The organism is Sphingobium sp. FG11 (genome assembly GCF_057809915.1).
The window spans coordinates 54,584-109,434 of record NZ_JBMDKW010000011.1; the positions used below are offsets into that span (position 1 = coordinate 54,584).

Here is a 54,851-nt window from a genome sequence, read left to right on the forward strand (position 1 = left end):
CCTCCTGCTTGCGGCCGCGCACGACCAGCGAGAACAGGATGGGGTTGAGGAAGATCGAAATGATCGCACCGGCCAGGATCAGGTCGCGCGCCTCAGCGGGCAACACGCCAAGCCCGGTGCCGAGCGACGCGAGGATGAAGGAGAATTCACCGATCTGCGCCAGGCTGACCGCGATGGTGAGCGAGGTGTCGCCCGGATGGCGGAACAGCTTGACGATGGCGAAGGCCGCGATCGATTTGCCCACGATGATGATCGCGACGGTGGCGAGCAGGGGCAACGGCTGATCCACCAATATGCGCGGGTTGAACAACATGCCGACCGACACGAAGAACAGCACCGCGAAAGCGTCGCGCAGCGGCAGCGTTTCTTCCGTCGCCCGCCGGCTGAGCGGCGTTTCGCCCAGGATCATGCCGGCGAAGAAAGCGCCGAGCGCGAACGAGACATCGAACGCCGCCGCCGCGCCGAAGGCCACGCCAAGCGCGATCGCCAGCACGGCGAGGCGGAACAGCTCGCGCGATCCGCTGTGGACGACCCAGTGCAAGGCCCAGGGGATGACGCGCCGCCCCACGATCAGCATCAGCGCGACGAAGCCCGCGACCTTGAGCAGGGTGCCGAGCAGCGGCCCGAGCAAGGCGGCCGCCCCGCCGCCGCCATCCGCATCGCCGATAACCTTCGCCAGCGCGGGCAGCAGGACGAGCGCCAGAACCATCACCAGATCCTCGACGATCAGCCAGCCCACCGCGATTCGCCCGCGCTTGGTTTCGACCAGATCGGCCCCCTGAAGCGCGCGCAGCAGGACGACGGTGCTGGCCACCGACAGGGCGAGGCCGAACACGATGCCGCCCATCAACGGCCAGCCCATGACATGCCCAAGCCCGACGCCGAGCAAGGTAGCCACCGCAATCTGCGCCAGGGCGCCCGGCACGGCGATATATTTGACCGACAGCAGGTCCTTGAGCGAAAAATGCAGACCCACACCGAACATCAGCAGGATGACGCCGATTTCCGCCAGTTCATTGGCAAGGCTCGTGTCCGCGACGAAGCCGGGGGTGAAGGGACCGACCATGATGCCCGCGACCAGATAGCCGACGAGCGGCGATAATTTGAGGCGATGGGCGATCGAACCCATGATGAAAGCAACGACGAGACCGGCGACGATGGTGCCGATCAGGGGCGTGTGATGGGGCATGAAAGCCTTTCGTTCAGGGGCGGCGGACGACATGCGGGCGCGATCGCGCGCCATCCGTCGGGTATAGCATGATTCGGTCGATAGCGGCCCGCTTCACGCGGGCGGTCAGACGCGAACCGGGGGTGCTCTGGCCAGCCTGTGACCGGATCGGACGGCGGACGGCGCTCGCGCAGTCGTCCATCCCGCCCATGCCTGCACGAGGCGCGCCCGTCCCTCCGCGACAATGGCGGAGGCGGCAGGAAGCGTCGGTACGTCCAACCCGATCGACCGGCGGGTATCATCGGGATCGGCGACCCTGACCATCGGCGCGATATCGGGCGAGCGCACCTTCAGCGCCACGGCGGTCGTCGCCGGGTTGAACGCAGACCCCGCCTCACGGCTCGATGGCGGCCCCAGCGGGGCAAGGGCGCAGGCCAGCGCCAGAATCAGCGTCATCCACAGGGTCGCGACGAAGGGCATATCGCCCTCGTTCATCAACATCCTGTCCGGCGATCGCGTCATTCGGCTCCCTTTGGCATCCGCTCTATTATAGGAAGCGGAGCCGTTAAAACCACCCTCATCCGCCGCTTCGCCCGGTTGACATCGCCCGCCCCTTCCACTAACGGGCCACATTCCCGCGCGGGTCAGCAGGACTTCAAGGTCTTCGGTGAGTTGCGTAAAGCAGTTTTGAACGAGAAGAGACAAGCCATGTTCGCTATCGTGCGCACGGGCGGCAAGCAATATCGCGTCGCCGCCGGAGACAAGATCGTCGTCGAGAAGCTGGCCGGAGAGGCCGGCGACAAGATCACGCTGGATGACATCCTGCTGGCCGGCGAAGGCGGCGACCTCAAGGACACCGGCGGCCTGACCGTCGCTGCCGAAATCATCGCGCAGGCGAAGGGCGAGAAGGTTATCGTCTTCAAAAAGCGCCGCCGCCACAATTATCGCCGCAAGAATGGCCATCGCCAGCGTCACACGATCCTCAAGATCGTGTCGATCGGCGCCTGAGCCTCATTCAGCAATCAAGGAGTTAGGTCATGGCACATAAGAAAGCTGGCGGTTCGTCGCGCAACGGTCGCGATTCGGAATCGAAGCGCCTTGGCGTGAAGAAATTCGGCGGTCAGGAAGTGATCGGCGGCAACATCATCATCCGTCAGCGCGGCACCCGCGTCTATCCCGGCCGCAATGTCGGCATGGGCAAGGATCACACGCTGTTCGCCCTTGGCGAAGGTCGCGTGACCTTCCATTCGGGCAAGCTCGGCCGCAAATATGTATCGGTCGACGCGCAGGCGGAAGCCGCGGAATAAATTCGGACGACATGACGGGTCGTCCTTGAAAAAGGGGCGATCCTCCCGATCGGCGACCGAAAAATCGCCATCGGTGTTCGAGGGAAAAAGGGGCGCTCCTTGTCAAAGGGAGCGCCCTTTTCCGTTTGTCGCGCTCTCGCTCCATTTCCCTCAAACCTCTGGAACCCGTCACCCCTTCGCGCGTCCTGCGGGCGGGGTAACAACCAGACCGGACTGTCTTTAGGCCGTCATGAAAGACGGCCAAAGGCGAACGCATAACAGGAGAGACGATCATGTTCGCCCGCACCCCCCGCCTGCTGCTGCGGCCAGGCTGGATGGAAGACGCCCCCGCCCTTGCCGAAGCGATCGGCAATGATGCCGTGCTGCGCAATCTGGCGGAGGCTCCCAGCCCCTATGAACTTGCCGATGCGCAAGCATTCCTGTCGATACCGCAGGACGCACGCGCGCCCCGCTTGCTCGCCTTCACCCGCACGCTGGGCGCGCCGCGCCTCGTCGGGGGCTGCGCCATCTCCACGGCGGCGGACGGCGCACCGGAACTCGGCTACTGGATCGCGCGGCCCTATTGGGGGCTGGGCTTTGCGACGGAAGCGACGCAGGCGATGCTGAGCATGGCGCGCGCCACCGGTCTGCAAGGGCTGCGCGCCTTTCACTTTGCCGACAATCCGGCGTCGGGCAATGTGCTGCGCAAAATCGGCTTTCGCTTCACCGGCCAGACCGAGCGGCGGTTCAGCGCGGCGCGGCGCGCCGAAGTCGATTGCCTGATCTTCGAAGAGGGCGAAGTCGTGCGCATGGCCAATGACCCGGCGCTCGAACTTTATGGCGACGGGGGTCCCGCGCTCGCCGCCTGACGGATGAACCCGCCGCACGCGGTCGCGCCATGCGATCCGTGCGGCGCGCGAGACGGTTTAATTCCCCACGATGAGCGTCTGTTTGGAAATGCCGCACCGGCCCTCATCTCCGCCGACCTCCCAGACATGGTATCCTGATGGGCGGTCGGGTGGGGGTGAGGGCCGGTGCGGATGCGCCAAAGGCGCATTTCCAAACAAGCTCTAAGCGGCTATGGGCCGCCCATGCATTTTCTCGATCAAGCAAAAATTTACATCAAGTCCGGCTGGGGCGGCCCCGGCGCGGTCAGTTTCCGGCGTGAAAAATATGTCGAATATGGCGGGCCGGACGGCGGCTATGGCGGCAAGGGCGGCGACATCATCTTCGAATGCGTCGCCGGTCTCAACACGCTGATCGACTTCCGCTACACCCAGCATTTCAAGGCGCAGCGCGGCAAGCCCGGCATGGGCAAGAACCGCTATGGCGCGGGCGGCGAGGACCTGATCGTGCAGGTGCCGGTCGGCACCCAGATTCTGACCGATCCGCAACCGATCGAAGGCACCGAGGATGAGGACGGCATCCCCGATTATGAGGATCAGGAAATCCTCGCCGACTTCACCGAGCCGGGGCAGCGCATCGTCTTTCTGCGCGGCGGTGACGGCGGGCGGGGCAATATGTCGTACAAGACCAGCACCAATCGCGCGCCGCGTCAGCATGGCACGGGCTGGCCGGGGCAGGAAATGTGGGTCTGGCTGCGGCTCAAGCTGCTCGCCGATGTCGGCCTCGTCGGCATGCCCAATGCGGGCAAATCGACGCTCATCAACAAGGTGACGAATACGAAGGCGAAGGTCGGCGCCTATGCCTTCACCACCACCAAGCCGCAACTGGGCGTCGTGCTGCACAAGCAGCGCGAATTCGTGCTGGCGGATATTCCCGGCCTGATCGCAGGCGCGGCAGAGGGCGCGGGGATCGGCGACCGCTTCCTGGGCCATATCGAGCGATGCCGCGTGCTGCTCCACCTGATCGACGCGACCGGCGACGATCCCATCGAGGCGTGGCGCATCGTGCAGGACGAACTGGCGGCCTATGGCGGCGGCCTGGAGGAAAAGCCACAGATCGTCGCGCTGAACAAGGGCGATCTGCTGGGACCTGAACTGATGGAAGATATCGCCGCGCAGCTGCGCCAGTCGGGCGTCGAGGATGTGTTCATCATCTCGGCGGGCAACGGCGACGGCGTCGAGGCGCTGCTGGACGCCATCCTGCCGATGGTTGGCGATGCCAAAGCGGCGGCGCTGAGCGATGCGGGCGGAAGCCGGGACGGCGACGAGGATGAAAAGCCATGGTCGCCGCTCTGAAATCCACGAAACTCTCTCGTCATTCCAGGCCGTCATGACCGCTCCCCTCCCCGGCTTCCCGCCGTCCTCCGCCCGTCGCCTTGTCATCAAGATCGGCTCCGCGCTGCTCGTGGACGCCGCCGGGCAGGTGCGCGAAGCCTGGCTGCGCACGCTGGTCGCCGATGTCGCCGCGCGCAAGGCCGCCGGGCAGCAGATCATCATCGTGTCGTCGGGCGCTATCGCGCTCGGCGCACGGCGGCTGAAGCTGCCCAAGGGCGGGCGCGGCAGTCTGGAGGATGCGCAGGCCGCCGCCGCGACCGGCCAGATCGCGCTGTCCCAATGCTGGGCCGCGCTGCTGGCGGAGCGGGATATCACGGCGGCGCAGATGCTGGTGACGCTCGACGATCTGGAACATCGCCGCCGCTATCTCAACGCGTCAGCGACGCTGGAACGGCTGATGCAGCTTGGCGTGGTGCCGGTCGTCAACGAAAATGACAGCGTCGCCACCGCCGAAATCCGCTTCGGCGACAATGACCGGCTGGCGGCACGGATCGGGCAAGCCGCTCGGGCTGACGCGGTGGTGCTGCTGTCTGACGTAGACGGGCTTTACAGCGCGAACCCGCACGCCGATGCGAACGCCATGTTCATCGACAGGATAGAGCGCATCGACGCGCGGATCATGGCCATGGCCGACGGCGGCTCCGCGTCCGGCATGGGATCGGGCGGCATGACGTCCAAGATCGAGGCGGCGAAGATCGCCACCGGCGCAGGCGCGCACCTCGCTATCATTTCGGGCAAGATCGACGCGCCGCTGTCCCACTGGGAACAGGGCGGGCGCGGCTCGATCTTCCTCGCGGCCCAGGGCAAGGGTGCGCGCAACGGTGCTCGGAGGGGCTGGCTGTCGGGCCGACTGACCGTGCGCGGGCGCATCATCGTCGATGAAGGCGCGGAACGGGCGCTGGAGCGCGGCAACAGCCTGCTGCCTGCGGGCGTCGCGCGGGTGGAGGGGCAGTTCGAGCGCGGCGATGTGGTCGATATCCTCAGCCATGACGGCCGGGTCATCGCGCGCGGCCTGTCCGAATATGACAGCGCCGCCGCCACGCGGATCGCGGGCAAGCGCAGCGAGGATATCGCCGCGCTGCTGGGCGAAATGCCGCGATCGGTGCTGGTGCACCGCGATCATATGGCGCTGGTCTGAACCCCATGTCGCTGCGCATCGCCATGACCGGCGCGACGGGATTCGTCGGCGCCGAAACCCTGAATCAGGCGCTGGCGGCGGGGCTGCATGTCAGTGCGCTCGCTCGCCGTGCGCAGCCGCCGCGCGCGCGCCTCAAATGGGTGCACGGGTCGCTCGACAACGCCGCCGCGCTCGATACGCTGGTGCGCGATGTCGATGCGGTGATCCATATCGCCGGGGTCGTGAATGCGCCGGACCGCGATGGCTTCGAGGCGGGCAATGCGCGTGGCACCATGACGCTGATCGACGCGATGCGCCGCCGGGGCGTGCGGAGGCTGGTGCATGTGTCGTCGCTCGCCGCGCGCGAGCCGCAACTGTCCGACTATGGCTGGTCCAAGGAACTGGCCGAGCGCCATGTAAGGGCGAGCGGCCTCGACTGGACGATCGTGCGGCCGCCCGCCATTTACGGGCCGGGCGACCGCGAGATGCTGGAGCTGTTTGCGATGGCGCAGCGCGGTGTCATGCTGCTGCCGCCGGGCGGGCGGCTTTCGGTGATCGAGGTCGGGGACCTTGCCCGCCTGCTGCTGGCGCTGGGGTCGCAGCGGCATCTGGGCCTCGCCCGCACGTTCGAGGTCGATGACGGGACGCCGGGCGGCTGGGATCACAAGGATTTCGGGCAGGCGGTCGGCCGCGCGGTCGGGCGGCCGGTACGCACCATGGCGGTGCCGCGCTGGGTCATGAACATCGGTGCGGGTCTCGATCGCGGCTTTCGCGGCGGCCGGGCGAAGCTTACGCCGGATCGGGTGCGCTATTTCTGTCATCCCGATTGGGTCGCGAACGGCACGATGCAGCCGCCGCCGACGATCTGGACCCCGGCCGTGCCGACCGAGGCGGGGCTGAAGGCCACGGTCGAGGCCTATCGCGCCAAGGGCTGGCTGTAAGGTTCAGGCGGGCTTTTTCGCGCGGCGCTCGGCGACGAATTCGCTGATCGCCTCGCCGCTCGCGTTGAGCAGCGGATAGGTGCGCGCGTCGGACAGCCAGTCGGGTCGCCGCGCGCCGCTGCCATAAACCGTATCGTAGACCAGACTGAAGGTGAGAAAGATCAGCGTCGCGCCGATCAGTCCCTTGATCGCGCCGAATCCGCCGCCGAGCACCCGGTCGACCGGCCCCAGGATCGACTGGCGCGTCCGCCGCCCGATCGCCCGCGCGAGCAGCTTGCCCGCGCCGAAGGTGATGCCGAACACCAGCGCGAACGCCAGGATCGCCGCGCCGCTGGTCGTGCCGACGAAGCCTGTGAGGAACGCCGCGGCCGGGGCGTGGAACAGGCGGATGGCGAAAATGCCGAGCACCCAGGCGATTAGCGACAGGGTTTCCTGCACGAAGCCGCGCAGCAGGCCGAAGACGGCGCAGCCACCGATCAGCAGCAGGACCAAAATATCGACGCCGTTCATGACGGCTGGCTATCCGCGCCCGAGCATCTGGTCAACCAGTTGCGCGAGGCTGCGGTAGCCGCTCACCGCTATGCCCTTGACCCCGTCCGCCGCCGCGCTGGGCACGAAAGCGCGTTCGAAGCCGAGTTTCGCGGCTTCCCGTAATCGAAGCGGTGAATGCGCGACCGGCCGGATTTCGCCCGACAGCGCGATTTCGCCGAACAACACCATGTCGGCCGGCACCGGCTTTTCCGCCAGCGCCGAAATCAGCGCCGCCGCCACCGCCAGATCGGCGGCAGGATCGGACAGGCGATAGCCGCCAGCGACGTTCAGATAGACTTCGCAGGTCGAGAAGCTGAGGCCGCAGCGCGCCTCCAGCACCGCCAGCACCATCGCCAGCCGTCCGCTGTCCCAGCCGACCACCGCGCGCCGGGGCGTGGCCCCGCTCGACAGCCGCACCACCAGCGCCTGAATTTCCACCAACACCGGCCGCGTCCCCTCCAGCGCGGGAAAGACCGTCGCGCCGGTCACACTCTCGTCGCGGTGGGTGAGGAACAGGGCGGAGGGATTGGCGACCTCCTCCAGCCCTTCCGCCACCATCGCGAACACGCCGATCTCGTCGGTGCCGCCGAAGCGATTCTTGATCGCGCGCAGGATGCGATATTGATGGCTGCGCTCGCCTTCGAAGCTCAACACCGTGTCGACCATATGTTCCAGCACGCGCGGCCCGGCGATGCTGCCATCCTTGGTGACATGCCCCACCAGCACCAGCGCGGTGCCGCGCTGTTTGGCGAAGCGGATCAGTTCCTGAGCCGAGGCGCGCACCTGGCTGACCGTGCCGGGCGCGCCTTCGATCAAATCGCTGTGCATGGTCTGGATCGAATCGATCACGAGCAGGGCGGGCGGCGGCCCTTCGCTCAGCGTCGTGAGAATATCGCGCACCGATGTCGCGCTCGCGAGTTGCACGGGCGCTTGCCCCAGCCCCAGCCGCTGCGCGCGCAACCGCACCTGATCGGCCGCTTCCTCGCCACTGATATAGGCGACCGCCAGCCCGCGCATCGCGATTCGCGCCGCCGCCTGCAACAGCAAGGTCGATTTGCCGATGCCCGGATCGCCGCCGATCAGCGTCGCCGATCCGGTGACCAGCCCCCCGCCCAGCGCGCGATCAAACTCGGCAATCCCGGTGGACGCACGATCGGGCAAGGCGATCGCGCTGTCGAGCGCAACCATCGTCAGCGCCCGCCCGCCGCCTTGCAGATCATGACGCGCCGAAAAGACCGTCTCCGCCGCTTCCTCGACGATGCTGTTCCATTCACCGCAATCCTCGCACTGCCCCTGCCACCGGCTCGCGACGGTGCCGCATTGCTGACAGACGAATTTGCGCTTTGTCTTGGCCATAGCGAATCTGTATCAGAACATATGCGGAACACAATCACATGTTGCACGGCGCGCTGGAAACCTGCGGCGTCCTTGGGCATTCAGTAGCGATGCAGTCCATCCGTTTCGCCAGCTACAATATCCGCAAAGCCATCGGCACCGACCGCCGCCGCAACCCCGAGCGCATATTGGAGGTGCTGGGCGAACTCGACGCCGACATCATCGCGTTGCAGGAGGCGGACCGCCGCTTTGGGGTCCGGTCGGCGGCGATCCCCGCCTGGCTGCTGGAAAGCCAGAGCGATTACAAGCCCGTGCCGCTCAATGTGCAGAGCGATTCGATGGGATGGCATGGCAACGTCCTGCTGGTGCGTAAAGCAGCCGAGATCGCCGCCCATGACGTGCTGCACCTGCCCTGCCTCGAGCCGCGCGGCGCGACCATGGCGGAGGTTGGACTGCATGGCCACAGGCTGCGTGTGTTCGGCATGCACCTCGACCTGTCGGGCCTGTGGCGACGGCGGCAGGCGGCGGCGGTGATCCATGCCGCCGCCCATGGCGAATCGCTGCCGACCGTCCTGATGGGCGACCTTAACGAATGGAGCGCCGACCGGGGCTGTCTTGCCGACTTTGCGCGCCATTATTCGTTCGCGCCGTGCGGGCGCAGCTTTCATGCGCGCCGCCCCGTGGCCCGGCTCGACCGGATCATGCATTGCGAACGGACGACGCTGACCGATTGCGGGGTGCATGAAAGCGCGGCCGCGCGGCGGGCGTCGGACCATCTGCCGATCTGGGCCGAGTTGCGATTTGCCTGACCGGCGCGCACCCATCGCCCCCTCGACAAGCGGGCCGGCGTTTGCGACGTTCGGCGCATGAGGGAGAAGGAACTGAGGCTGGCGCTGGTCTGCTATGGCGGAATCAGTCTGGCCGTCTATATGCACGGCATCACCAAGGAAATCTGGCGGCTGGCGCGCGCGAGCCGGGCCTTTCATGACGGCACAGCGCCAGAACCGGGCAGCGAGACGGTCTATGCGCGGCTGCTGGCGGATATGGAGGCGGCGAGCGGGGTGCGGCTGCGAATCATGCCCGACATCATCGCGGGCGCGAGCGCGGGCGGGATCAACGGTATCTTCCTGGCGCAAGCGATCGAGACCGGGCAGTCGCTGGAGCCGCTGACCGATATGTGGCTGGAAAATGCCGATGTCGACAAGCTGCTCGATCCCGATGCCCGACCCGCCCGCGCGATCAGCAAATTCTGGGCCGCGCCGCTGGTCTGGATGGCGGCGCGGCATCCGGGCGATACGGTCGAGCGCACCGTCGCGCCGGAAACGCGCGAGGAGGTGCGGCACAAATTGTCGCGCTTCATCCGCTCGCGCTGGTTCGAGCCACCTTTTGGCGGCGAGATTTTTTCCACCATGCTGCTCGATGCGTTCGACGCGATGGCGGCTTCGCCGGCGGGACCGCCGCTGTTGCCCGCCGGTCATCCGCTCGACCTGTTCGTCACCGTGACCGATTTCGAAGGCCATCCGCAAAGCCTCACGCTCAACAGCCCGCCTTTGGTGGTGGAGACCGAACATCGCCTGTCGATCGGCTTTCGCGCCGATGATCGGGACCAGCGTCAATTCGCCGACGCGGTGGAGCTGGTGTTCGCCGCCCGCGCCACCGCGAGCTTCCCCGGCGCCTTTCCGCCCTTTACCGTGCGCGAGCTGGACCGGGTTCTCACGCATCGTCATCGCGCCTGGCCGGGGCGCGATGCGTTCCTCGCCCGCGTGCTCCCGCGCCAGACCGCGCAGGGACAGGCGGAGGACGCGGTGCTGATCGACGGATCGGTGCTGGCCAACGCGCCCTTTGCGCCTGCCATCGGCGCGCTGCGCAACCGGCCGTCGCGGCGAGAGATCGACCGGCGCTTCGTCTATATCGATCCCAAGCCCGGCCATCGCTCGATCCGGCTCAACCGGCGCGGCGAGCAGGAGGATGAGGCTGGGCAGGAAGGCCCCCTGCCCGGCTTTTTCCGCACCATCTTTGGCGCGTTGAGCGACATTCCGCGTGAACAGCCGATCCGCGACAATCTGGAGCTGATCGACCGCCACAGCGCCCGCATCCGCCGCACGGTGCGCATCCTCCATGCGCTGCGGCCGGGGATCGAGGCGGAGGTGGAGAGCGCGATCGGCGGCATGCTGTTCCTCGACCGGCCGACCGCGCCCCGGCTGATGAACTGGCGCGCCAAGGCGCAGCAGCGCGCCGCGACCTCCGCCGGATTCGCCTTTCCCGCTTACGGGCATCTGAAACTGTCGGGTATCGTCGAGGATCTGGCCGCGCTGCTGTTCGACCTGAGCGGCGAAAGCAGCGCGATGATGCGCGAGACCTGTCGCCAGTCGCTCTGGACGCATATTCGCGCGATCGGCGCGGATCAGCTAACCGACAATGTCGGGCCGTCCTCCCCGCCCGTCAGCTTCTTTCGCGCGCATGACCTGTCGTTCCGCATCCGCCGGCTGCGCTTTCTGGCGCGGCGGCTGACCGAAACGCTGGAACCGGAAAGCCCCGCCGACGATCCCGCCGTGCAGAAGATGCGCGACGCTATCTACCGGGCGCTGGCCCATTATGCGCAGTGCGAGAGCCGCGAGATTTACGATGATGCCGCGCGCGCCAGCGCCGGGGATCTGCACAGCGATCCCGCCGCGGCGCTGGAGGCGATCGCGCGGGCGCGGAATCTGCGCGACAAGGACCGGCTGACCGACCTGCTGCTCGCCGATGGCTTTGCGGCGCTGCCCAAGGCAGGGCGGCGGACGATGCTGCTCGCCTATCTCGGCTTCCCCTTTTACGACATCGCCACCCTGCCGCTGTTGCAGGGCGATGCGGTGGACGAATATGATCCGATCAAGGTCGATCGCATCTCGCCCGAGGATTGCGACGCCATTCGCTCAGGGGGCGCGGACGCCACGCTCAAGGGCATCGAGTTCAACAATTTCGGCGCGTTTTTCAGCCGCGCCTATCGCGAGAATGATTATCTGTGGGGGCGGCTCCACGGCGTCGAGCGGCTGCTGGACATTGTGATCTCCACCATGCCCGGCCAGGCGCGCCTGCCGGACGGCGCGTTGGACACCTATCGCCGCAGCGCCTTCCTCGCGATCCTCGATGAAGAAGAAGCGCGGCTGCCCCATGTCGCCGACCTGATCGCCAGCCTGCGGCGCGAAATCGGGTGACGGGATCAGCGCATCAGCGCATCGATCGCCAAAGCGAGGGCGATATCCCGCCGCGACAGGCCGCCCGCGTCATGGGTGGTGAGCAAGATGTCCACCCGGCCATAGACGTTGGACCATTCGGGATGATGATCCGCCTTTTCCGCCAGCAGCGCCACACGCGTCATGAAACCGAAAGCGGCGTTGAAATCGGCGAAGGCGAAGCGGCGGCGGATGCCGTCGGGATCGGCGACCGCCGTCCATTCGGGCAGATCGGCGAGCGCGCGCGCCCGTTCCTCATCGTCCAGTTTACCAACCATTTGTCTATCCTCGCACAATCGTTTCGCTTATGTGGCACCCATGGCTGAAGCTGGTCAACACCCCCTCCACGCGCCGACCGCCGGCCAGATCGAGACGCTGGCGCTCGAAGCGCTCGGGCGTCTGCCCGCGCCTTTTCACGACCATCTGGCCAATATCGTCCTGTTCGTCGAGGAGTTCGCCGATCCGCAGACGCTCAAGGACCTGGAGATTGACGATCCGTTCGGCCTGACCGGCCTGTATCGCGGACGGCCGGTGGGCGACCCCGTGCAGACCGGCGATCCGCCACCCAGCGTCCATCTGTTCCGCAGGCCGCTGCTCGACGAATGGGTCGAAACCGGCATCCCGCTCGACCTGCTCATCACCCATGTCGTCGTGCATGAGATCGGCCATCATTTCGGCCTGTCCGACCTCGACATGCATGTGTTGGAGGATATGGTCGCGCCATGAGCGGCCCGCATGCGCGGCTGACAGGCGTCGCTTGCGCGCGCGGCGGGCGGATGCTGTTCCGCGATGTCACTCTGACGGCGGAACCGGGACAGGCGGTCCTGCTGCATGGTCCCAACGGGATCGGCAAATCCAGCCTGCTGCGAATCTGCGCCGGATTGCTGCCCGTCTTTGCGGGCAACGTCACCCGGCAGGGAAGGATCGCCCTGGCCGATGAGCGGCTGGCGCTCGATAGCGAGTTGCCGCTGCGCAAGGCGCTGGCCTTCTGGGCGCAGATCGACGGGGTCAGCCCGGACCGGCTGGATGCTGCGCTGGAGGCCATGGCGCTCGCGCCCCTGGCCAAGCTGCCGGTGCGGATGCTTTCGACAGGGCAGCGCAAGCGCGCCGCGCTGGCCCGCGTCATCGCATCGGGCGCGGATATCTGGCTGCTGGACGAGCCGGGCAACGGGCTGGACGACGCCTCGCTGGGCTTGCTCGGCGCGGCGGTGGCGGCGCATCGCGCGCACGGCGGCATCCTGCTTGCGGCATCGCACCAGCCGCTGCCGATGGCCATGACCGCAAGCATCGATCTCGCAACATACCGGGCGGACGAAGGATGAGGACGCTGCGCCTGCTCATCGCCCGCGACATCGGCCAGGCATGGCGGTCGGCGGGGCTGTGGCTCCCCGTCGCCTTCCTGCTGCTCGTCGCCAGCCTCTATCCCTTTGCCGTCGGGCCGGACGCCGCGCTGCTCGGCCGCACCGGCGGGGGCATGTTGTGGATCGCGGCACTGCTCGCGAGCCTGCTGCCGATCGACCGGCTGATCGCGCCCGATCGCGATGCGGGCGTGCTGGACCAGATCGCCCTGCGCGGCATCAGCGAGGAAATGATGCTGATCGCCCGGCTGATCGCGCACTGGCTGGGCTTTGGCCCGCCGCTGATGCTGGCCGTGCTTCCAGCGGCGGCGCTGCTGAAGCTTGGCGGCGGCACGATCGCTCTGCTGGAGGCCGGGTTGCTGATCGGGACGCCGGGGCTTGCCGCGCTCGCCCTGCTGGTCGCGGCGTTGACGGCGGGGCTGCGGTCGAGCGGCGCGCTGGCGGGCCTGCTCGCTTTGCCGCTGGCGGTGCCGCTGCTGATCTTCGGCGCGGGGACGCTGGGCGACGGCAGCGGCGCGGCGCTCAAATTTCTGGGCGCGACCTCGCTGCTGCTGGTGGCGATCACGCCGCTGGCGGGTGGGGCGGCGATCCGCGCCGGGCGGGAATAGCCCCCCTCGACAGCGGCCTGCGCGCCGGGCAAAGGCGGGCGATCATGCTCGCCCTTGCCGCTTCCATCCTGTTCGTCCTGATCTGGTCCACCGGCTTCATCGTGGCGCGCGCGGTGGTGCCCCATGCGACGCCCGATCTGGTGCTGGCCGTCCGGATGCTGCTGACGACGCTGCTGCTGGGCGCGCTGGCCGCCCATGCGCGGCAGGCCTTGCCAAAGGGCCGCCGCCTCGCCCTGCATCTGGCGGCGGGCATCCTGATGCACGGTCTTTATCTGTCGCTCGGCTGGTGGGCGGTCAGTCGCGGCATGCCCGCGGGGATCATGGCGCTGCTGGGATCGCTGCAACCGCTGATGGTCGCGGTGGCGAGCGTGCCGTTGCTGGGCGAGCGGCTTCCCGGCCGCGCATGGACCGGATTGTTCGTCGCGATCTTTGGCGTCGCCTGCGTGCTGGCCCCGGCGATCGGCCGCGCGGGCGTGGGCGCGATCACATTCGCACCCGTCGCCGCCGGTCTGACCGGCATCATCTGCATGGCGGGCGGCACCCTGATCCAGCGCGGCACGATCGCGACGGACGGCATATGGATATCGGGCGCGGTGCAGAATGCAGGCGGCGCGATGGTGATGGTCGCCGCCGTCCTGATCGGTGGCGACTGGCGATGGGACGGCGCGCCGATGCTGTGGGCCGGGCTGGCCTGGTCGGTGCTGGGCCTGTCGGCGGGAGGGTTGTCGCTGCTCGTCTGGCTGGTGCGGCATCAGGGGGCGACGCGCATGTCGATGCTGTTGCTGCTCGTTCCGCCACTGGCCGCGATCGAGGGCTGGCTGCTGTTCGGCGAGCGGCTCGCCGCCCTCCAGATCGCCGGGTTCGCGCTGGCGCTGGGTGGGGTACTGCTCGGCCGCAGTTCGGCCAGGCCGAGCGACGCGATCACCGAACCCGCCTGAGCTTCAGAGTCTGTTTGGAAATGCGCGAGAGCGCGCATTTCAGGTTGCCGCACCAAAGGCGCATTTCCAAACACACTCTCAGCCGTTGCGCAGGCCTTCATGATGGCGAATCACCTCGTCGATGATGAAGCGCAGGAATTTTTCGGTGAAATCGGGGTCCAGCTTCGCGTCGAGCGCGAGCTGGCGCAGCCGCCCCACCTGCCGCGCCTCCCGCCCCGGATCAGCGGGCGGCAACTGGTGCGTCGCCTTATGTTCGCCCACCGCCTTGGTGATCTTGAAGCGTTCGGCGAGCATGAACACCAGCGCCGCATCGATATTGTCGATGCTTTCGCGATAACGCTGCAAAGTTTCGTCCACGATCATCCTCCGCCCCTGCATCGCTAAATGGAGGCGGCATGTCGCCTCCGGCCGATGCGTCGATCCATAGGGCGGCGCTTTTTGCGCCATCCGGCCGTCCAAGCAAGCTATTCCCGCTTGCTTTACGCATTTTGGGTCGCCACATGGGCCGCGTCATGACAGCATCCGTATCCGGCAATGTCCATTCGATCGGCCGCGCCAGCGCGCCATCGCTCGCCCCGATCATGGCGCTGGTCGGCGAGGGCATGAATCAGGTCAACGCGGTCATCATCGACCGCATGGCCTCGCGCATCCCGCTGATCCCCGAACTGGCCGGCCATCTGATCGCGGGCGGCGGCAAAAGGTTGCGGCCGATGCTGACGCTCGCCTGCGCCGACCTGGTCGGTTATGCCGGGACGCGGCACTATAAACTGGCCGCCGCCGTGGAGTTCATCCACAACGCCACCCTGCTCCATGACGATGTGGTCGACGGATCGGGTCTGCGCCGGGGCCGCAAGACCGCCAATTTCATTTGGGGCAACAGCGCCAGCGTGCTGGTGGGCGACTTTCTTTTCTCCCGCTCGTTCGAACTGATGGTCGAAGCCGAATCGCTCAAGGTGCTCAAGATCCTGTCGAACGCATCGGCGGTGATTGCGGAGGGCGAGGTCAATCAGCTGACCGCACAGCGCCGGATCGAAACCAGCGAAGAACAATATCTCGACATTATCGGCGCGAAAACCGCCGCCCTGTTCGCCGCCGCCTGCCGCATATCGGCGGTGGTCGCCGACCGGGGCGAGGCGGAGGAGCGGGCGCTGGACGTCTATGGCCGCAATCTGGGCATCGCCTTCCAGCTGATCGACGACGCGATCGACTATGAATCGGACGGCGCAACCATGGGCAAGGATGCGGGCGACGATTTCCGCGACGGCAAGGTGACGCTGCCGGTGATCCTGGCGCATGCGCGCGGATCGCAGGAGGATCGCGCCTTCTGGAAGGACGCCATGGCGGGCAGCCGGATCAGCGACGAGGATCTGGCCCGTGCGACCGATCTGTTGCGCAGCACCGGCGCGATCGCCGACACGCTGGCCCGCGCCCGCCATTATGGCCAGCGCGCGATCGATGCGCTGGGCATGTTCGCCGGGGGCCGCGCCAAGGAGGCGCTGACCGAAGCCGTCGAGTTCGCCATCGCCCGCGCTTATTGAGGTTGAGGGAAATCGAGCCGCGGTCGTTCCTATGGTCGAGCCGTAACGCGACCCGCAGCCCCGAAAGTCCGCAATGATCTTCACCACCGAGACTCTGGCGCTGTTGATGGTCGCCGGGCTGATGGCCGGGTGCATCGACGCGATGGCCGGGGGCGGCGGCCTCATCACCCTGCCCGCGCTGATGGCGGCGGGCATTCCGCCCGTGTCGGCGGTCGCGACCAACAAATTGCAATCCTGCTTCGGGACGTTCGGCGCCTGCATCGCTTATGCGCGCAAGGGGCATTTGAACCTGCGCGCCTATCGCTGGCCGATCGGGGCGGCATTCGTCGGTTCGGTCGGCGGAGCATCGCTGGTGCAGCGGGTCAGCCCGTCGATCCTGGCCGGGCTGATGCCCGCGCTGCTGATCGCCATCGCCGCCTATTTCACCTTCTCCCCCAAAGCGAGCGAGATCGACCGGCATCAGCGGGTCGGCATCGCGCTGCTCAGCCTGCTGGTCGGCGCGATCGGCTTCTATGACGGCTTTTTCGGGCCGGGCGCGGGGGCGTTTTACACCACCATCTTTCTCGCGTTGGGTGGCCTCAGCCTGCTACGCGCCACCGCCCATACCAAGGCCGCCAATTTCGCCAGCAACCTCGCCGGCCTGCTGACGATGATCCATGGCGGCTATGTGCTGTGGGTTGTCGGACTGACGATGGCGGTCGGCAACATCATCGGCGCGCAGATCGGCTCCCATCTCGCGATGCGGTTCGGTTCCCGGCTCATCAAGCCGCTGCTGATCCTCATGTCGCTGGCGCTGACGGCCAAGATGCTGATCGATCCGCATAATCCGATCCACGTCTATCTGTTCGGTCCCGCCGTCGCGCGCTAAAGGCCGGGGATGACCGCCCCGCCCATCCCCCTGCCCATCCATGCCGTGCTGCCCGATCTGCTCGCCGCGTTGCGGGCGGGCAGCAATGCCGTGCTGGTCGCGCCGCCGGGCGCAGGCAAGACCACGGCGGTCGCGCCCGCTTTGCTGGACGAGCCATGGTGCACGGGTCAGGTGCTGCTGTTGTCGCCCAGACGCCTTGCCGCGCGCGCGGCGGCGGAGCGGATCGCGGAGATGATGGGCGAACAGCCGGGCGGCACGGTCGGCTATGCGACGCGCATGGACAGCCGCCAGTCGGCGCGCACCCGGCTGCTGGTGCTGACCGAGGGCATTTTCGTGCGCCGGATTCAGGACGACCCCGAACTCGCCGGGGTGTCGGCGGTGCTGTTCGACGAAGTGCATGAGCGCAGCCTCGACAGCGATTTCGGGCTGGCGCTGGCGCTGGATGCGCAAGGCGCGCTGCGGCCGGACCTGCGCATCGTGCCGATGTCGGCGACCCTCGACGGGGCGCGATTCGCCGCGCTGCTTGACATCGACGGACTCGGGGCGCCGGTGATCGAGAGCGAGGGGCGAATCCAGCCGCTCGACCTGCGCCCTGTCGGCCGCAACACCGAAAAGCGGATCGAGGACGAGATGGCCGCCGCCATCCGCCGCGCGCTGGCCGAGGAGCCGGACGGTGACCTGCTCGCCTTCCTGCCCGGCGTCGCGGAGATCGAGCGGACGGCGGAACGGATCGAAGGCGTCGACGCGCAGGTGCACCGGCTCCACGGATCGCTCGACCAGGCGGCCCAGCGCGCCGCGATCCGTCCCGCGCGCGACGGGCGGCGCAAGGTGATCCTCGCGACCTCGATCGCCGAAACCAGCCTGACCATCGACGGCGTGCGGATCGTGGTCGACAGCGGCCTTGCCCGCCGCCCCCGCTATGATCGGGCGGCGGGCGTCACCCGGCTCGTGACCGAGCGCGCCAGTCAGGCGGCCGCGACCCAGCGCGCCGGTCGCGCTGCGCGGCAGCGGCCCGGCGTCGCCTATCGCCTGTGGGAAGCGGCGGCGACGGCGGGCATGCCGCCGTTCGATCCGCCTGAAATATTGGAGAGCGATCTGTCGAGCCTGCTGCTCGATTGCGCGCTGTGGGGCGTGAGCGATCCGGCGAGCCTGCGCTGGCTCGATCCCCCGCCCCCCGCCGCCATCGCGGAGGCACGCGCGCGGCTGACGGCGCTGGAGGCGCTGGATAGCGACGGGCGCATCACCGCGCATGGCAAGGCGCTGGCGAAGCTGCCGCTCGCCCCCCGCATCGGGCATATGCTGGTGCGCGCAGGCGAGATGGGGATGGCGTCGCTAGCCGCTGAAATCGCGGTGTTGCTGGGCGAACGGGGGATCGGCGGGCAGGATGCCGATCTTGCGCAGCGGCTCCAGCGCTGGCGGCGCGAGGGCGGCCCGCGCGCCGATGCCGGGCGCGCGCTCGCACGGCGCTGGACCGCGCTCGTTGGCGGGGCGAAGGGGCAGTCGGGGCTGCATGATGTGGGGCGCTGTCTCGCGCTCGCCTTTCCCGACCGGGTGTCGAAGCGGCGTTCGGCGGATGGCGCGGACTGGGTGAGCGCGGGCGGGCGCGGCTTCCGGCTCGATCCGCTCAGCCCGCTGGCGCGCGAGACATGGCTGGCGGTCGGCGAAGTGCAGGGCACGGCTGCGGGCGCGCGCATCCTGTCCGCCGCTGCGCTGGACGAGGAGGATGTGCTGGCGCTGTTCCGCGACCGCATTGCCGAGCATCGCACGGTGCGCTTTCGCGCCGAAACCCGCGGGATCGAAGCTCTGCGCGAACGGCGGCTCGGCGCGGTGCGGCTGTCCTCCGGCTCGGATGACCGGCCCGATCCCGAGGCCGTCGCCTCTGCCCTGACCGATGGCGTGCGCCGGGGCGGCCTGTCGCTGCTGCCCTGGTCCGATGCCGCCCGGTCGCTGCGGGTGCGCGCGGACTATGCGGGGATCGCCGCCCTGTCGGACGAACAGTTGATGGCCACGCTGGACGAATGGCTCCCGCCCCTGCTGACGGGCAGGCGACGGCTCGCCGATATCGATCGGTCGGCGCTGTCGGGCGTGCTGGACGCCCTGCTGGGATGGGACGGCAAGCAGCAGCTCGACCGGCTCGCCCCGCCCGAGTTCCGGTCGCCAGCGGGCAGCACGCATGAAATCGACTATGGCGCGGAAGGTGGCCCGCGCGTCGAACTGCGGGTGCAGGCGCTGTTCGGTCTCGCCGATCATCCGACCGTCGGCAGCCAGCGCATTCCGCTCATCCTGTCGCTGACCTCGCCTGCGGGACGCCCGATTCAGACGACGCGCGATCTGCCCGGCTTCTGGGCGGGCAACTGGCGCGACGTCGCCAAGGAAATGCGCGGGCGTTATCCCCGCCACCCCTGGCCGGACGATCCGGCTGGCGCGGCGGCGACGCTGCGCACGAAAAGGGCCGATGCGCGCGGCAAATCTTGATTATCGCGCCGCACTGGTGCAACGCAGCGCAACCAGCCACGGAGTTTTTCGCGATGAGCGCGCGCATCTATCAGATCCAGAAAAACGCCATGCAGTCCGGCAAGGCCCGCACCGATCAATGGGTGCTGGAATATGCGGCCGTCGAAGCGAAAAAGCCCGACCCGCTCACCGGCTGGGCCGGATCAGGCGACACGCGCCAGCAGATCAAACTGACTTTCCCGTCGCAGGAGGCCGCCTGCGCCTATGCCGACCGGGAAGGCATCGCCTATGCCGTCATTCCCAGCGGTCCCAAGACCCTGAAAATTCAGGCATACGCCGACAATTTCCGCTGACCCCGCAAGGGACGGCACAATCGGGCGCTATGCTGCCCGATTGCCGCCTTATTCCCTTGCCAATGGTCGGCGCCGGGCGGCAAAGGCCGCTTTTGACGGAAGCCGAAAGACACAATGACCGATCGCCAGCAGATTTTCGAGCAGATTGCCGCCCAGATTGCCCCCTTCAACAAGAAGGAGGCAGCGCTGACCGAAGCCACCACCTTCGCGGGCGATCTCGAATGGGACAGCCTGACCGTGATGGATTTCGTCGCCGCGATCGAGGATGAATTCGACATCCTCATCACGATGAACATGCAGGCCGAAATCGAAACCATCGGCCAGCTGGCCGATGCCGTGGTCAAGCTGAAGGGCTGACCATGACCGACGCCGCACAGACCGCAAACGATGCCCGCACGCCCGCCGAAACCCCTGCGGCACGCGACCTGTTGTCGAAATTCGATCCGCTGATCGCGGAGCGCGAGGCGCTGCTGGCGACGGGCGTGCGCGATCCGTTCGCGATCGTGATGGACGAGGTGAAGTCGCCGACGCTGGCCGTCATCAAGGGCAAGGAGACGATCCTCCTTGGCACCTATAATTATATGGGCATGACCTTCGACCCCGATGTGGTCGCGGCGGGCAAGAAGGCGCTGGACGAGTTCGGCGCGGGCACCACCGGCAGCCGCGTGCTGAACGGCACCTACCAAGGCCACAGGGAAGTCGAGGACGCGCTCAAGGAATTTTACGGCACGTCGTCGGCGATGGTGTTTTCGACCGGCTATCAGGCGAATCTGGGCGTCATTTCGACGCTGGCCGGACGCGGCGACTATGTCGTGCTGGACGCCGATAGCCACGCCTCCATCTATGACGGCTGTTTCCTGGGTGATGCCGATATCGTCCGCTTCCGCCACAACAGCGTCGAGGATCTCGACAAGCGGCTTGGCCGGTTGCCCGCCGAAGCGCTGAAGCTGGTCGTGCTGGAGGGCGTCTATTCGATGCTGGGCGACATCGCCCCCCTGCCCGATATGGTCGCGGCGGTGCGCAAGCATCCCAACTGCATGATTCTGGTCGACGAAGCGCATGGCATGGGCTTTTTCGGTCCCAATGGCCGCGGCGTCTATGAGGAGCAGGGCGTCGAGAAGGATGTCGATTTCGTCGTCGGCACTTTTTCCAAGTCGGTCGGCACCGTCGGCGGTTTCTGCGTATCGAACCATCCCAAGTTCGAAGTGATGCGCCTCGTCTGCCGCCCCTATGTCTTTACCGCGTCCCTGCCCCCCAGCGTCGTCGCGACGGCGGCCACCAGCATCCGCAAGCTGATGCATGCGGGCGAAAAGCGCGCGCATCTGTGGAAGAACAGCCAGCGGTTGCACAAGGGCCTGACCGATCTCGGCTTCACGCTCGGCACCAAAACGCCGCAGTCGGCGATCATCGCGGTGATCCTGTCCGATCAGGCGCAGGCGGTGGCGATCTGGCAGGCGCTGCTGGAACTGGGCCTCTACGTCAACATGGCCCGCCCGCCCGCGACGCCTGCGGGCACGTTCCTGCTGCGCTGTTCGCTGTGCGCCGAACATTCCGACGATCAGGTCACGCAGATTATCGGCATGTTCGAGGTCGCCGGAAAGGCCACGGGCGCGATCGCCTGAGGCGATCGGTCGAGCCATCCCCGCGCCGGACTGAATTCTGGCGCTGGAACCGGGACAATCTGTGTGGTTTCTCCCGGCGCACTGTTGGGCTAGTGTAACGGTCGCATGATGATGGATCGCGACAGGTACGGGCGGGCGGAAGGTTGGCGCGATGCCGCGCGCCGGGTGCTGCCCGTCATTCTCGTCGGCCTGCTGGTCGGCGCGCTCGCCGCCCTGCTCTACACCGCCAGCAACGCGTCGCGCGATCAGGATCAGGCGCTGGCGGAGCAACGCCGCAGCTATGAGGTGATCGCGCTGACCCGCCGGTTCGACGCAACCATGGCGCAGGCGGAAGTCAGCCTCGCCCGCTATGTCATCAGCATGGACCCCAATACCGGGCGGCTGTTTCAGGACCAGTTGCGCAGCGCCGCCGGCCAGATCCGGACCCTGTCCTATGCGACGCGGGACTCGGGATGGCAGGGCGACAATGTGCGCCAGCTTCAGGCAATTTTCGATCAGCGCAGCAGAACGTTGAGCGAAATCGGCCTGCGCACGACCTACGATCAGAAAATGGGGGCGCTCGCGGAATTTCATAGCGCCGGCAAATCGAAAAATGTGCAGCGGATGATGACCCTGCTCAATCAGGTGATCGACGCTGAAAATGCGCGGCTGTCCGAACGCAGCCTGGCGGTGACATTGGCGGGCGACCGCAGTGAGTGGGTCGGCCGGACATCGCGATTGCTGGGGCTGGCGCTGTTGCTGTGCGTCCTGTTCGCGCTGTGGGTAGCCAACAATGCCTATGGCGAGCGCCGCACCGCGCGGCGCATCGCCGACGCCGAGACCGAACGGGCGGACCGGCTGGAGGAGGCTGTCCGGGCGCGCACGGCGGAACTCTCCGACGCCTATGAACGGCTGAAGGAAGAAACCAGCGAACGCGCCGCGGCCGAAGATAATCTGCGCCAGATGCACAAGATGGAGGCAGTCGGCCAGCTGACCGGCGGGATCGCGCATGATTTCAATAATATGCTCGCCGTGGTCGTGGGTGGACTGGAACTCGCCAAGCGCAAACTGCACCAGAATGCCGAAGATGCCGGGCGGCATCTCGACAATGCGGCGGACGGCGCCAATCGCGCGGCCGCGCTGACCCGTCGGCTGCTAGCCTTTGCGCGATCGGAACCGCTGCTGCCCGCCACCGTCAGTCCCGACGGGCTGGTCGCCGGGATGGCGGATTTGATCGACCGGACGATCGGCGACCAGATCACCGTCGCCATTGATCGGCAGGCGGGCGACTGGCGCATCTTCGTGGATCAGCATCAGATGGAAAATGCGATCCTCAACCTGTGCGTCAACGCGCGGGATGCGATGGAGGGGCGCGGTCGCCTGACGATCGAAACCGGGCAGGCCCGGCTGAGCGCAAACGAGGTCGGTGAATGCGTGGCGGGCGAATATGCCGTCGTCAGCGTGATCGACGATGGTTGCGGCATGACGCCAGAGGTCCTTGGCCGGGTATTCGAACCCTTCTTTACGACCAAGCCGGTCGGCAAGGGCACTGGCCTCGGCCTCAGCCAGATTTTCGGCTTCGTGCGCCAGAGCCAGGGCGAAATCCGCATCGATTCGCAGGTCGGCAAAGGCACGAGCGTCCAGATCTACCTGCCACGCCGCACGATATCGGACGAGGCAGGCGAGCTGGAGGCGGCGATCAGCGAACAGGCCGACACGCTGCATCCGCCCACGCGCATATTGGTGGTGGAGGATGATCCGCGCGTGCTGAACCAGACCATGTCGGCGCTCGCCGAACTCGGCCATCTACCGATCGCGTGCGACCATCCGGCCAAGGCCGAAAAGCTGCTGCGCAGTCATCGCGACATCGGTCTGATTCTCAGCGACGTGCTGATGCCCGACATGACCGGCCCCGAAATGGTGCGTCAGCTACCCGCCCTCTATCGCCATATTCCGGTGTTGTTCGTGACCGGCTATGCCGGCGACATCGCCGACAGCGCGGATTTCGGCGGGCATGAGGTGCTGCGCAAACCCTATACGCTTGCGGCGCTCTCGATGGCGCTGTCAGCCGCGCTTATCGAATCGCCCCTGCCCGGAACAGCCGCGGCAGCAGAGTGATCGCGCCCAATAGCGGCCAGCGCCGCTGCCACGGCCGGATGCTGATCGCGGTGCCGGCATGGCGGTTGATCTTCCAGGCGAGGTAATCGATCCCCCCGGCATAGGTGAAGCTGGCCTTGGCGAGCCGGACGACCGACAGATATTTGCCCCGCCGCTGCAACGCGCGCCAACGCCGCGCTGCCTGGTCGGTCGGCAACGAGGCGGGCAGGCCGTCGGCAAGGGCCGCGTCGCCAAAACGACGATAGCGATCGGGGTCGGCGTCCACGATCGACACCGACCGCCCCGTCTTTTCCGCCCGCAATTCGGCATTATAGGTCAGCGCAAAGCCGGTGCGCCAAAGCGCCAGGCTATCGTCAGCCCCACCCGCCATCGGCCGGGCGAGCGACAACAGGGTCGGCGCGGCCGTGGCCACCGCCGCGATTGCGCCTTGCCGCGCGCCCTCATCCGCTGCCCAAAGCAACCGCGATGGCTGGGCAAAGCGCGCCCATACCGAGACATTATCGGCATCCGGCCCGCACAGCCGCGCGAAATCCGCTTCGGACAGGACGGCATATTTGGCGATCAGCCCGCGATGCTCGAATGGAAAGACGTTGGGCGGAATCCGCCGGTTGGCCGCCGCGAGCCAGCTTTTCCCGTAAGCCGCGCGGTAATCCGACACGATCAAATAGAAGTCCAGCATCAGCCCGTCGAGATTGGCTTCCCGAAGGCAGGAGCCATAAAAGAGCACCGCTCGCGCCGCATCGGGATATTGCGCCGCCAGCGCCCCCGCCATCGCGGCCGCGCGCGGATCAGCAGCAGCGGCAAGTTCCGCGGTGACGAGAGGGAGCAACTGTGTCGGCATATGCTAAAGGCTGGTCCGCTAGATATCGGTCATGGGAGAACGGGCCTGCGCCCGGATTACTTCCCTGCCCAAGATAGGGAATTTCGTCAAATCTCGGGCTGGCGCGTCCACCGGCCGTGGCACGGAACGTCGCCCACCCGTCTCCTGTGCCTGCCGTTAAGCTTGCGGAACGGAAATTTGCCAGCTAGGGGCGACGCGTTCGGGACAATTTTTCGTCCCGCGCATGATCGCGCCGGTGCCTTGAAAAGGGCTTAAAAGGGAACGCGGTGCGGATGGCTGGCCCATCCCATTCCGCGGCTGTCCCTGCAACTGTAAGCGGTGAGTGCGACGCACATCGCTTTCTCCAAGCCGGAGGAAGCAGCCACTGGGCCGGACGCTAAGTCATGCGAGGCCTGGGAAGGCCGTGCATCGCGCGATGACCCGCGAGCCAGGAGACCTGCCAGCGTCTGGTCGCTCTTGCCCGGTCCAGGGGATGGTCACGGCACGGTATCTTTCCGTTTGAGCGACGAACGGGCGGTGGGGGCCGCATCGGTTCGCGTGGCGGTCGCCTCGGGCGTCCGGCTGTCCGCGCGCGCCGACCGTCGTTGGCGGCACGTCTCCACCCTAGTGTCGCTTGACGCCGGGAAGACATGCAATGGAATGGAAAACGATAGGATTCTGGCTGGCGACGGGGCTGGCCGCAACGACGACACAACAGGCGCTCGCGGATAGCGCCGCCAGTGATTCAACGGATATCATCGTGTCCGGCGTCCGGCCCGGCGCTTTGACGCAGGCCAGCGAGACCGGATCGCGGCTGGGGCTAACCCCGCTCGAAATGCCCGCCAGCGTCGCGCGGATCGACGGCGATACGATACGCGCGCGCGGCGATCTCGACATTCTCGCCGCCGTTACGCGCGCGCCGGGCGTCACCTCTTCGGCCAATCCGGGCAATGGCGGCACAGCGCTGACGATGCGCGGCTTTTCGGGGCAGGGTTCGGTGCTGCAACTGGTGGACGGCGTGCGCCTGTTCCCCGTCGCGGGCACCATCACCTTCCCGACCGACCCCTGGAATGTCGAGCGTATCGAACTGTTGAGCGGCCCTGCCTCGGTCCTCTACGGTCAGGGCGCGCTGGGCGGCGCGGTCAACGTCACCACGCGCGCACCTGACGTGGACCGGATGGTGATCGACGCCGAAGCCGGCTATGGATCGCAGAATAGCTGGCGCGCGGCAGCCGGCGTCGGCGGGCCGCTGAGCGAGCAATTTTCCTATCGGGTCGACGCCAGCTACCGCCGGTCGGACGGCTATGTTGATCGCGGCGATTCCAAAAGCCTCGCCTTGTCGGGCGCGCTGCGCTTTCGCCCGAATGAGCGCTTCTCGCTCACCCTGCGCAACGATTATGGCAATCAGCGGCCGATGGAATATTTCGGCACGCCGCTGACCGACGGCGAACTGGTCAAGGGCAACCGGCGACGCAATTATAACGTTGCCGACGCCAGCCTCCATTATCGCGACAACCGCACCACATTGACGGCGGAATGGACGGTGGCCGACGGCATCACCCTGTCCAACGCCGCTTACCGCCTTACATCCAAGCGGCTGTTCAAGAATCTGGAGAGCTATTTCTATAATGGTAAGACCGGGCAGGTCGACCGGATGGACAATCTCGGCATCGTCCATGACCAGACCCAATATGGCGATCAGGCGAGCGTCCGCATCAGCAAACCGATTGCGGGCCTCAAAAATGATCTGGTCGTGGGCTTCGACGCCAACCTCATCAAGCTGACCTACTCCAATGATTTCGGGTCTGACCCGCAGGAGGATTCGGTCGATCCCTTCAGCTTCGCACCGGGCCTGTTCTATGACACGCAGGGGATCGCGCCCCGCTATCGCACGCGGACCAACGAATATAGCGTCTTTGCCGAGGACCGGCTGGCGCTGACCGACCAGCTTTCGCTGGTCGCCGGCATCCGTCACGAGCGCGACAAGGTGCAGCGCCGCAACATCGTCTATAATCCGGACGGCAGCACAGGCGAAGTCAACGCTTTCCCCAATGGGGCGACGAGCCGGACATTCCGCAACACGACCTGGCGGATCGGCGGCGTGTATCAGCCAACATCGAATATCTCGCTGTACGGCCAATATGCGACCGGCGTCGATCCGCTGGGCACGCTGACGACCTTTACGACGAACAAGGCGCAGTTCGTCTTTACCAACGCCACCGGCGATCAGGTCGAAGGCGGGGTCAAGGCCATATTCCTGGGCGGACGGGGCAGCGCGACGCTGGCGGCCTATCGCATCGTGAAAAAGCGGCTCGCCTTTCAGCAGACGCCGACCACCGACATTCTGCAAATCGGCCAGCGTTCCGCCAAGGGGGTCGAGGCGTCGCTGACACTGCAACTGACCGACCGTTTCGGCATCGACGCCAACGGCACGGTGTTGAACGCCAGATATGATAATTTCGTCAGTGCAGGCGATGTTTTCACCGGCAACACCCCGCCCAATGTGCCCGAAGTCTCAGCCAATCTGGCGCTCTACTGGACGCCGGTCGATCGCTTTCGCGCCAATACCAGCCTGCGCTATGTCGGCCGGACCTTCTCCGACAACCGCAACGCGCATCGCGTGCCGGGCTATGCGGTCGTCGATGCGGGGCTGACCTATGAGTTGACGCCCAATCTGGGCGCAAACCTGCGGGCCTATAATTTGTTCGACAAACATTATGCGACCACCACCTATAATGACGATCAGTGGATTTTGGGGCGTCCCCGCTCCATCGACATATCGGTGACCGCGCATTTCTGATGCGCGCGCCCGATGGCGGCATCGCGGCAAGCGGTGGCTGTACCTGACCCATCGCTGGGTCGGTATCGTCACCGGCTTGTTGCTGGCGATGTGGTTCCTGTCGGGCATCGTCATGATGTATGTGCCATTCCCATCGCTGACCCAGAAGGAGCGGCTGGCGGGATTGGCGCGCATCGACTGGACCAAGATGCAGGGCGCGGCTCGCCCGGACGTCTGGCTGCAACAGGGACCGGAGGGGCCGATCTGGCTCGATGATGCGGCCATTTCGGCATCGACCGGGCGCGCCGTCGCTCCGGTCGATGGCCGGCAGGCAGCGCGTATCGCCGCCGCATTCGGCAGAGCGCCGGTTGCCGCCACCGAACGGGTTGAGCGCGACCAGTGGACGGTCGCGGGCGGGTTCGACCGCTATCGCCCGTTATGGAAGGTCTCCCTTGATCGACCCGACGGGCTGATCCTCTATGTAAGTTCGATCACCGGAACGGTCGTGCTCGACACCCATGCGAGCGAGCGCTTCTGGAACTGGCTTGGCTCGGTTCCCCACTGGATCTATCCGACGATCCTGCGTCAGGATCAGCCGCTCTGGCGACAGGTAATCCTGTGGACGTCCGGCGCGGGCATCGTCGGCGCGGTCAGCGGCATGTGGATCGGCGTGCTGCGTGCACGACTGCGCCGCCGCTACAAGGGCGGGCGCGTGTCGCCCTATCGCGGCTGGCAATGGTGGCATCATATCATGGGGCTGTTCGGCGGCACGATGCTGGTGGCGTGGATCATCAGCGGCTGGCTGTCGGTCGATCCCAACCGCTGGTTCGCCAGCAAGGGCCTGGGCGAGGCGGCCCACGCCGCCTATGCCGCGCCCGGCACGCCGCCCGCCATAGACTGGCGACGGCTGGGGAGCATGCCGCAGGCCAAAGAGGCCCGGCGCATGCAGATGCGCTGGATCGACGGCACGCCGCTGCTCACGCTATCGCAGCCGGATCACGCGGATCTGATCCTCGACGCCCGCTCGCTGCAACCGATCACCCTGGCCCCACGCCGCCTGATCCGTGCAGCCGGGCGGATGGTGCCTGGCGCGCCCATCGCGGCGGTCGAATGGCTCACCGCGCCGGACGCCTATTGGTATGAAGCCAAGGGCCGCGTCGAATTGCCGGTATTACGCATCCGCTTTGCCGATCCGGCGCGCGACTGGATCACGATCAGTCCGCGCTCGGGCGCGATCCTAAGCGAGATCGACGCGCGCCGCCGCCTGTACCGCTGGCTGTTCGATGGCTTGCATCGCTGGGATTTCAATGGGCTTATCACCCGGCGGCCGCTTTGGGATATTTGGATGGGCTTCTGGCTGGCGGTCGGCACGATCGTCTCTTCAACCGGGGTCGTGCTGGCGATCCGGCGACTGAGGAGACCTCTCCATCGACGAACCGCGCGGCGGTAGCAGCAGCGACGAGTCCCCGTAGCTATAGAAGCGGTAGCCTTGCCGGATCGCATACCCATACGCGGCCTGCATCGTTTCGACACCCATCAACGCGCTGACCAGCATGAACAGGGTCGATTTTGGCAGGTGAAAGTTTGTCATCAGGCCATCGACCGCGCGGAAGCGATAACCGGGCGTGATGAAGATGCGTGTCTCGTCGGAGAAGGGCGCGATCAGCCCATCGTTCTGTGCGGCGCTTTCCAGCAGGCGCAGGCTCGTCGTGCCCACCGCGATCAACCGGCCGCCCGCCGCCCGCGCGGCATTCAGCCGGTCCGCCGTTGCGGCGTCGATGCGGCCCCATTCGGCATGCATGCGGTGGTCGTCGGTATCGTCCGCCTTGACCGGCAGGAAGGTGCCCGCGCCGACATGCAGGGTCAGCGTCTGCGTGCCCACGCCCGCCTGCGCCAGCGCCGCCATCAGTTCGGGCGTGAAGTGCAGCGCGGCCGTGGGCGCGGCGACCGCGCCATCTTCCCGCGCGAACATCGTCTGATAATCGCTGCGGTCACGCTCGTCGGTCGGGCGTTTGCTGGCGATATAGGGCGGCAGCGGCATGCGCCCTGCCCGCTCCAGCAGCACTTCTACCGGCTCCTCGCCTTCGAACGACAGCGTGACGCCGCCATCGTCATCGCGCGGCCCGGCGATCGCCGTCACCCCCGCGCCGAAATCGATGCGGTCGCCATCGCGCACCCGCTTGGCGTTGCGCAGAAAGGCCTGCCATTGGCGCAGGCCCAGTCGCTTGTGCAGCGTCGCGCCGATCCGCGCCTGCCCGCGCATGCCCTCCAGCTGGGCCGGGATCACCCGCGTATCGTTGAACACCAGCACATCGCCGGCGCGCAGCAACGACGGCAGATCGCGCACGATCCGGTCCTGCGGCGCGGCGTCGCCCGCCACCAGCAGCATGCGGGCGCTATCGCGCGGGGAAGCCGGCCGCAGCGCGATCCGCTCGGGCGGCAGGTCGAAATCGAACAGGTCTACGCGCATGACAATCGCCCTTCCGGGCGGATTATTTCTTCTTGGACGCGGCGGGCTTCTTCGCGGCGGCTGGCTTGGGCTTGGCCGGTGCGATGATCGACGGTTCCGGCGCGGCGGGGACCGGCGCTGCGATCGGCGCCACCACCGGCGGCTTGCCGTCGCTGTCGATCGACGCCTGAAGGATGACGGTCGGGTTCGCCGGCGGCTCGCCCTGCGCGATCGCATCGACATATTGAATGCCGTCGATCACCCGGCCGAACACGGTATATTTCTTGTCGAGCTGCATGCGGGGCAGCAGGACGATGAAGAACTGGCTGTTGGCGCTGTCGTCGCTTTGCGCGCGCGCCATCGACACGGTGCCGCGCAGATGCGGCATCGGGTTGAATTCGGCCTTGAGGTCGGGCAGCGTCGAACCGCCCGTGCCGTCGCCCTTGGGATCGCCGCCCTGCGCCATGAAGCCGGGAATCACGCGATGGAATTTCAGGCCGTTGTAAAAGCCCTGCCGCGTCAGTTCCTTGATCCGCTCGACATGTGTGGGCGCGATATCGGGGCGAAGCTGGATGCGCACGCGACCGCCGCTCGACAGGTCGAGATCCCACACATTCTGCGGATCGACCGGCACGACGGCAGGCGGCAGCTTGACCGCTTCCAGCCCGAGCGCCTTGGCCGTTTCCTCGGCCCGCACGGCTGTCTGTTCCTTTTTCATCGCGTCGCCCTTGCCGCCTTGGGCTAGCGCGGCGCCGCTGGATGCGAGCAGGGCGAAGCCGATCGCCGCAGTCGTGAACGCCCGAGTGAATCGCATGGATGATGCTTTCCTGATCTTTAAGCCGGATGGCGAAGCTGCCCTGATAGCGCGCTCATCGCGATTGGCAACTGAACGCAGTCTGAGCGGGATCAGCCCTCGCCCTTGCGACCGATCGTCGCGACCCGCGCCTCGACCTCCGCGCACACCGCCGGGCTGACGAATTTGTGGATCGGCCCGCCATAAAGCGCGATTTCCTTGACCAGCCGCGACGCGATCGGCTGAAGGCAGACGTCCGCCATCAGGAACACGGTCTCGACCCGGTCGCTGATCTGCTGGTTCATGCCCGCCATCTGATATTCATATTCAAAGTCCGCCACCGCGCGCAGGCCGCGAATGATGACGCTCGCGCCCTGCGAATCGGCAAAATCCATCAGCAGCGAATTAAAACCGATGACGACGATCTCCGTGTCGATATCCGCGCATTCGCGGCGCACCATGGCCAGCCGTTCCTCGTCGGAAAACATCGGCGACTTGGCGATATTGGTGGTTACGCCGATCACCAGCTTGTCCACCAGCCGCGCGCCCCGCCGGATGATGTCCATATGGCCGCGCGTGACCGGATCGAACGTGCCGGGATAGACGCCAATTCGCTGCCTGCTCATCCTATCGGTCCCTCTCCACGATATAGTCGGCGATCGCGCGCAGCAGATCGGCTTCCGCGCCCGACCCGTGCAGATGCGCCTTGGCCTGTTCGACGAGCAGCCGCGACTGTTCCCGCGCCCGTTCCACCCCCAATAGCGAAACGAAGGTTTCCTTGCCCGCCTCCGCATCCTTGCCCAGCGCCTTGCCGGCCAGCGCCGCGTCGCCCTCGACATCCAGCAGGTCGTCGGCGATCTGGAAGGCGAGGCCGATGTCGCGGGCATAGCCGCGCAGGCCGATCCGCCCCTCCGGCGGCACCCGCCCCAATATCGCCCCCGCTTCGACGCAGAAGCCGATGAGCGCGCCGGTCTTGAGCTGTTGAAGCCGCGTCACGGTCGGCAGGTCGAAACCCGCCCGTTCCGCCTTCAGGTCCATCATCTGCCCGCCCGCCATGCCTGCCGGGCCGCTCGCCAGCGCCAGCGCGCGCACCAGGTCGATCCGCACGAACGGGTCGGGATGGGTCGCCTCGTCGCTCAATATCTCGAACGCCAGATCATGGAGGCAATCCCCCGCCAGGATCGCCGTCGCCTCATCAAACGCCTTGTGGACCGTCGGCCTGCCCCGCCGCAGATCGTCGTCGTCCATCGCCGGCAGGTCGTCATGGACCAGCGAATAGACATGGATGCATTCGACCGCGAGACCGACACGCAGCGCGGAGTCGCCCGACACGTTGAACAGGTCGCAGGTCGCCTCCACCAGCAGCGGGCGCAGGCGCTTGCCACCGCCGATCGCCGCATGCCGCATCGCTTCGTAAAGCGGGCGGCGGGGGTCGTCGGGCAAAGCCAGCAGATGGTCGAACGCGCCGTCGATAGCCGCCGCCATCGCGCCGGATCGTTGGGCGACCAGCGCGCCAGCGAAGCCCCCGTCCCCCATGACTGCCGCCGTCAATCCGCGCCGAACGGCTGGGCGCCGGTCACGGCCCCGCTCGCATCGACCGTCAGCTTCTGGATCCGCGCCTCGGCCGCCTGCAACCGCTCCGTGCACCGCTTCCGCAGCGCTTCACCCTGCGCATAAAGGGAAATGGATTCATCAAGCGGAACATCGCCGCTTTCCAGCCGGCGGACGATCGCCTCCAGCGCGCGCAGAGCGTCCTCGAACGACAATTGCGATGGGTCCGCGGGCGGATTGATGCTGTCCTCTGCCATCCGCCTGCATTGGCCCGCACCGTCTGCCCGGTCAAGCCTGCACCGGCGTGCGTTCCCCCCGTTCATCAAATTGTCATGTGCGTTCGCAAATAGCGCTGGCGGGATTCAGTCAATTTTGCGTTGACGCACCATGCTGCGCACGCACATAAAAGGATCACTATGAAATATTATCTCCCCCTTATCGCCGTTGCCGCACTCAGCTCGCTGTCCGCCTGCAACAATGACCAACCCCAGGTCGTCGGTGGCCCCGCCGATCCCATGGCGGAAAAGCTCGCCAATGCCGCGCCGGTCGAACTGCCGCCGATGGTGAAGGTCAGCCGTCAATATCGCTGCAAGGGCAACAGCCTGATCTTCGTCGACTTCATGAGCGACGACAAGACCGCGATCCTGCGGACCAGCAAGGAAGGCGCGCCCACCAAGCTGACCGCCGCCGAAGCCGGCAAGCCCTTCACTGCCGAGGGCGGTTATGAAGTCGTCGGTTCGGGCAAGGAAATCACCGCCAACGTCGCGGGCAAGGGCGCTCTTAGCTGCAAGGCGTAAGGCCGGACTTCCGCACAGTCTGTTGGGCCGGATTTCCCGCAAGGGAGATCCGGCTCTTTTATTTTCCACTTCGGCATTTTCTGAACGCGCAACGACGCGTACCCTTCTGGTTGTGCTTCGCCCGCCTGCCCGCTAAAGGCGCGAGCATGTCCAGCACCGCCAGCCAGATCACGCCCGAAATCGTCGCCGAACACGGGCTTTCCCCCGAAGAATATGAGCGCGTGCTCCACGCCATCGGCCGGGAGCCGAACCTGACCGAACTCGGCATTTTTTCGGTCATGTGGTCGGAACATTGCAGTTATAAAAGCTCGAAAATCCACCTGATGAAGCTGCCGACCACCGGCCCGCAGGTCATTTGCGGTCCCGGCGAGAATGCGGGCGTGGTCGACATCGGCGACGGGCAGGCGGCGATCTTCAAGATGGAGAGCCACAACCATCCGAGCTATATCGAACCCTATCAGGGCGCGGCGACCGGCGTCGGCGGCATCTTGCGCGACGTGTTCACCATGGGCGCGCGGCCGATCGCTAATATGAATGCGCTGCGCTTTGGCCGGCCCGATCATCCCAAGATGCGCCATCTCATCAGCGGCGTGGTGCGCGGCATCGGTGGCTATGGCAATTGCGTCGGCGTGCCGACCGTGGGCGGCGAGGTGAATTTCCACCCCGCCTATGACGGCAATATCCTGGTCAACGCCATGACCGTGGGCATCGCCGACACCGACAAGATTTTTTACAGCGCGGCGTCCGGCGTCGGCAATCCGATCGTCTATGTCGGGTCCAAGACCGGCCGCGACGGCATCCATGGTGCGACCATGGCGAGCGCGGATTTCGGCGAGGACAGCGACGCCAAGCGGCCGACCGTGCAGGTCGGCGACCCCTTCACCGAAAAGCTGCTGATCGAGGCATGCCTGGAACTGATGGCGTCGGACGCCATCGTCGCGATTCAGGATATGGGCGCGGCGGGCCTCACTTCCTCCAGCGTCGAAATGGCGTCGAAGGGCGGCGTCGGCCTGTTGCTCAAGATGGATGCCGTGCCGCAGCGCGAAACCGGCATGACCGCCTATGAAATGATGCTCTCCGAATCGCAAGAGCGCATGCTGATGGTGCTCAAGCCCGGCCGCGAAGCCTTCGCCGAAGCGATCTTCCACAAATGGGAGCTGGATTTCGCGATCATCGGCGAAGTCACGGACAGCGGACGCATGGTGCTGGTCCACCATGGCGAGACCGTGTGCGACATTCCGCTCGGCCCACTCGCCGACGATGCGCCGCTCTATGATCGCCCGTCCGCCACGAAAGACGAGTATCGGGCATGGGCGAAGGTCCAGCCGCTCGGGGGCATGCCCGAAAGCACCGATATCGGCGCGGATTTGCTCAGGCTGATGGCCTCCCCCGACATTGCCAGCCGCCGCTGGATCTGGGAGCAATATGACCACATGGTCGGCGCCGACACGATCCAGCGCCCCGGCGGCGACGCGGCGGTCGTGCGGGTCCATGGCAGTCAAAAAGGCATCGCGATCAGTACCGATTGCACGCCACGCTATTGCTATGCCGATCCCTATGAGGGCGGCAAGCAGGCGATCGCGGAATGCTATCGCAATCTGAGCGCGGTCGGCTCGACGCCGCTCGCCGTCACCAACTGCCTCAATTTCGCGAACCCCCAGCGGCCCGAAATCATGGCGCAACTGACCGGCTGCCTCGATGGCATGGGCGATGCGTGCCGCGCGCTCGATTTCCCGATCGTGAGCGGCAATGTGTCGCTCTATAATGAGAGCAAGGCGACCGGCGGCGGCAGCGCGATCCTGCCCACGCCCGCGATCGGCGGCATCGGCTTGCTGGCCGATGTCGACAGGATGGCGACGGTGGCGTTCAAGAATGAAGGCGACGCCATCTGGCTGATCGGCGGAGAAGGCGCGCATCTGGGCCAGTCGATCTGGCTGCGCGAAATCGCGGGCCGCGAAGATGGCGACGCGCCCCGCGTCGATCTGGACGCTGAAAAGGCGCGCGGCGCGGTCGTGCGCGCCGCTGTCGCCGAAGGCCGGGTCAATGCCGTGCATGATATCAGCGATGGCGGACTGATCGTCACGCTCGCCGAAATGGCGCTGGCCGGCAATATCGGCTGCGACCTGACGGTTGCGCTCGATACGGCCAAGGCATTCGGCGAGGATCAGGGTCGCTATGTGCTGGCTGGACCGGGCGACGCCGTCATCGAAGGCGCGGTGCGGATCGGCACGGTGGGTGGCGCAGATGTCGCCGGTGTGCTGCTTGCCGACCTGCGCACCGCGCATGAGGGCTTCTTCCCGGCGCTGATGAACGCCGAGCTATAAGCGTTCGCGCCGGGGGATATCACACCCCGGCACGGGTCACGCGGCCGAAGAGTAACTGATAGCTATCCGCGCCGCCTGCTGCGTCGAATGCCCGCATCACCCGGCGCAGCGCGCCCGCGTCCAGCGGCTGTCGTCCACCGACCGGCACGACTGCGCCGATCCCCTTGAGATGCGCGATCAGGCCCCGCGCCCCGCCGCAATCTAGCGCGCAATCCTCATCGAACGCAAAGGCGTCGTCATAATCACCCAGCATCGCCCGCAGCGCAGCGAGCGACGGATAGGCCGGAATGCCAGCCTCCTGCCCGCAATCCGCATGTGCCGACCGCCAACGCGCGAAGCTGCCCGCACCCATGGTCGAAAAAATCAGGCTGCCACCCGGACGCAACAGGCCGACCAGCCGCCCAATCGCGCTCTCCAGATCATCGAACCATTGGAAGGCCAGGCTCGACAGGATCAGGTCGAACCATGGCCCCTCGAACGCCGGGGATTCGCCGTCCATGGTCAGGAATGTGCCAGCGACCAGCCCGCCGGTTGCAGCCCGCGCCAGCATCGCCGGTGACAGGTCCGTCACCATCAGCTCCGCGCCCGGCCAACGGGCCTGAATGTCGCGCGTGAGAAAGCCGGTGCCGCAGCCGATTTCAAGGATGCGCTCGACCCCGGCCGGCTTTTGCCGCCGCGCGAGGTCCGCCACCAGCGCCGCCGCCAGCCGTTGCGGCCCGGCATGATCGTCATAGCCCGCCGCCGCCGCGCCGAACGCATCGCTTATCCGTTGCTTGCGACCGCCGTTCATGGCTAGGCGCATGGCAGAGCCTGCCCCGATTTTCCAGCCCTGCCGAGGACTTTCCTTGACCGATCAAGCCGCCCGCATCCCCGCCCTCGACGTGCTGCGTGGTTGCGCCGTCATGGGAATCCTGTGGATGAACGTGACAGCCTTCGCTTTTCCGGAGGCGGCCTATTCCAATCCGGCGGCATCCGGGCCGCTGTCGATCGGCGATATCCTCTTCTGGGCAACCGGCTTCATCCTGTTCGATGGCAAGATGCGCGGGCTTTTCTCACTGTTGTTCGGCGCATCGATGCTGCTGCTCATCGACCGCGAGGAGATGGCCGGGCGGGACGGAAACCGTGCTCACCGGCTGCGGATGGGCTGGCTGTTCGTGCTTGGGCTTGCCCACTATCTGCTGCTGTGGTCGGGCGACATATTGATGACCTACGCGGTCATCGGGCTGGTCGCGCTTGCCTTTGTGGGGCTGGAGCCGCTGGCGCTGGTGAAGCGCGCCTTTCTCGCCTTTTTCGCGCATTTCCTGCTATGCGCGGCATTCGTCGCAAGCCTGTATATCTGGGCGCATGCGGCCAGCGCGTCGCCAGCAACGCAGGGCGATTTCGCGCGCTTCCTTGACGGGATGGTCGATCCGGCAAGTCCCGTCGCCCTGGCCGAAACCACCGTCTTTCGCGGCCATTTCACCGGCATCGTCGCGCATCATCTGTCGGGCTTTCCCGGCATCTGGCTATGGACGCTGCTGTTCAGCGCGCTCGACACGCTGGGCTTCATGCTGCTCGGCATGGCGATGCTCAAAGCCGGATTCCTCACCGGCCGATGGGACGCGGCGCAATATCGGCGGACGGCGCGCCATTGCTTCCTCCTTGGCCTGCCGCCGATGGCGATCCTTGCCGGCTGGAGCATCGTGAGCGGATTCGCGCCGCTATCCACATTCGGCACGTTTCTGGCCTGGTCCTTCCCCTTTCGCGTGCCGTTGACGGTGGGCTGGGCGGCGCTGATCCTGTGGCTGGTCGCGTGCCATCGTGGTTCCCAACTGATGACTCGCCTCGCCGCAACGGGGCGCATGGCGCTCAGCAATTATCTGGGCGCCAGCCTTGCCCTGGCATGCCTGTTCTATGGATGGGGTCTTCGCTGGTTCGGCCAGGTGAGGATGACGCACCTGCCGTTCGTCATCGGCGTCGGCTGGATGATTATGTTGCTCTGCTCCTCCGCCTGGCTGAAGCGATTCGGAATTGGCCCGGTCGAATGGCTGTGGCGGGCAGCAACCGTCCAAACGCAAAAGATTCGCAAGAACAGTTGAATCACTATTGCGACCCATTATCATTCACGCTATCTCATCGTTCAGGAGAGCCTGAATGGTCGTCTGTGTTTGCAATGCCATCCGTGAACAGGATTTGAAGGACGCGGTGCGCGAAGGCGCGGACACGCCTTGCGCCGCCTATGCACGCTTCGGTCGCCGCCCCAAATGCGGCCAGTGCGTCCCCTTTGCCCGCACGTTGATCGCGGCTGAGCGCGCCTCGGCCTGAAGCGAGATTGAAAATCACGCGCAATCATCGCGCCTTGCCAATCGCAAGCCGGACGCAATAGCGCGAGAAAAATCGGCTGATTTCTAAGGGTTTTCGGCTTAACAAGCGGCACATCGCCCACTATACTCGCGGCATATCATATCAGCCGGAGCACAAGATCATGAAGGGCGACCTCAAGGTCATCGAATATCTGAACGAGGTGCTCAAAAACGAGCTGACCGCAATCAATCAATATTTCCTCCACTATCGCATGCTCGATCATTGGGGCGTCGAGAAGCTCGCCAAGTTTGAATATGGCGAATCGATCGACGAGATGAAGCATGCCGACAAGGTGGCGGAGCGAATCCTGTTTCTCGACGGATTGCCCAATTTCCAGCTGCTCGGCCGCCTCAAGATCGGCGAAACGGTGGAGGAAGTGCTCAAGTCGGATCTGGAGCTGGAATATGACGCGCTCCCGGCGCTCAAGGAGGGCATCGTCCACTGCGAATCGGTGCGCGACTTTGTGACCCGCGACCTGTTCCGCGAAATTCTCGCCAGCGAGGAAGAGCATATCGACACGCTGGAAACCCAGTTCGAGATGATCAGCCGCATGGGCATCCAAAATTATATCCAGCTGCAAAGCAAGCCGGCGGAGGAATGATTGTGGCCGGGTAGCGGCCCTGCCGCTACCCGGTGTCCGTCAGATCAATGCGTCGAGCAGGCCGATCAGGGGCAGATCGGCCGGTGGCATTTCCAGCGCATACATTTGCGCCGGACGCACCCATTGCAGCGCGGTCGCATGCCGCGCCTCGACCAGACCCTGCCATTTGCGGCAAATGTAAAGCAGCAGCAACAGATGCCTGTCAGCCAGCGGTTCGCTCGCAAACGCAGCGGGCGCAAGGCAACTGGCATGCGTCATGATGCCCAGCTCCTCCGTCAGTTCGCGGACCAGCGCCGCTTCCGGCGTTTCCCCGCGCTCCACCTTGCCACCGGGAAATTCCCATAACCCCGGCAAGGACTTACCCGGCGGCCGCTGTTGCAACAATATCCGCCCATCAGCATCTACCAGCGCAACCGCGACGACAAGTAGTGGCGAAGAACGGTCCATAATCATCCTATAAAAGCGGTTTGTTAACCGTGATGGTTTTACAAGGCAACGGGGACTGTCCGAGGCGACTGGAAATCATATGCGTGGGCTTATCGACATTATCGGCCGATGGGGACTGACGCGCTGCGAACGCGGCGCGACTGCGGTCGAATATGCCCTGATCATCGCTATGGTCGTCCTCGCGATGATTACCGCCCTGAGCGCAGTCGCTACCAAGACGACGGCCATGTGGAATAACGTCGCAAACAAGGTTGTCGAAAATTAACCATCAGAATCTGACAGCTCGGATTTCGCATTAAACATTTTTCAACCCAGCTCTTTTAGGTGTGTCGTTGCTGACTTCCAAGTTTCGATGCGGGGCGGCCGGGTAGTTAAACGTCACTGAAATTCAAGGAGACAGATCATGAAGTTCGTTCGTAAGATGCTGAAGGACAACAAGGGCGCGACCGCCATCGAATATGGCCTGATCGCCGCCCTGATTGCCGTCGCCGCGATCACCGCGATGACCAGCCTGGGCACCAAGCTCAGCAGCACCTTCAACAATGTTTCGAAAAAGCTCTAATCTTCGGAGCCGGTTGAAACGAATTGGGCGGCGGGCGAAAGTCCGCCGCCTTTTTCATGCCATGTCGACCGCCGTCCTGTAAGGGAGAGCGGTCAGGCTCCGATGGCCAGGAATTTATCGGCGCGGTCCGTCCGCAGGGCGTCGGCGCCAAGCCCCGCCATATTGTCAAGTTCCTCGCCGATCGCCGCACCAAGGCTGGCGATCGCCTGAACCGGCTCGCGATGCGCGCCGCCGACCGGCTCGGGCACGATCCGGTCGATCACGCCCAGCGCCTTCAAATGCTGCGCCGTCACCTGCATCGCCGTCGCCGCGTCGCTCGCCTTGTCGGCGGTGCGCCACAGGATCGAGGCACAGCCTTCGGGCGAGATCACGGAATAGACCGCATGTTCCAGCATCAGCACGCGATTGGCCGCCGCCAGCGCCACCGCGCCGCCCGAACCGCCCTCGCCCACGACCGCTGCCACCATCGGCACCCCCAGCGCGAGACATTGTTCGGTGGATCGCGCGATCGCTTCCGCCTGGCCGCGTTCTTCCGCCTGCACGCCGGGGAACGCGCCTGACGTATCCACCAGCGTCACCACCGGCAGGCCGAAACGGTCGGCCAGTTGCATCAGGCGGATCGCCTTGCGATAGCCTTCGGGCTTGGCCATGCCGAAATTATGCCGCACGCGGCTGGCGGTATCGTCGCCCTTCTCATGACCGATGACGATGATGCGCCGCTCGCCCAGCGTGGCGAATCCGCCAAGAATGGCCTGATCGTCCGAAAAGGCGCGATCGCCGGCCAGCGGCATGAAATTGTCGAACATGCCCGCGACATAATCCTTGAAGTGCGGGCGTTCGGGGTGACGGGCGACCTGCGTCTTTTGCCAGGGGGTCAGCCGGGCATAAGTGTCGCTCAGCATTCTGGCGGCGCGCTGCTCCAGCTTTTCGATTTCGCCGTCAATATCGATATCGCCCACGCCCGCCGTAGTGCGCAGTTCGATGATGCGCGCCTCCAGCTCGGCGACCGGCTTTTCAAATTCCAGAAAGCTTACCATGGGCCACGCGTTAGGACGCGGACGCCGCGTCGTCAACGCGGGGATGCGGGTTTCGGGGATGCATCGACGCCAGCGGATGGCGGCTGTTGACCAGTTCGACCAGGCGGCGGCTGTCGACATGGGTATAGATTTGCGTGGTGCCGATATCGGCATGGCCCAGCATCGATTGCAGCGCGCGCAGATCCGCCCCGCCCTCCAGCAGATGCGTGGCGAAGGCATGGCGCAGCACATGCGGGCTGACCCGTTCCGGCGCGATGCCAGCCGCTGCCGCAAGCGCTTTCACGATCTGATAGAGGCGGATGCGGCTCAAATGGCTCTTGCCCGAGGGGAACAGCCATAGGCTGTCGGCCGGCACATGCGCGAGCCAGACGGAAACGGCGGCGCGGGCGCGATCGGAAATCGGCACCAGCCGCTCGCGCCCGCCCTTGCCGCGCAGGATCAGGAACGGCCGGTCGGCGGCCAGCGCCCGGCGCGGCAGCGACACCAGTTCTGTCGCCCGCAGCCCAGATCCATAGAGAAGCTCGATCAGAGCGGCGAGGCGCTGGTCACCCGACGAGGGATGCGCGACCGCCAGCCGCTCCTCGATCAGCGCGAACAGCCCATCCACCTCCTGCGTCGAGAGAATCCTGGGGAGCGGGCGACGCGTCGCCGGACGCGGCAGGACGGCGGCGGGATTGTCCGCGCGCAGCCCTTCTTCCTCCAAAAAGGCGTAGAAAGCACGCAGCGCCGACGCCTTGCGCGCGACCGACGAGGCGGCCAACGTCGCCCAGGCCGGGGCCAGGTCGCCAAGTGCCGCCTGCGTCGCCACCGAAAGCGGGCCAACGATGGCAGCCGCGCCTTGAAGATCGGCGCGATAGGCCAGCAGCGTGTTGCGCGACGCACCCCGTTCAGCCGCCATCATTTCGAGGAAACGATCGATGAGGGCAGCATCGCTCGTCATCGCTAGAGCCGCATGATCGCCTCCGCAGCGATCATGCGGGCTTCCGGGTCCAGTCCCACCTGATGCAGCGCGGCGACGATGTGATACAGATGCGCCGGCGGAAGCCGATCCCAACTGGCCGTCTGCATGCCGACAGCGGCCAGCAACGCCACCGTCCCCTGCTCACCACGCCGCGCCGCCGCGTCGATCGCCCGTGACCAGCCGCTATTGGCGGACAGAACCAGCCCCTTGTCCTTCGCCAGCGACGCCGCGTCGCCTTGTGAAAGACGCGACAGGCCGATGAGCGCGGCCAGCATCATGCGGCCCTTCACCGCCCCCGCTTCATCGACATAGGCCGATATGCGACTGCTGCCGAGATCGACGGCGGGAGCGGGCGCACCTACCGCCAGCAAGGCCCAGAAGTCGGATGCGCCATCGCCGTCCAGTTGCCCCAACGCCCGCGCCCAGCGAGCGGCATTGCGATCATAGCCCGCGCTCAGCATCGCCGCGACCAGATTGGCCGCGTCGCGCGCGTCCGCCTGCGCCACCGGCAAGGCAGCCGCCGCGCGCGCCGTCGCGATCAGGCCGACATAGTCCGGCCTCGCCCCATCCTGCCACAGCTTGCGCATCCCCTCGATCCGATCGCCCACGGTCTGCGCGCCATAGGCGTCGCGCAGCGCGTCGATCCGGTCGGCCATCTCCGCCGGCACATCGCCATCGGTGGCGAGTTGACCGTAGAAACCCACCAGCGCCTCGCTTGAAAAAACGCCGAGCCGGGTCGCGATCAACGTGCCGGGCAAGCGGCGAACCGCCGACAAGGCAGGCGCGCGCGCTTCCCACGCCCGTACATGCGCGCCGACCGTGCCGTACAGCGCATCGGGAATCTCTACGTTAAGGGCTGTCGCCAGACCGAAGCGCCAGGCGGTCAGCCCGTCCACGCCGTCCCATTCGATCTTGACCGAACGGCGCGCGTTGAACCCGGCGCCGACCACCTTTTCGGCCAGGCGATAATCGACGCCACGCACCACGCCCTGCCGCTGCGCCTGGTTGAGCGCGCCGCTGGCAGAACCCTGATCGCCCGCCAGCGCCGGGCAGATCGCGCCGGTCATGCCCCAGCCCGGCTCTTTGCTGAACCGCAGCGCACCAGCCGACAGCGGGCACAGACCCGCCGGGTCCGCCGTCGCCAGATAGGTTTGCATGGCGATGGCGTAGAGGCGCGGGCTGTAGCGATCCGGATCGACGCTCTGGATCATCAGCCGGGCATTATCCGCCTCCCCCATGCGCAGCAGCAGCCAGGCGCGCTCGGCGGCGAAATCCGCGCCGTCGATATCATGCGGCGTATCGACCGCGCTCAGCAGGACCCGGCGCAGCAGAATCGATGCCCAGCGCGATACGATCGGCGCGCGGGTCTCGCGCATCAGCGTGGCGAGGAACTGGCCGGACTGGTTGCCAAAGGCATTGGGCGCGAAGCCGCGCTCGTCCGGGGTCAGCGGGCCAATGCGATCGAGCGAACGGCGCGCGCTGTCGGGGAGGTCATATTTCGCCTTTTCCGCCGCAATTTCTTCCGGCGTCAGCGTGGGTTGGGCGCTGTTAGCGACTTCAGGCGGAAGCGTCAGGCTCGGCAAAGGGGGTGGGGTCGGCACGCCAGCCTGCGCCGGCACTGGTGCACGCGGCGTCGCGGCAGGAGCGGAAGGCTCCGGCGCATCGCCGAAACCGGGCGGCAGCAGCGATTCGGGCGTCTGTTGAGCGATCACCGGCACGGCCAGCGCGAGGGCGAGCGTGCCCACCGCCCATTTCACATTCCCCCGCTGCCTTCGCATCGGCGTTACTTGCCCAGCTTTTCGGCGGGAATGACTTTTTCGACCCGCTGCTGCGGCTTTTCCCCGCCGCGCGACCAGGCATAGGCGAGCAAACCGCCCAGGACTGCGACAATGAGGATCGGGATGATCGGCAAGCGCGAACGACGACGCGAACTGCCTTCGAAACTGCTGTAGGAACGACTATTCTTCATGGGACCTTCTGCGGCCTGGCCGATAGCGGAAAAGTTGCGATTTGCCTCTGTGACGGGTGGCTGTATAGCCCCGGTCGCCATGCAGCGAAACAGCAAATCTGGCCTCTCCCCGGCCAAGCGCGGACCCATCGTGCTGGTGGGGATGATGGGCGTGGGCAAATCCACGGTCGGCCGTCGCCTCGCCGCCCGGCTCGGCCTTGCTTTCGTCGATGCAGACGAGGAAATCGAAAAGGCGGCGGGCATGACGATCAGCGAGATGTTCGCCCGCTATGGCGAAGCGCATTTCCGCGACGGCGAGCGGCGCGTGATCGCGCGGCTGATGGATGGCGCGCCCAAGATCATCGCCACCGGCGGCGGCGCGTTCATTCAGGAGGACACCCGCGCCCTGATTCTGGATCATGCCACCGCCATCTGGCTGGACGCCGATATCGACATATTGGTCGATCGCGTGTCGCGGCGGGAAGGCCGGCCGCTGCTCAAGGACAAGGACCCGCGCACCGTGCTGACCGAACTGGCGGCGCTGCGTAACCCGATATACGCGCTGTGCCCCATCCATGTGAAGAGCGGCGCCGGACCGCATGAGGTGGCGGTGGAACGCATCGTGGAGCAACTGAACGCATGACACTGGTTCGAGTCGCGCTGGACGCGCGCAGTTACGACATCGTGATCGAGGAAGGCGCGCTCGACCGGGCAGGCGGCACTCTGGCCCCCTATGCCCGCAAGGGTCGGCTCGTGGTGGTGACGGACGCCCATGTCGCGGCGGCGCAACTTCCCCGGCTGGACGCGAGCCTGCGCGCCGCCGATGTGCGCGTGGAACCCATCATCCTGCCGCCCGGCGAGCAAACCAAAAGCTGGGCGCGGCTGGAGCAGCTGGTAGACGTGCTGCTCGCGCTGGAGATCGAGCGGGGCGATCATGTCGTCGCGCTGGGCGGCGGCGTCATCGGGGATCTGGTCGGATTCGCCGCTTCGATCCTCAAGCGCGGCTGCCATTTCATCCAGGTGCCGACAACCCTGCTGGCGCAGGTCGACAGTTCGGTAGGCGGCAAGACCGCGATCAACACCGGCGCGGGCAAGAATCTGGTCGGCAGCTTTCATCAGCCCTCGCTGGTCCTGATCGATCCGTCGACGCTCGATTCGTTGCCGCCGCGCGAAGTGCGGGCAGGCTATGCCGAAGTCGTCAAATATGGGCTGATCGACGATCCCGAATTTTTCGAATGGTGCGAGCGGGAGGGACATCGCCTGCTGGCGGGCGAGCCGGAAGCGCGCGTGCACGCCATAGCGCGCAGCGTTGCGGCGAAGGCAGCGATCGTCGCGGATGACGAGCGGGAAACCACCGGCCGCCGCGCGCTGCTCAATCTCGGCCATACGTTCGGCCATGCGCTGGAGGCGGATACCGGCTTTTCCGACCGGCTGCTGCATGGCGAAGGCGTGGCGGCGGGCATGGCGCTCGCCTTCCGCTATTCCGCGCGGCGGGGCCTTTGCCCGCAGGATGATGCCGACCGCGTGACCGCGCATCTCAAAAATGTCGGCCTGCCCCATGATCTTGCGACCGCGCATGTTCAGGGCGATGGCGCGGCGCTGGTGGCGCATATGCTGCACGACAAAAAGATGGCGGCGGGCACCCTGCCCTTCCTGCTGGCGCGCGGGATCGGCCAGACCTTCCTGTCAAAAGACGTTGTGCTGGATGATGTCGCGGCGTTTCTCAACGCGGACCGCGCCGGAGCAAGCGGCGCATAAAAAAAAGGGCGCCCGCAGACGCCCTTTCCTATTATCTCGCGAAGAAGGCTTACTTCTTCAGCGTCAGACCGCCAAAACGCTTGTTGAAGCGTGCCACCTGGCCGCCCTGATCCAGCTGACGCTGGCCACCGATCCACGCTGGATGCGACTTGGGGTCGATATCGAGCGCCATCGTGTCGCCTTCCTTGCCCCAGGTGGAGCGCGTCTGGAAGGTAGTGCCATCCGTCATCTGGATGGTGATCATGTGGTAGTCGGGATGAATAGCGGCCTTCATGGGTCTGCTCCGTCAAAAGGCCGGTTCCGACCGGCCATGGATGCTCTGAATATGCGAAGGCGCGCGGTTACATGGCTTTGACCGTCAGCGCAAGGGGCAAGGCCTGCCCGTTCAATCCACCGGCGGATCGGCGATCATCGCGACGAAGTTGGCCTCGGCGCATATCTTGCCCTCTACCGATGCGCGGCCGGTGAACTTGCACACCCGCCCGCGAATCTGGTTGAGGTCGACATGCAGGTCGAGCAGGCATCCCGGCTCGACCGGATTGCGGAATTTCGCGCCGTCGATCGACATGAAATAGACAAGCTTGCCCGACCCACGCAGACCGAGCGTTTCGACCGTCAGCACGCCTGCCGCCTGCGCCATCGCCTCGACGATCAACACGCCGGGCATGATCGGACGACCGGGGAAATGGCCTTGAAAGAAGCCCTCGTTGATCGAGACCGCCTTGATCGCATGGATCGACTCGCGCGGAGTCAGCGACAACACGCGGTCGACCAGCAGCAACGGATAGCGATGCGGCAACGCCGCCATGATCCCTCGAATGTCGATGGGACCAATGGCGGCGGCCTTTTCGCCGGTATTTTCAGGCGTTTGCGTCATCGTGCCTGTCAGCGCGAAGCCGGCTGCTGCGACGGGTTGGCAGGCGCGGCGGCGGCGGGCTGCTGCCCCTGACGACCCGGCTGCCATCCGGCGGGCGGCGTGATGCTCACGCTCGGCACCAGTGCGTTAAGCTCCGCAATTACCTCATCGGTCAGATCGACGGTCGGCTGATAAGAAACGGTGGCGTCGGGCGCGAGGATCAGATCGACCTTCGCCTTGGTCATCGCCGACTTCAGCGCGTCGGACAGCTTCGCGCCGATCTGCTCTTCGACATAGGCGTTGGCGAGCTGGATCGGCTGACCGATGCGCTGCAATTCGGCCTGGCCGTTCTGCTGCGCCTTCTGGGCGGCGGCATATTGCGCTTCCAGCGCGGGCGTGGGCTTGCCGCCCGCAGCCTTCATCGCGGTGTCGAGCGCGGTGCCCTTGGCGCGCAGATCGGCGTCGATCGCGTTCTTGCGGGTGGTGAAATTGTCGATCTGCGCCTTGTAGGTCGTCTGGATCTGCGTACGCGCGGTCGAATAGGCGGCGCTGGTGCCGACGGCGCGCTGTACGTCGACGACGGCGATCCCGAGCTTCGATTGGGCGAGCGCGGGCGCGCTGGTCAGCGCGATGGCGGTCATGGGCGCCAGAGCGAGCGCTGCGGCCTTGATCATGGTCTTCATCAGAATTGAGTCCCTACGTTGAAGGTGATGAGTTTGGTATCGTCCCCTGGTTCTTTGAGCAGGGCCTTGGCGATATCGATCCGGAACGGCCCGAAGGGCGAGTTCCAGTTAACGCCAAAGCCCACCGACAGACGCGGCTTGAGCGTATTGCCGAGATATTGTTCCTGAAAGCCGCTGCCCTCTGCATAAACGATATCGGTGTAGGTGGTCGGAGTGGATGTCGACGCAGCACAGCCGGGCTGGGTCGCGGTAGGCAGATTGGCGGCAGGCACGCTGGAGGCGCCGGTCGGCGTCTTGGTGCCATCTGCCGCAACCGTCCCGGTCGTCACAGAACAAAAACCGGGGAAGATCCCGCCGCCGTTGATGAGCTTTGGCGCCTTCAGCCCGGCGACCGCGCCGACATCCATGAAGATCGAGGGCCGCAGCCCCATCTCACGCGCGCCCGACCCCAACGGAATCTCCATTTCGGCCCGCGCCTGATAATAGATTTTGCCGCCCAGTGCGTCGTCCGACACATTATTGTTGCTGTTGCTTGCAACATAATTGCCGTTTTCGTCCTTCGTCAGGTAAGTGCGCTTCACGCGCGGGCCAATGCCGCGAATGTCGAAGCCGCGCATCTGCGGTTCGCCAAGGAAGAAACGGTCGGTCAGGCGGACCTTGTCGATTTCAGCGCCCGATGCATCGTAGCGCGCCTTTTCCAGGCTGTGGATATAGCCACCCTCGCCCGAAAGCGAAAATACGAAGCCACCACCGACCGGCCAATATTTCGACGCATTGAGGCGTGTGCGGATGTAGCGGACGCTGCCGCCGAGACCCGCGAAATCCTGACTGAGCACGACATTGTTACCGCGCGTCGGACGGATACGGTTGTCGCGCGTATCGTAGATCAGCGAATAACCGAGCGACGAGGTAGTGCGCTTGCCAATCGCGTCGCACAGATAGCGTCCGGCCCGGATCGGGTCGCAGGTATCGTTGGGGCCGTTACCCAATATGGTGTCATTATTATTGTCGGTATAATAGGTCGCCTGGTCCAGCGTCACATTGTCAAGGTTGAGGCTGTAGCGCAGCGCCAGCGATACATATTCCGTGATCGGCACGCCCGCGCGCAGCTGGAAGCCGGTCGTGGTCTGCTGATAGGTGCGGTTGCGGTCGTTATTGTTGATATAGTTGAAGCTGTTGAGATCGCGCCGGTAGATATCGCCACCCAGCGCGATATTCTTGTCCATGAAATAGGGTTCGGTGAAGCCCAGTTCGATCGACTTGGAATAGCTGGAATAGTTGACGCTCGTGCGCAGTTCCTGGCCCTTGCCGCGAAAGTTGCGCTGGGTGATCGACGCCGAAACGAGGAATTTTTCCAAGCTGGAGAAACCGGCCGAGAGCGACAATTCGCCGGTCGATTTTTCCTGAACATTGGTTTCCAGCACGATGCGGTCTGGCGCGGAACCGGGCTTCTGCTCGACATCCAGCTTTTCCTGGAAGAAACCGAGCGAGTTGATCCGGTCCTTCGAACGCTTGACGAGGAAGCTGTTGAAGGCGTCGCCCTCCGCGAGGCGGAACTCGCGACGGACGACCTTGTCCTGCGTCAGCGTATTGCCGTTGATATCGACCCGCTCGACATAGACGCGCGGCGCATTGGCGATCTTGAAATTGATCCCCATCGTCAGCGTGTCTTTGTCACGGTTGAAGTCGGGCGACACGTCGGCGAAAGCGTAGCCGAACAGGCCGGCGGTCTCGCTCAGCGTATCGACCGTGTCCTCGACCTGCTTGGCATTATACCATTGCCCCTTCTTCATCGGCAGGCGCTGGGTCAGCGAATCGCCCGACAGGTCGCGAATGTCGCTTTCGACCTTCACGTCGCCGAATTTGTAGCGCTGCCCTTCTTCCACCACATAGGTGATGATGAAGTCCTGCTTGTCGGGCGTCAGTTCAGCCACGGCCGAAATGACGCGGAAATCGGCATAGCCCTGCGTCAGATAAAATTGACGCAGCTTCTGCTGGTCATAGGCCAGACGATCGGGATCATAGCTGGTGCCTGAGGAAAAGAGGCGGAAGAAGCGCGACTGCTTCGTCACCATCTGGCTGCGCAGCTCGCCGCCGCCGAACTTTTCGTTGCCGATGATGTTGATCTGGCGGACCTTGGATTTCGGTCCCTCGCTGATCTCGAACACGATATCGACGCGATTCTGTTCCAGCCGGACCATCTTCGGCTCGACCGTCGCGGCGAAACGGCCCTGACGGCGATACAGTTCGATGATGCGCGCAACGTCGGCGCGGACCTTCGACCTCGTGTAGATCTGACGCGGCGCGAGCTTGATCTCGGGCTTGATCTTCTCCTCTTTAAGCCGCTTATTGCCTTCGAGGACGATGCGGTTGATGACCGGATTTTCCTTGATCTCGATCGTCAGCGCGCCGCTGTCGTTGCGGATCTGGACATCGGCGAACAGCTCGGTTTCGTACAGATCGCGCAGCGCCTGATCGAGCGATTCCTGGGTGAAGCTCTGGCCGACGCGCAGCTTGGTGTAGGACATGACCGTGTCTGGCTCCAGCCGCTGCTGGCCGGTGACGGTGATGTTGCGGATCGTGCCCGCCGGGGCGACCGTCGCTGCGGGAACCGATGCAGGCGCGGCCGGCGCCGTCTGGGCGACGGCCGGCACCGCCGACAGCCCGGCGACTATGGTGGTCGCCAACAGGGCCGCGACGACCGGGCGCTGCCTCTTGCTGCTCTTCATCGCTGTCACCCGCTATACCCTTACAAAAAAGTCATGCGCTTAAAGACGCCGCTAAATCGCGCCTCCCTGCCCGATGCGGCTCAGCCAATCAAGCCGGACAGACGAGTCCACAGCCCGAAAGACGACAAATCGTTGAACGTCACCAGGATCATCATCGCCAGCAAGGCCGCAAGGCCCGATTTATAGGCCCATTCCTGCACCCGTTCGCTCACCGGCCTGCGCGCTATCGCCTCCACCCCGTAAAATAGCAGATGCCCGCCATCCAGCATGGGAATTGGCAACAGGTTGATGAACCCCAAATTAATCGAGATAAGCGCCATGAAGAAGACGAAGCTCTCAATGCCGAGCGTCGCCGCTTGTCCCGAAACCTCCGCGATCTTGAGCGGCCCGCCCAGTTCCTTGACCGATCGCCCGCCGCCCAGAATCTGGCCCATCGTTTCGACCATGGTGCGCACGATCTCGCCCGTCCGCTGAATGGCGACGACGGGCGCGCGCCACAGGCTGACCGGCTCGATCACCCGCTCGCCCGGTGCGATCCCCAGGCGGCCGACGCGGAAGTCATGGCCGAACCCGTCGCCTTCCTGAACGCTGCCGATATGCCCCTGTCGCGCGAACCGCTTGCCCTCGCGCTCGATCACCAGTTCGACCGGCTCGCCAGGGCGAATTTGTGCGTAGAGGCGGATATCGTCGAACGTCGCCATCTCACGGCCATTGAGCGACACGATCCGGTCGCCTGCCCGAATGCCGGCGGCCGCCGCCGCACTGCCCGCCTGGACCTGCCCGGCGATGGCCGGCGTGCGGCTCTCGCCATGGACGAAGGCGAAGGTGGCGAGGATCGCAATCGCGAACAGAAAATTGATAGCCGGGCCAGCCGCCACGATCGCCGCCCGCTGCCACAATGGTTTGGCGGGGAAGCTTTGCGCCCGGTCCTCCGCCGACATCAGCAGCCAGGCCGGATCGGCCATGCTCGCGGCGTTCATGTCGCCTTTGAACCGGACATAGCCGCCCAGCGGAAAGGCCGCCAGCCGCCAGCGCGTGCCGCGTTTATCGACCCAGGCGGCGATTTCCGGGCCGAAGCCGATCGAGAACGCCTCCGCCTTCACCCCGCACCAGCGTCCGACGAGATAATGACCCAGTTCGTGCACGAAAACGAGCGGCCCAATGACCGCCACGAAGGCGATAACCGTCAGCAGGAAACCGGGGCTATGGATCAAACCGTCAATCTTTCCATTATCTGGCCCGCTATCGCGCGCGCCTCTGCATCCGCGGCCAATATGTCGTCCAGCCGCTGCGGCTCAGCCGCGCTATAGCGGTTCAGAACATCCTCCACAATCGTGGCAATATCAAGGAAGCCGATGCGGCCGCGCAGGAAAGCGGCGACCGCGACCTCGTTGGCGGCGTTGAGGATGGCGGGCGTCGTGCCGCCAGCCTCCGCCGCCGCCCGCGCCAGACGCAGCGCGGGGAACCGCACCTCGTCGGGCGCCTCGAAATCCAGCCGGCCGATACGGGCCAGATCGAGCGGCTGGCACGGCGTTGCGATCCGGCGCGGCCACGCAAGTGCATGAGCGATCGGAATGCGCATGTCGGGCGAACCGAGCTGCGCGAGCGTCGATCGATCACGATATTCGACCATAGAATGAATGACGGATTGCGGATGGACGAGGATTTCGATCCGGTCGAGGCCGACGGGAAACAGATGCGCCGCCTCGATCAGTTCCAGCCCCTTGTTCATCATCGTCGCGCTATCGACGCTGATCTTCGCGCCCATCGACCAGTTGGGATGAGCGACTGCCTGCGCCGGGGTGATGTCGCGCATCTCGTCGCGCGAGCGGGTGCGGAACGGCCCGCCGCTCGCGGTCAGGGTAATCTTTGCGACGTCTTCGATGCGGCTTCCGGCAAGGCACTGGAATATTGCATTATGTTCGCTATCCACCGGCAGCAACGTCGCACCCGAAGCCGTCGCCGCGTCCATCATCAGCGCCCCCGCCGACACCAGTGACTCCTTGTTTGCGAGCGCCACGGTTCCGCCCGCTGCAAGCGCGGCGATGGTAGGGCGAAGGCCAGCGCACCCGACGATGGCGGCCATCGTCCAGTCGGCGTCCATACGCGCGGCTTCGACCAGCGCATCCTCGCCCGCCGCGACCTCGATCCCCGTTCCTGCCAGCGCATCGCGCAGTGCCCCATGGCGCGCCGGGTCGCCGATCACCGCGATTTGCGCGCCATGATCGCGCGCGGCGCGGGCAAGGCCATCGACATCGCCATGCGCGGTAAGGGCGACCACCTGATAGGCTTCCGGGTCACGGCCTACGAGGTCCAGCGTCGATGTGCCGACTGACCCGGTCGCACCAAAGATCGAAATGCGACGGCGGGTCATGCGGGCAGCAGCAAAAGATAGAGCAGCGCCGCGAGCGGTGCGGCGGCGATCACGCCGTCCAGCCGATCCATCACGCCGCCATGCCCCGGAAGCAACGATCCGCTATCCTTCACCCCAGCCCGCCGCTTCATCGTGCTTTCCAGCAGATCGCCCAGTTGCGCCGCGACCGCCAATAATCCGCTCGCCGCCGCAAGCTGGATCGGCAGTCCCGCGAAGCGATGCAGCAGAAATCCCGTCACCAGCGCCGCCAGCACGCCGCCAGCCAGCCCGGACCAGGTTTTGGAGGGGCTGATGCGCGGCGCGAGCTTGGGACCGCCGATCGCGCGCCCGGCAAAGTAGGCGCCGATATCGGTCGCCCACACCAGCGCCAGCGCCCAGAAAGCGAGCAGCAGGCCGAAGCGCCCCGGTTCCTGCCCGCGCAGGAACAGCAGCGCCATCACCGGCACGCAGATATACAGGATGCCGAGCGCCAGCTTGAGCGAGCGCCCCGTCAGGATCACGAAGAAAAACGCCGCCATCATCAGCCCGAAGGCGAGCCAGGACATCCCCGCCGCGACCGGGCACAGGATCGCCAGCGGCACGGACACCGCGAACATCGCCATCTTGCGGGTCTGGGGGTTTGCGCCGGTCAGATCGCCCCATTCGCCTTGCATCAGCACGCCCGCGATCACCAGCAGCAGCCAGAAAAAGAAGCCCCCGGCAAACAGCGCCCCCAGCGCGACCGCGATCAGCGCCAGTCCTACGATGCTGCGGGTGCGGAGTTCGCTCGCCATCGCTTACAGGCCGCCGAAGCGACGGTCCCGAAGCCTGAAGGCGTCGAGCGCCTCCACCAGGGCATCGCGATTGAAATCCGGCCAGAGCCTGTCGGTAAAATAAAGCTCGGCATAGGCCGCCTGCCACAGCATAAAATTGCTTAGCCGCACTTCGCCCGAAGTCCGAATGAGCAGGTCGAGCGGCGGCAGGGCGGCGGTGTCGAGCGCTCCGTCGACCTGCGCCACGCCAATATCGTCCGCGGCGATCTCGCCAGCGGCCACTTGCCGCGCCAGCTTCTGCGCCATGCGCACGATCTCGTCCTGCGCCCCATAATTGAGCGCGATCGCGATGATCGGACCACTATTGCCTGCGGTGCGCGCCACCGCATCGTCGATCATCTTCACCAGCGAGGGTTCGAGCGCGCGGTGATTGCCGACGATGCGCAATCGCACGCCGTTAGCGTGCATTTCATCCAGGTCGGACTGGATGAAATGCCGCAATAGTCCCATCAGATCAGCGATTTCGCTGGCGGGACGCTTCCAGTTCTCGGACGAAAACGCATAAAGCGTCAGGCATTCGAGTCCGAGTTCCTGCGCAGCGCGGGCGACCCGGCGCACGGCCTCCACGCCGGCGCGATGCCCGGCGATACGGGGCAGAAAGCGCTTCTTCGCCCACCGGCCATTGCCGTCCATGATGATGGCGACATGCCGAGGGCCGACGCCACCCATGGGCGAATCATCGATCTGACGCAATTCGGGCGGGGACGGGTCGCTGGGCAGGCCGGGCTGGATCTGGCTGGCCATCAGGAGGAGCAGGCGGGCGCTTCGGTCATGGCGGACGATCCCGGCCTTACTGGCCGAGAATCTCCTTTTCCTTCGACTGGGTCAGTGCGTCGATGTCGGCGATGATGGCGTCGGTCAGCTTCTGGACCTCCGCCTCCTTGCGCTTGCGCTCGTCCTCGCTGATCTCGCCCTTCTTTTCGTCGGTCTTGAGATGATCCATGCCGTCGCGGCGCACATTGCGCACGGCGACACGCGCGCCTTCGGCATATTTGCTGGCGAGCTTGGCCAGTTCCTTACGGCGATCTTCGGTGAGGTCGGGGATCGGCAGGCGCAGCGTCTGGCCGTCCATGATCGGATTGAGGCCGAGGCCCGCCGAGCGGATCGCCTTGTCCACCGGGCCGACATTGGTCTTGTCCCACACCTGAACCGACAACATGCGCGGTTCGGGCGCGGCAACCGTCGCGACCTGATTGAGCGGCATGGGAGAACCATAAACCGTCACCATCACCGGATCGAGCAACTGCACATTCGCGCGGCCGGTGCGAAGCCCCGTCAGGTCGCCCCGCAGCGCTTCGATCGCGCCCGCCATGCGGCGTTCCAGATCGGACTTGTCGTAAACGGCCATTTTCAGCTCCCCTGATTTTGTACGATCGTCGCGACGCCCTGCCCGGCCAGCACTGTCGCCAGATTGCCGGTTTCACGGATGTTGAACACGACGATAGGAATATGATTTTCGCGGCAGAGTGCAATGGCACTCGCATCCATGACTTTTAGGTTATCGTTCAGCACCCGGTCAAAGCTGATCTCGTCATAACGGACCGCGTCGGCCACCTGCTTGGGATCGGCATTATAGACGCCATCGACGCTGGTGCCCTTGAACAGCGCGTGGCAGTTCATCTCGGCGGCGCGGAGCGCGGCGGTGGTGTCGGTGGTGAAGAAGGGATTGCCGGTGCCCGCCGCGAAGATAACGATCCGGCCCTTTTCCATATGCCGCACCGCCTTGCGCCGGATATAGGGTTCGCACACCGATGCCATCGGGATCGCCGACTGTACACGCGTGTCGCAGCCGATCTTTTCGAGCGCATTCTGTACCGCGAGCGCGTTCATCACGGTCGCGAGCATGCCCATATAGTCGGCGCTCGTGCGGTCGAACCCCTTGGCCGCGCCAGCGAGGCCACGGAAGATATTGCCGCCGCCGACGACCACGCACAGCTCAAAGCCAGCCTCCTTGGCGGCCGCGATCTCGCCCGCGACGCGATCCACCGTTTCCGGATCGATGCCGAACTGGCCCGGCCCCATCAACACCTCACCGGAAAGTTTCAGCAGGATTCGCTTGAAGGCTGGCCGGGTCATGTGGGGCAAAATCATCCTGGGGTCGGTGCGGGAGAAGCGGCCGGGACATTAGGCGGGCAATGGCGGAATGCCAAGGGGGCGATTACGGGAAAGACGAGGCTGATTCCGCCTCGAAACCGCACATCTTCCCGCATCGCCCGCCACAGCCCGTCGATCCTGGCATCCCGCGCGTGATTATGTTCGGAATCGCTTTCGGCCTCGTCGGTTGTATACAGCTAGCGAGACCCAGCGGCAGATTCATGATTGTGCACAAGCTGTTTGGGCCATCAGCGACAGAGCATACTCATGTCGAAATAGGAGAAGCCGATGTCGAACACACACATGAATGTTGCCCAAGCCAAGGCCTTTCTGGAAGCGATGAGCAAAAGTGACGTGAGCAGCGTCAAAGCTCTCGCAGCGGACGGGTTCGACTATTGGGTTGCGGGGCGCTCATCGCTCGCCGGCTCCCGCAACCTGGCCGAACTCGCATCGGCCATGCCCGC

At 65.6% G+C, this 54,851-nt stretch carries 59 protein-coding genes and 1 riboswitch (2 of these 60 running past the window's edge); of the genes, 31 read left to right on the top strand and 28 right to left on the bottom strand.

Going from position 1 to position 54,851, the window contains the following annotated elements; all coding sequences use genetic code 11:
- Positions 1–1,189: the 5' portion of a YbaL family putative K(+) efflux transporter gene (ybaL, locus tag ACODSN_RS11080; protein ID WP_489055366.1), read on the bottom strand. It extends 449 nt beyond the left edge of the window; 1,189 of the gene's 1,638 nt are visible here — the first part of the coding sequence; its start codon is at positions 1,187–1,189; the stop codon falls past the left edge of the window.
- Positions 1,190–1,294: 105 nt separating this feature from the next.
- Positions 1,295–1,663, bottom strand: coding sequence for a hypothetical protein (locus ACODSN_RS11085; protein ID WP_489055368.1), 369 nt, complete (start codon positions 1,661–1,663; stop codon positions 1,295–1,297).
- A gap of 213 nt (positions 1,664–1,876) precedes the next feature.
- On the opposite strand from ACODSN_RS11085, the gene rplU reads away from it, so the two are divergent.
- The 6 genes from rplU (at position 1,877) to ACODSN_RS11115 (ending at position 6,752) form a co-directional block, all read left to right on the top strand.
- Positions 1,877–2,176 carry a 50S ribosomal protein L21 gene (gene rplU, locus ACODSN_RS11090; RefSeq protein ID WP_489055370.1) on the top strand — a complete coding sequence of 100 codons (300 nt, stop codon included), beginning with the start codon at positions 1,877–1,879 and terminating at the stop codon, positions 2,174–2,176.
- A 29-nt stretch (positions 2,177–2,205) separates the two neighbouring features.
- Positions 2,206–2,475, top strand: a complete 270-nt coding sequence (gene rpmA / locus ACODSN_RS11095; protein WP_340231722.1) for a 50S ribosomal protein L27 — start codon at positions 2,206–2,208, stop codon at positions 2,473–2,475.
- A 272-nt stretch (positions 2,476–2,747) separates the two neighbouring features.
- Positions 2,748–3,323 (top strand): GNAT family N-acetyltransferase, encoded by a 576-nt coding sequence (locus ACODSN_RS11100; RefSeq protein ID WP_489055372.1) that lies wholly within the window; start codon positions 2,748–2,750, stop codon positions 3,321–3,323.
- Positions 3,324–3,545: 222 nt separating this feature from the next.
- Entirely contained in the window at positions 3,546–4,655 is a 1,110-nt protein-coding gene (gene obgE, locus ACODSN_RS11105) for a GTPase ObgE (protein ID WP_489055374.1), read from the top strand.
- A gap of 34 nt (positions 4,656–4,689) precedes the next feature.
- Positions 4,690–5,832, top strand: coding sequence for a glutamate 5-kinase (gene proB / locus ACODSN_RS11110; protein WP_489055375.1), 1,143 nt, complete (start codon positions 4,690–4,692; stop codon positions 5,830–5,832).
- A 5-nt stretch (positions 5,833–5,837) separates the two neighbouring features.
- Positions 5,838–6,752 carry an NAD-dependent epimerase/dehydratase family protein gene (locus ACODSN_RS11115; protein WP_489055377.1) on the top strand — a complete coding sequence of 305 codons (915 nt, stop codon included), beginning with the start codon at positions 5,838–5,840 and terminating at the stop codon, positions 6,750–6,752.
- A gap of 3 nt (positions 6,753–6,755) precedes the next feature.
- Here ACODSN_RS11115 and ACODSN_RS11120 read toward each other — a convergent pair whose 3' ends face one another.
- Both ACODSN_RS11120 and radA read right to left on the bottom strand, forming a co-directional pair.
- Positions 6,756–7,262, bottom strand: a complete 507-nt coding sequence (locus tag ACODSN_RS11120; protein WP_489055379.1) for a CvpA family protein — start codon at positions 7,260–7,262, stop codon at positions 6,756–6,758.
- A 9-nt stretch (positions 7,263–7,271) separates the two neighbouring features.
- A complete protein-coding gene (gene radA / locus ACODSN_RS11125; RefSeq protein ID WP_489055381.1) occupies positions 7,272–8,639 on the bottom strand; it encodes a DNA repair protein RadA in 1,368 nt (455 codons plus the stop codon).
- An 89-nt stretch (positions 8,640–8,728) separates the two neighbouring features.
- Between radA and ACODSN_RS11130 the strand changes: the two genes are divergently transcribed.
- Together ACODSN_RS11130 and ACODSN_RS11135 are read left to right on the top strand one after the other, a co-directional pair.
- On the top strand, positions 8,729–9,427 hold the full coding sequence (locus tag ACODSN_RS11130) for an endonuclease/exonuclease/phosphatase family protein (protein ID WP_489055383.1): 699 nt from the start codon (positions 8,729–8,731) through the stop codon (positions 9,425–9,427).
- A 57-nt stretch (positions 9,428–9,484) separates the two neighbouring features.
- Positions 9,485–11,815 carry a patatin-like protein gene (locus tag ACODSN_RS11135; protein WP_489055385.1) on the top strand — a complete coding sequence of 777 codons (2,331 nt, stop codon included), beginning with the start codon at positions 9,485–9,487 and terminating at the stop codon, positions 11,813–11,815.
- 5 nt (positions 11,816–11,820) lie between these two features.
- On the opposite strand, the gene ACODSN_RS11140 is transcribed toward ACODSN_RS11135, so the two are convergent.
- A complete protein-coding gene (locus tag ACODSN_RS11140; protein ID WP_489055387.1) occupies positions 11,821–12,111 on the bottom strand; it encodes a 4a-hydroxytetrahydrobiopterin dehydratase in 291 nt (96 codons plus the stop codon).
- Between the two features lie 40 nt (positions 12,112–12,151).
- On the opposite strand from ACODSN_RS11140, the gene ACODSN_RS11145 reads away from it, so the two are divergent.
- The 4 genes from ACODSN_RS11145 to ACODSN_RS11160 are packed head-to-tail and all read left to right on the top strand — an operon-like array spanning position 12,152 to position 14,737.
- Positions 12,152–12,559: a metallopeptidase family protein gene (locus ACODSN_RS11145; protein WP_489055389.1), complete on the top strand. Its 408-nt coding sequence runs from the start codon at positions 12,152–12,154 to the stop codon at positions 12,557–12,559.
- On the top strand, positions 12,556–13,155 hold the full coding sequence (gene ccmA, locus ACODSN_RS11150; RefSeq protein ID WP_489055391.1) for a heme ABC exporter ATP-binding protein CcmA: 600 nt from the start codon (positions 12,556–12,558) through the stop codon (positions 13,153–13,155). The genes ACODSN_RS11145 and ccmA overlap by 4 nt, the downstream gene beginning before the upstream one ends.
- A complete protein-coding gene (locus tag ACODSN_RS11155; RefSeq protein ID WP_489055393.1) occupies positions 13,152–13,799 on the top strand; it encodes a heme exporter protein CcmB in 648 nt (215 codons plus the stop codon). Before ccmA ends, ACODSN_RS11155 begins: the two co-directional genes overlap by 4 nt.
- A gap of 44 nt (positions 13,800–13,843) precedes the next feature.
- Positions 13,844–14,737: a DMT family transporter gene (locus ACODSN_RS11160; RefSeq protein ID WP_489055395.1), complete on the top strand. Its 894-nt coding sequence runs from the start codon at positions 13,844–13,846 to the stop codon at positions 14,735–14,737.
- 78 nt (positions 14,738–14,815) lie between these two features.
- Here ACODSN_RS11160 and ACODSN_RS11165 read toward each other — a convergent pair whose 3' ends face one another.
- Positions 14,816–15,100, bottom strand: a complete 285-nt coding sequence (locus ACODSN_RS11165) for a chorismate mutase (RefSeq protein WP_489055396.1) — start codon at positions 15,098–15,100, stop codon at positions 14,816–14,818.
- A gap of 149 nt (positions 15,101–15,249) precedes the next feature.
- On the opposite strand from ACODSN_RS11165, the gene ACODSN_RS11170 reads away from it, so the two are divergent.
- From ACODSN_RS11170 to ACODSN_RS11200, 7 genes are all read left to right on the top strand, one after another.
- Positions 15,250–16,275 carry a polyprenyl synthetase family protein gene (locus ACODSN_RS11170; RefSeq protein ID WP_489055398.1) on the top strand — a complete coding sequence of 342 codons (1,026 nt, stop codon included), beginning with the start codon at positions 15,250–15,252 and terminating at the stop codon, positions 16,273–16,275.
- Positions 16,276–16,348: 73 nt separating this feature from the next.
- A complete protein-coding gene (locus tag ACODSN_RS11175; protein ID WP_489055400.1) occupies positions 16,349–17,143 on the top strand; it encodes a TSUP family transporter in 795 nt (264 codons plus the stop codon).
- Between the two features lie 9 nt (positions 17,144–17,152).
- Entirely contained in the window at positions 17,153–19,618 is a 2,466-nt protein-coding gene (hrpB, locus tag ACODSN_RS11180; RefSeq protein ID WP_489055402.1) for an ATP-dependent helicase HrpB, read from the top strand.
- Positions 19,619–19,671: 53 nt separating this feature from the next.
- Complete coding sequence (locus tag ACODSN_RS11185; protein ID WP_489055404.1) at positions 19,672–19,950, top strand: ETC complex I subunit; 279 nt, start codon at positions 19,672–19,674, stop codon at positions 19,948–19,950.
- Between the two features lie 114 nt (positions 19,951–20,064).
- On the top strand, positions 20,065–20,307 hold the full coding sequence (locus ACODSN_RS11190; protein ID WP_489055406.1) for an acyl carrier protein: 243 nt from the start codon (positions 20,065–20,067) through the stop codon (positions 20,305–20,307).
- A gap of 2 nt (positions 20,308–20,309) precedes the next feature.
- A complete protein-coding gene (spt, locus tag ACODSN_RS11195; RefSeq protein WP_489055408.1) occupies positions 20,310–21,572 on the top strand; it encodes a serine palmitoyltransferase in 1,263 nt (420 codons plus the stop codon).
- A 105-nt stretch (positions 21,573–21,677) separates the two neighbouring features.
- Positions 21,678–23,669 carry an ATP-binding protein gene (locus ACODSN_RS11200; RefSeq protein ID WP_489055410.1) on the top strand — a complete coding sequence of 664 codons (1,992 nt, stop codon included), beginning with the start codon at positions 21,678–21,680 and terminating at the stop codon, positions 23,667–23,669.
- Here ACODSN_RS11200 and ACODSN_RS11205 read toward each other — a convergent pair.
- Positions 23,626–24,510, bottom strand: coding sequence for a hypothetical protein (locus ACODSN_RS11205; protein WP_489055412.1), 885 nt, complete (start codon positions 24,508–24,510; stop codon positions 23,626–23,628). The two genes, ACODSN_RS11200 and ACODSN_RS11205, sit on opposite strands and share 44 nt — an antisense overlap.
- 216 nt (positions 24,511–24,726) lie before the next feature.
- A riboswitch (cobalamin riboswitch) is annotated at positions 24,727–24,968 on the top strand.
- 176 nt (positions 24,969–25,144) lie between these two features.
- Between ACODSN_RS11205 and ACODSN_RS11210 the strand changes: the two genes are divergently transcribed.
- Both ACODSN_RS11210 and ACODSN_RS11215 read left to right on the top strand, forming a co-directional pair.
- Positions 25,145–27,289 carry a TonB-dependent receptor gene (locus ACODSN_RS11210; protein WP_489055414.1) on the top strand — a complete coding sequence of 715 codons (2,145 nt, stop codon included), beginning with the start codon at positions 25,145–25,147 and terminating at the stop codon, positions 27,287–27,289.
- 43 nt (positions 27,290–27,332) lie between these two features.
- The gene (locus ACODSN_RS11215; protein ID WP_489055486.1) at positions 27,333–28,718 is read left to right on the top strand and encodes a PepSY domain-containing protein; all 1,386 of its coding nucleotides are present in this window, start codon (positions 27,333–27,335) and stop codon (positions 28,716–28,718) included.
- On the opposite strand, the gene queA is transcribed toward ACODSN_RS11215, so the two are convergent.
- The 5 genes from queA to ACODSN_RS11240 form a co-directional block, all read right to left on the bottom strand.
- The gene (gene queA, locus ACODSN_RS11220) at positions 28,650–29,738 is read right to left on the bottom strand and encodes a tRNA preQ1(34) S-adenosylmethionine ribosyltransferase-isomerase QueA (RefSeq protein WP_489055416.1); all 1,089 of its coding nucleotides are present in this window, start codon (positions 29,736–29,738) and stop codon (positions 28,650–28,652) included. The two genes, ACODSN_RS11215 and queA, sit on opposite strands and share 69 nt — an antisense overlap.
- Positions 29,739–29,760: 22 nt before the next feature.
- Complete coding sequence (locus ACODSN_RS11225) at positions 29,761–30,531, bottom strand: peptidylprolyl isomerase (RefSeq protein WP_489055418.1); 771 nt, start codon at positions 30,529–30,531, stop codon at positions 29,761–29,763.
- Between the two features lie 92 nt (positions 30,532–30,623).
- Positions 30,624–31,136: a pantetheine-phosphate adenylyltransferase gene (coaD, locus tag ACODSN_RS11230; RefSeq protein ID WP_489055420.1), complete on the bottom strand. Its 513-nt coding sequence runs from the start codon at positions 31,134–31,136 to the stop codon at positions 30,624–30,626.
- Between the two features lies 1 nt (position 31,137).
- Positions 31,138–32,046: a polyprenyl synthetase family protein gene (locus tag ACODSN_RS11235; RefSeq protein WP_489055422.1), complete on the bottom strand. Its 909-nt coding sequence runs from the start codon at positions 32,044–32,046 to the stop codon at positions 31,138–31,140.
- Between the two features lie 11 nt (positions 32,047–32,057).
- On the bottom strand, positions 32,058–32,318 hold the full coding sequence (locus tag ACODSN_RS11240) for an exodeoxyribonuclease VII small subunit (RefSeq protein WP_489055424.1): 261 nt from the start codon (positions 32,316–32,318) through the stop codon (positions 32,058–32,060).
- 159 nt (positions 32,319–32,477) lie between these two features.
- Between ACODSN_RS11240 and ACODSN_RS11245 the strand changes: the two genes are divergently transcribed.
- Entirely contained in the window at positions 32,478–32,858 is a 381-nt protein-coding gene (locus ACODSN_RS11245) for a hypothetical protein (RefSeq protein ID WP_489055425.1), read from the top strand.
- 146 nt (positions 32,859–33,004) lie between these two features.
- The gene (gene purL / locus ACODSN_RS11250; protein WP_489055427.1) at positions 33,005–35,182 is read left to right on the top strand and encodes a phosphoribosylformylglycinamidine synthase subunit PurL; all 2,178 of its coding nucleotides are present in this window, start codon (positions 33,005–33,007) and stop codon (positions 35,180–35,182) included.
- Positions 35,183–35,201: 19 nt separating this feature from the next.
- Here purL and ACODSN_RS11255 read toward each other — a convergent pair whose 3' ends face one another.
- The gene (locus ACODSN_RS11255; RefSeq protein ID WP_489055429.1) at positions 35,202–35,972 is read right to left on the bottom strand and encodes a methyltransferase domain-containing protein; all 771 of its coding nucleotides are present in this window, start codon (positions 35,970–35,972) and stop codon (positions 35,202–35,204) included.
- A 55-nt stretch (positions 35,973–36,027) separates the two neighbouring features.
- On the opposite strand from ACODSN_RS11255, the gene ACODSN_RS11260 reads away from it, so the two are divergent.
- The 3 genes from ACODSN_RS11260 to bfr all read left to right on the top strand — a co-directional run bounded on the left by ACODSN_RS11260 (position 36,028) and on the right by bfr (position 38,126).
- Entirely contained in the window at positions 36,028–37,260 is a 1,233-nt protein-coding gene (locus ACODSN_RS11260; protein ID WP_489055431.1) for a DUF418 domain-containing protein, read from the top strand.
- 55 nt (positions 37,261–37,315) lie between these two features.
- A complete protein-coding gene (locus ACODSN_RS11265) occupies positions 37,316–37,486 on the top strand; it encodes a (2Fe-2S)-binding protein (RefSeq protein ID WP_489055433.1) in 171 nt (56 codons plus the stop codon).
- Between the two features lie 160 nt (positions 37,487–37,646).
- The gene (bfr, locus tag ACODSN_RS11270) at positions 37,647–38,126 is read left to right on the top strand and encodes a bacterioferritin (RefSeq protein WP_489055435.1); all 480 of its coding nucleotides are present in this window, start codon (positions 37,647–37,649) and stop codon (positions 38,124–38,126) included.
- A 39-nt stretch (positions 38,127–38,165) separates the two neighbouring features.
- On the opposite strand, the gene ACODSN_RS11275 is transcribed toward bfr, so the two are convergent.
- Positions 38,166–38,573, bottom strand: a complete 408-nt coding sequence (locus tag ACODSN_RS11275) for a (deoxy)nucleoside triphosphate pyrophosphohydrolase (protein ID WP_489055436.1) — start codon at positions 38,571–38,573, stop codon at positions 38,166–38,168.
- Positions 38,574–38,652: 79 nt separating this feature from the next.
- Between ACODSN_RS11275 and ACODSN_RS11280 the strand changes: the two genes are divergently transcribed.
- Positions 38,653–38,838 (top strand): Flp family type IVb pilin, encoded by a 186-nt coding sequence (locus ACODSN_RS11280; RefSeq protein ID WP_489055438.1) that lies wholly within the window; start codon positions 38,653–38,655, stop codon positions 38,836–38,838.
- Between the two features lie 138 nt (positions 38,839–38,976).
- The gene (locus tag ACODSN_RS11285) at positions 38,977–39,135 is read left to right on the top strand and encodes a Flp family type IVb pilin (protein ID WP_489055439.1); all 159 of its coding nucleotides are present in this window, start codon (positions 38,977–38,979) and stop codon (positions 39,133–39,135) included.
- 92 nt (positions 39,136–39,227) lie between these two features.
- Here the strand turns inward: ACODSN_RS11285 and ACODSN_RS11290 are convergent, their stop codons facing one another.
- From ACODSN_RS11290 to ACODSN_RS11305, 4 genes are read right to left on the bottom strand one after another with little or no spacing between them, the layout of a single operon-like run.
- Positions 39,228–40,172 (bottom strand): acetyl-CoA carboxylase carboxyltransferase subunit alpha, encoded by a 945-nt coding sequence (locus tag ACODSN_RS11290; protein WP_489055441.1) that lies wholly within the window; start codon positions 40,170–40,172, stop codon positions 39,228–39,230.
- A 10-nt stretch (positions 40,173–40,182) separates the two neighbouring features.
- Entirely contained in the window at positions 40,183–41,112 is a 930-nt protein-coding gene (locus ACODSN_RS11295; protein WP_489055443.1) for a tyrosine recombinase, read from the bottom strand.
- Between the two features lie 2 nt (positions 41,113–41,114).
- Entirely contained in the window at positions 41,115–42,911 is a 1,797-nt protein-coding gene (locus tag ACODSN_RS11300) for a hypothetical protein (protein WP_489055445.1), read from the bottom strand.
- Positions 42,912–42,916: 5 nt separating this feature from the next.
- Positions 42,917–43,102, bottom strand: coding sequence for a hypothetical protein (locus ACODSN_RS11305; RefSeq protein WP_489055447.1), 186 nt, complete (start codon positions 43,100–43,102; stop codon positions 42,917–42,919).
- 79 nt (positions 43,103–43,181) lie between these two features.
- Between ACODSN_RS11305 and ACODSN_RS11310 the strand changes: the two genes are divergently transcribed.
- Together ACODSN_RS11310 and aroB are read left to right on the top strand one after the other, a co-directional pair.
- Positions 43,182–43,724 (top strand): shikimate kinase, encoded by a 543-nt coding sequence (locus tag ACODSN_RS11310; protein ID WP_489055488.1) that lies wholly within the window; start codon positions 43,182–43,184, stop codon positions 43,722–43,724.
- Positions 43,721–44,839, top strand: a complete 1,119-nt coding sequence (aroB, locus tag ACODSN_RS11315; RefSeq protein ID WP_489055449.1) for a 3-dehydroquinate synthase — start codon at positions 43,721–43,723, stop codon at positions 44,837–44,839. Before ACODSN_RS11310 ends, aroB begins: the two co-directional genes overlap by 4 nt.
- Before the next feature lie 49 nt (positions 44,840–44,888).
- Here aroB and rpmE read toward each other — a convergent pair whose 3' ends face one another.
- From rpmE to pyrH, 10 genes are all read right to left on the bottom strand, one after another.
- On the bottom strand, positions 44,889–45,113 hold the full coding sequence (rpmE, locus tag ACODSN_RS11320) for a 50S ribosomal protein L31 (RefSeq protein WP_489055451.1): 225 nt from the start codon (positions 45,111–45,113) through the stop codon (positions 44,889–44,891).
- 111 nt (positions 45,114–45,224) lie between these two features.
- A complete protein-coding gene (gene fabZ / locus ACODSN_RS11325) occupies positions 45,225–45,716 on the bottom strand; it encodes a 3-hydroxyacyl-ACP dehydratase FabZ (protein WP_489055453.1) in 492 nt (163 codons plus the stop codon).
- An 8-nt stretch (positions 45,717–45,724) separates the two neighbouring features.
- A complete protein-coding gene (locus ACODSN_RS11330; RefSeq protein WP_489055455.1) occupies positions 45,725–46,378 on the bottom strand; it encodes an OmpH/Skp family outer membrane protein in 654 nt (217 codons plus the stop codon).
- Positions 46,378–49,107, bottom strand: coding sequence for an outer membrane protein assembly factor BamA (gene bamA / locus ACODSN_RS11335; protein ID WP_489055457.1), 2,730 nt, complete (start codon positions 49,105–49,107; stop codon positions 46,378–46,380). The genes ACODSN_RS11330 and bamA overlap by 1 nt, the downstream gene beginning before the upstream one ends.
- Positions 49,108–49,187: 80 nt before the next feature.
- Complete coding sequence (gene rseP, locus ACODSN_RS11340; RefSeq protein ID WP_489055459.1) at positions 49,188–50,321, bottom strand: RIP metalloprotease RseP; 1,134 nt, start codon at positions 50,319–50,321, stop codon at positions 49,188–49,190.
- Positions 50,318–51,481: a 1-deoxy-D-xylulose-5-phosphate reductoisomerase gene (locus ACODSN_RS11345; RefSeq protein ID WP_489055461.1), complete on the bottom strand. Its 1,164-nt coding sequence runs from the start codon at positions 51,479–51,481 to the stop codon at positions 50,318–50,320. Before ACODSN_RS11345 ends, rseP begins: the two co-directional genes overlap by 4 nt.
- On the bottom strand, positions 51,478–52,254 hold the full coding sequence (locus ACODSN_RS11350; protein WP_489055463.1) for a phosphatidate cytidylyltransferase: 777 nt from the start codon (positions 52,252–52,254) through the stop codon (positions 51,478–51,480). The genes ACODSN_RS11345 and ACODSN_RS11350 overlap by 4 nt, the downstream gene beginning before the upstream one ends.
- A gap of 3 nt (positions 52,255–52,257) precedes the next feature.
- Complete coding sequence (gene uppS / locus ACODSN_RS11355; RefSeq protein WP_489055464.1) at positions 52,258–53,037, bottom strand: polyprenyl diphosphate synthase; 780 nt, start codon at positions 53,035–53,037, stop codon at positions 52,258–52,260.
- Between the two features lie 46 nt (positions 53,038–53,083).
- A complete protein-coding gene (frr, locus tag ACODSN_RS11360) occupies positions 53,084–53,641 on the bottom strand; it encodes a ribosome recycling factor (RefSeq protein WP_489055466.1) in 558 nt (185 codons plus the stop codon).
- A 2-nt stretch (positions 53,642–53,643) separates the two neighbouring features.
- Entirely contained in the window at positions 53,644–54,369 is a 726-nt protein-coding gene (pyrH, locus tag ACODSN_RS11365) for a UMP kinase (RefSeq protein WP_489055467.1), read from the bottom strand.
- A gap of 306 nt (positions 54,370–54,675) precedes the next feature.
- Between pyrH and ACODSN_RS11370 the strand changes: the two genes are divergently transcribed.
- Positions 54,676–54,851, top strand: the 5' portion of a protein-coding gene (locus ACODSN_RS11370; protein WP_489055469.1) for a nuclear transport factor 2 family protein. 223 nt of this gene lie beyond the right edge of the window; only the first 176 of its 399 coding nucleotides appear in the window; it begins with the start codon at positions 54,676–54,678; its stop codon lies beyond the right edge, outside the window.

Excerpts from the sequence above, each read along its gene's own strand:
- ACODSN_RS11085 (WP_489055368.1), bottom strand. The coding sequence starts at position 1,663 with ATGAACGAGGGCGATATGCCCTTCGTCGCGACCCTGTGGATGACGCTG.
- rplU (WP_489055370.1), top strand. The coding sequence starts at position 1,877 with ATGTTCGCTATCGTGCGCACGGGCGGCAAGCAATATCGCGTCGCCGCC.
- rpmA (WP_340231722.1), top strand. The coding sequence starts at position 2,206 with ATGGCACATAAGAAAGCTGGCGGTTCGTCGCGCAACGGTCGCGATTCG.
- ACODSN_RS11100 (WP_489055372.1), top strand. The coding sequence starts at position 2,748 with ATGTTCGCCCGCACCCCCCGCCTGCTGCTGCGGCCAGGCTGGATGGAA.
- obgE (WP_489055374.1), top strand. The coding sequence starts at position 3,546 with ATGCATTTTCTCGATCAAGCAAAAATTTACATCAAGTCCGGCTGGGGC.
- proB (WP_489055375.1), top strand. The coding sequence starts at position 4,690 with ATGACCGCTCCCCTCCCCGGCTTCCCGCCGTCCTCCGCCCGTCGCCTT.
- ACODSN_RS11115 (WP_489055377.1), top strand. The coding sequence starts at position 5,838 with ATGTCGCTGCGCATCGCCATGACCGGCGCGACGGGATTCGTCGGCGCC.
- ACODSN_RS11120 (WP_489055379.1), bottom strand. The coding sequence starts at position 7,262 with ATGAACGGCGTCGATATTTTGGTCCTGCTGCTGATCGGTGGCTGCGCC.
- radA (WP_489055381.1), bottom strand. The coding sequence starts at position 8,639 with ATGGCCAAGACAAAGCGCAAATTCGTCTGTCAGCAATGCGGCACCGTC.
- ACODSN_RS11130 (WP_489055383.1), top strand. The coding sequence starts at position 8,729 with ATGCAGTCCATCCGTTTCGCCAGCTACAATATCCGCAAAGCCATCGGC.
- ACODSN_RS11135 (WP_489055385.1), top strand. The coding sequence starts at position 9,485 with ATGAGGGAGAAGGAACTGAGGCTGGCGCTGGTCTGCTATGGCGGAATC.
- ACODSN_RS11140 (WP_489055387.1), bottom strand. The coding sequence starts at position 12,111 with ATGGTTGGTAAACTGGACGATGAGGAACGGGCGCGCGCGCTCGCCGAT.
- ACODSN_RS11145 (WP_489055389.1), top strand. The coding sequence starts at position 12,152 with ATGGCTGAAGCTGGTCAACACCCCCTCCACGCGCCGACCGCCGGCCAG.
- ccmA (WP_489055391.1), top strand. The coding sequence starts at position 12,556 with ATGAGCGGCCCGCATGCGCGGCTGACAGGCGTCGCTTGCGCGCGCGGC.
- ACODSN_RS11155 (WP_489055393.1), top strand. The coding sequence starts at position 13,152 with ATGAGGACGCTGCGCCTGCTCATCGCCCGCGACATCGGCCAGGCATGG.
- ACODSN_RS11160 (WP_489055395.1), top strand. The coding sequence starts at position 13,844 with ATGCTCGCCCTTGCCGCTTCCATCCTGTTCGTCCTGATCTGGTCCACC.
- ACODSN_RS11165 (WP_489055396.1), bottom strand. The coding sequence starts at position 15,100 with ATGATCGTGGACGAAACTTTGCAGCGTTATCGCGAAAGCATCGACAAT.
- ACODSN_RS11170 (WP_489055398.1), top strand. The coding sequence starts at position 15,250 with ATGACAGCATCCGTATCCGGCAATGTCCATTCGATCGGCCGCGCCAGC.
- ACODSN_RS11175 (WP_489055400.1), top strand. The coding sequence starts at position 16,349 with ATGATCTTCACCACCGAGACTCTGGCGCTGTTGATGGTCGCCGGGCTG.
- hrpB (WP_489055402.1), top strand. The coding sequence starts at position 17,153 with ATGACCGCCCCGCCCATCCCCCTGCCCATCCATGCCGTGCTGCCCGAT.
- ACODSN_RS11185 (WP_489055404.1), top strand. The coding sequence starts at position 19,672 with ATGAGCGCGCGCATCTATCAGATCCAGAAAAACGCCATGCAGTCCGGC.
- ACODSN_RS11190 (WP_489055406.1), top strand. The coding sequence starts at position 20,065 with ATGACCGATCGCCAGCAGATTTTCGAGCAGATTGCCGCCCAGATTGCC.
- spt (WP_489055408.1), top strand. The coding sequence starts at position 20,310 with ATGACCGACGCCGCACAGACCGCAAACGATGCCCGCACGCCCGCCGAA.
- ACODSN_RS11200 (WP_489055410.1), top strand. The coding sequence starts at position 21,678 with ATGATGATGGATCGCGACAGGTACGGGCGGGCGGAAGGTTGGCGCGAT.
- ACODSN_RS11205 (WP_489055412.1), bottom strand. The coding sequence starts at position 24,510 with ATGCCGACACAGTTGCTCCCTCTCGTCACCGCGGAACTTGCCGCTGCT.
- ACODSN_RS11210 (WP_489055414.1), top strand. The coding sequence starts at position 25,145 with ATGGAATGGAAAACGATAGGATTCTGGCTGGCGACGGGGCTGGCCGCA.
- queA (WP_489055416.1), bottom strand. The coding sequence starts at position 29,738 with ATGCGCGTAGACCTGTTCGATTTCGACCTGCCGCCCGAGCGGATCGCG.
- ACODSN_RS11225 (WP_489055418.1), bottom strand. The coding sequence starts at position 30,531 with ATGCGATTCACTCGGGCGTTCACGACTGCGGCGATCGGCTTCGCCCTG.
- coaD (WP_489055420.1), bottom strand. The coding sequence starts at position 31,136 with ATGAGCAGGCAGCGAATTGGCGTCTATCCCGGCACGTTCGATCCGGTC.
- ACODSN_RS11235 (WP_489055422.1), bottom strand. The coding sequence starts at position 32,046 with ATGGGGGACGGGGGCTTCGCTGGCGCGCTGGTCGCCCAACGATCCGGC.
- ACODSN_RS11240 (WP_489055424.1), bottom strand. The coding sequence starts at position 32,318 with ATGGCAGAGGACAGCATCAATCCGCCCGCGGACCCATCGCAATTGTCG.
- ACODSN_RS11245 (WP_489055425.1), top strand. The coding sequence starts at position 32,478 with ATGAAATATTATCTCCCCCTTATCGCCGTTGCCGCACTCAGCTCGCTG.
- purL (WP_489055427.1), top strand. The coding sequence starts at position 33,005 with ATGTCCAGCACCGCCAGCCAGATCACGCCCGAAATCGTCGCCGAACAC.
- ACODSN_RS11255 (WP_489055429.1), bottom strand. The coding sequence starts at position 35,972 with ATGAACGGCGGTCGCAAGCAACGGATAAGCGATGCGTTCGGCGCGGCG.
- ACODSN_RS11265 (WP_489055433.1), top strand. The coding sequence starts at position 37,316 with ATGGTCGTCTGTGTTTGCAATGCCATCCGTGAACAGGATTTGAAGGAC.
- bfr (WP_489055435.1), top strand. The coding sequence starts at position 37,647 with ATGAAGGGCGACCTCAAGGTCATCGAATATCTGAACGAGGTGCTCAAA.
- ACODSN_RS11275 (WP_489055436.1), bottom strand. The coding sequence starts at position 38,573 with ATGGACCGTTCTTCGCCACTACTTGTCGTCGCGGTTGCGCTGGTAGAT.
- ACODSN_RS11280 (WP_489055438.1), top strand. The coding sequence starts at position 38,653 with ATGCGTGGGCTTATCGACATTATCGGCCGATGGGGACTGACGCGCTGC.
- ACODSN_RS11285 (WP_489055439.1), top strand. The coding sequence starts at position 38,977 with ATGAAGTTCGTTCGTAAGATGCTGAAGGACAACAAGGGCGCGACCGCC.
- ACODSN_RS11290 (WP_489055441.1), bottom strand. The coding sequence starts at position 40,172 with ATGGTAAGCTTTCTGGAATTTGAAAAGCCGGTCGCCGAGCTGGAGGCG.
- ACODSN_RS11295 (WP_489055443.1), bottom strand. The coding sequence starts at position 41,112 with ATGACGAGCGATGCTGCCCTCATCGATCGTTTCCTCGAAATGATGGCG.
- ACODSN_RS11300 (WP_489055445.1), bottom strand. The coding sequence starts at position 42,911 with ATGCGAAGGCAGCGGGGGAATGTGAAATGGGCGGTGGGCACGCTCGCC.
- ACODSN_RS11305 (WP_489055447.1), bottom strand. The coding sequence starts at position 43,102 with ATGAAGAATAGTCGTTCCTACAGCAGTTTCGAAGGCAGTTCGCGTCGT.
- ACODSN_RS11310 (WP_489055488.1), top strand. The coding sequence starts at position 43,182 with ATGCAGCGAAACAGCAAATCTGGCCTCTCCCCGGCCAAGCGCGGACCC.
- aroB (WP_489055449.1), top strand. The coding sequence starts at position 43,721 with ATGACACTGGTTCGAGTCGCGCTGGACGCGCGCAGTTACGACATCGTG.
- rpmE (WP_489055451.1), bottom strand. The coding sequence starts at position 45,113 with ATGAAGGCCGCTATTCATCCCGACTACCACATGATCACCATCCAGATG.
- fabZ (WP_489055453.1), bottom strand. The coding sequence starts at position 45,716 with ATGACGCAAACGCCTGAAAATACCGGCGAAAAGGCCGCCGCCATTGGT.
- ACODSN_RS11330 (WP_489055455.1), bottom strand. The coding sequence starts at position 46,378 with ATGAAGACCATGATCAAGGCCGCAGCGCTCGCTCTGGCGCCCATGACC.
- bamA (WP_489055457.1), bottom strand. The coding sequence starts at position 49,107 with ATGAAGAGCAGCAAGAGGCAGCGCCCGGTCGTCGCGGCCCTGTTGGCG.
- ACODSN_RS11345 (WP_489055461.1), bottom strand. The coding sequence starts at position 51,481 with ATGACCCGCCGTCGCATTTCGATCTTTGGTGCGACCGGGTCAGTCGGC.
- ACODSN_RS11350 (WP_489055463.1), bottom strand. The coding sequence starts at position 52,254 with ATGGCGAGCGAACTCCGCACCCGCAGCATCGTAGGACTGGCGCTGATC.
- uppS (WP_489055464.1), bottom strand. The coding sequence starts at position 53,037 with ATGGCCAGCCAGATCCAGCCCGGCCTGCCCAGCGACCCGTCCCCGCCC.
- frr (WP_489055466.1), bottom strand. The coding sequence starts at position 53,641 with ATGGCCGTTTACGACAAGTCCGATCTGGAACGCCGCATGGCGGGCGCG.
- pyrH (WP_489055467.1), bottom strand. The coding sequence starts at position 54,369 with ATGACCCGGCCAGCCTTCAAGCGAATCCTGCTGAAACTTTCCGGTGAG.